56 protein-coding genes and 1 pseudogene (1 of these 57 running past the window's edge) are annotated in these 57671 nt (G+C 53.3%); 25 read left to right on the top strand and 32 right to left on the bottom strand.

Translation table 11 applies throughout. The annotated features are described in order from the left end of the window. From pepN to N512_RS0120005, 5 genes are all read right to left on the bottom strand, one after another. On the bottom strand, window positions 1-184 hold the 5' end (the start) of the coding sequence (gene pepN, locus N512_RS0120025) for an aminopeptidase N (protein ID WP_028781453.1). The gene continues 2402 nt to the left of window position 1, outside the view; only the first 184 of its 2586 coding nucleotides appear in the window; the start codon lies at window positions 182-184; the stop codon falls past the left edge of the window. 124 nt (window positions 185-308) lie between these two features. Beyond that, window positions 309-2372 (bottom strand): carboxy terminal-processing peptidase, encoded by a 2064-nt coding sequence (gene prc, locus N512_RS0120020; RefSeq protein WP_028781452.1) that lies wholly within the window; start codon window positions 2370-2372, stop codon window positions 309-311. A 30-nt stretch (window positions 2373-2402) separates the two neighbouring features. Then, the gene (proQ, locus tag N512_RS0120015; RefSeq protein ID WP_028781451.1) at window positions 2403-3062 is read right to left on the bottom strand and encodes an RNA chaperone ProQ; all 660 of its coding nucleotides are present in this window, start codon (window positions 3060-3062) and stop codon (window positions 2403-2405) included. Between the two features lie 263 nt (window positions 3063-3325). Next, window positions 3326-3784: a GAF domain-containing protein gene (locus N512_RS0120010; RefSeq protein ID WP_025887716.1), complete on the bottom strand. Its 459-nt coding sequence runs from the start codon at window positions 3782-3784 to the stop codon at window positions 3326-3328. 13 nt (window positions 3785-3797) lie between these two features. Then, window positions 3798-4085 carry a YebG family protein gene (locus N512_RS0120005; protein ID WP_028781450.1) on the bottom strand — a complete coding sequence of 96 codons (288 nt, stop codon included), beginning with the start codon at window positions 4083-4085 and terminating at the stop codon, window positions 3798-3800. A gap of 196 nt (window positions 4086-4281) precedes the next feature. Here N512_RS0120005 and N512_RS0120000 point away from each other — a divergent pair, with 196 nt between their 5' ends. From N512_RS0120000 to N512_RS0119990, 3 genes are read left to right on the top strand one after another with little or no spacing between them, the layout of a single operon-like run. Next, entirely contained in the window at window positions 4282-4929 is a 648-nt protein-coding gene (locus N512_RS0120000) for a paraquat-inducible protein A (protein WP_037475773.1), read from the top strand. After that, window positions 4919-5557 carry a paraquat-inducible protein A gene (locus tag N512_RS0119995; RefSeq protein ID WP_025887715.1) on the top strand — a complete coding sequence of 213 codons (639 nt, stop codon included), beginning with the start codon at window positions 4919-4921 and terminating at the stop codon, window positions 5555-5557. The genes N512_RS0120000 and N512_RS0119995 overlap by 11 nt, the downstream gene beginning before the upstream one ends. Then, window positions 5535-8156 (top strand): PqiB family protein, encoded by a 2622-nt coding sequence (locus N512_RS0119990; protein ID WP_028781448.1) that lies wholly within the window; start codon window positions 5535-5537, stop codon window positions 8154-8156. The genes N512_RS0119995 and N512_RS0119990 overlap by 23 nt, the downstream gene beginning before the upstream one ends. 62 nt (window positions 8157-8218) lie before the next feature. On the opposite strand, the gene N512_RS0119985 is transcribed toward N512_RS0119990, so the two are convergent. Continuing rightward, window positions 8219-9445 carry a nucleoside recognition domain-containing protein gene (locus N512_RS0119985; protein WP_028781447.1) on the bottom strand — a complete coding sequence of 409 codons (1227 nt, stop codon included), beginning with the start codon at window positions 9443-9445 and terminating at the stop codon, window positions 8219-8221. Between the two features lie 71 nt (window positions 9446-9516). On the opposite strand from N512_RS0119985, the gene rsmF reads away from it, so the two are divergent. After that, window positions 9517-10920: a 16S rRNA (cytosine(1407)-C(5))-methyltransferase RsmF gene (gene rsmF, locus N512_RS0119980; protein ID WP_028781446.1), complete on the top strand. Its 1404-nt coding sequence runs from the start codon at window positions 9517-9519 to the stop codon at window positions 10918-10920. 370 nt (window positions 10921-11290) lie between these two features. Here the strand turns inward: rsmF and N512_RS0119975 are convergent, their stop codons facing one another. Genes N512_RS0119975 through apbC form a run of 9 tightly spaced genes read right to left on the bottom strand, consistent with a single transcriptional unit; the run spans window position 11291 to window position 18260 of the window. Further along, a complete protein-coding gene (locus tag N512_RS0119975; RefSeq protein WP_028781445.1) occupies window positions 11291-12079 on the bottom strand; it encodes a TatD family hydrolase in 789 nt (262 codons plus the stop codon). Window positions 12080-12123: 44 nt separating this feature from the next. After that, a complete protein-coding gene (locus N512_RS0119970) occupies window positions 12124-12450 on the bottom strand; it encodes a PilZ domain-containing protein (RefSeq protein WP_025011164.1) in 327 nt (108 codons plus the stop codon). A 10-nt stretch (window positions 12451-12460) separates the two neighbouring features. Beyond that, complete coding sequence (gene holB, locus N512_RS0119965; RefSeq protein ID WP_028781444.1) at window positions 12461-13372, bottom strand: DNA polymerase III subunit delta'; 912 nt, start codon at window positions 13370-13372, stop codon at window positions 12461-12463. A 25-nt stretch (window positions 13373-13397) separates the two neighbouring features. Beyond that, window positions 13398-14030, bottom strand: coding sequence for a dTMP kinase (tmk, locus tag N512_RS0119960; protein WP_028781443.1), 633 nt, complete (start codon window positions 14028-14030; stop codon window positions 13398-13400). Then, on the bottom strand, window positions 14030-15037 hold the full coding sequence (gene mltG / locus N512_RS0119955) for an endolytic transglycosylase MltG (protein ID WP_028781442.1): 1008 nt from the start codon (window positions 15035-15037) through the stop codon (window positions 14030-14032). The genes tmk and mltG overlap by 1 nt, the downstream gene beginning before the upstream one ends. Then, window positions 15034-15867: an aminodeoxychorismate lyase gene (pabC, locus tag N512_RS0119950; protein ID WP_028781441.1), complete on the bottom strand. Its 834-nt coding sequence runs from the start codon at window positions 15865-15867 to the stop codon at window positions 15034-15036. Before pabC ends, mltG begins: the two co-directional genes overlap by 4 nt. Window positions 15868-15881: 14 nt before the next feature. Continuing rightward, complete coding sequence (gene dcd, locus N512_RS0119945) at window positions 15882-16463, bottom strand: dCTP deaminase (protein WP_028781440.1); 582 nt, start codon at window positions 16461-16463, stop codon at window positions 15882-15884. 30 nt (window positions 16464-16493) lie between these two features. Then, window positions 16494-17132, bottom strand: a complete 639-nt coding sequence (gene udk / locus N512_RS0119940) for a uridine kinase (RefSeq protein ID WP_025887708.1) — start codon at window positions 17130-17132, stop codon at window positions 16494-16496. 12 nt (window positions 17133-17144) lie between these two features. Continuing rightward, entirely contained in the window at window positions 17145-18260 is a 1116-nt protein-coding gene (gene apbC, locus N512_RS0119935) for an iron-sulfur cluster carrier protein ApbC (protein ID WP_028781439.1), read from the bottom strand. A 159-nt stretch (window positions 18261-18419) separates the two neighbouring features. Here apbC and metG point away from each other — a divergent pair, with 159 nt between their 5' ends. Further along, window positions 18420-20450 carry a methionine--tRNA ligase gene (metG, locus tag N512_RS0119930; RefSeq protein WP_028781438.1) on the top strand — a complete coding sequence of 677 codons (2031 nt, stop codon included), beginning with the start codon at window positions 18420-18422 and terminating at the stop codon, window positions 20448-20450. A 67-nt stretch (window positions 20451-20517) separates the two neighbouring features. Here the strand turns inward: metG and N512_RS0119925 are convergent, their stop codons facing one another. Then, on the bottom strand, window positions 20518-21270 hold the full coding sequence (locus tag N512_RS0119925; RefSeq protein ID WP_028781437.1) for a Nif3-like dinuclear metal center hexameric protein: 753 nt from the start codon (window positions 21268-21270) through the stop codon (window positions 20518-20520). A 237-nt stretch (window positions 21271-21507) separates the two neighbouring features. On the opposite strand from N512_RS0119925, the gene N512_RS0119920 reads away from it, so the two are divergent. After that, on the top strand, window positions 21508-21861 hold the full coding sequence (locus N512_RS0119920; protein ID WP_025887704.1) for a hypothetical protein: 354 nt from the start codon (window positions 21508-21510) through the stop codon (window positions 21859-21861). 89 nt (window positions 21862-21950) lie between these two features. On the opposite strand, the gene N512_RS0119915 is transcribed toward N512_RS0119920, so the two are convergent. After that, on the bottom strand, window positions 21951-22430 hold the full coding sequence (locus N512_RS0119915; protein WP_025887702.1) for a glycine zipper 2TM domain-containing protein: 480 nt from the start codon (window positions 22428-22430) through the stop codon (window positions 21951-21953). A gap of 53 nt (window positions 22431-22483) precedes the next feature. Here N512_RS0119915 and aat point away from each other — a divergent pair, with 53 nt between their 5' ends. The 3 genes from aat to infA all read left to right on the top strand — a co-directional run bounded on the left by aat (window position 22484) and on the right by infA (window position 24193). Beyond that, window positions 22484-23194 carry a leucyl/phenylalanyl-tRNA--protein transferase gene (aat, locus tag N512_RS0119910; RefSeq protein ID WP_025011174.1) on the top strand — a complete coding sequence of 237 codons (711 nt, stop codon included), beginning with the start codon at window positions 22484-22486 and terminating at the stop codon, window positions 23192-23194. Continuing rightward, on the top strand, window positions 23184-23894 hold the full coding sequence (locus N512_RS0119905; RefSeq protein ID WP_028781436.1) for an arginyltransferase: 711 nt from the start codon (window positions 23184-23186) through the stop codon (window positions 23892-23894). Before aat ends, N512_RS0119905 begins: the two co-directional genes overlap by 11 nt. Window positions 23895-23974: 80 nt before the next feature. Next, entirely contained in the window at window positions 23975-24193 is a 219-nt protein-coding gene (infA, locus tag N512_RS0119900) for a translation initiation factor IF-1 (protein WP_005500725.1), read from the top strand. Window positions 24194-24385: 192 nt separating this feature from the next. Here the strand turns inward: infA and clpA are convergent, their stop codons facing one another. Both clpA and clpS read right to left on the bottom strand, forming a co-directional pair. Beyond that, window positions 24386-26644, bottom strand: a complete 2259-nt coding sequence (gene clpA / locus N512_RS0119895; protein ID WP_028781435.1) for an ATP-dependent Clp protease ATP-binding subunit ClpA — start codon at window positions 26642-26644, stop codon at window positions 24386-24388. A 34-nt stretch (window positions 26645-26678) separates the two neighbouring features. Beyond that, window positions 26679-26987 carry an ATP-dependent Clp protease adapter ClpS gene (gene clpS, locus N512_RS0119890; RefSeq protein WP_028781434.1) on the bottom strand — a complete coding sequence of 103 codons (309 nt, stop codon included), beginning with the start codon at window positions 26985-26987 and terminating at the stop codon, window positions 26679-26681. A 396-nt stretch (window positions 26988-27383) separates the two neighbouring features. Between clpS and cspD the strand changes: the two genes are divergently transcribed. Continuing rightward, window positions 27384-27590 (top strand): cold shock domain-containing protein CspD, encoded by a 207-nt coding sequence (cspD, locus tag N512_RS0119885; protein WP_025011178.1) that lies wholly within the window; start codon window positions 27384-27386, stop codon window positions 27588-27590. Window positions 27591-27689: 99 nt separating this feature from the next. Here the strand turns inward: cspD and N512_RS0119880 are convergent, their stop codons facing one another. After that, window positions 27690-29915 carry an NADP-dependent isocitrate dehydrogenase gene (locus N512_RS0119880; RefSeq protein WP_028781433.1) on the bottom strand — a complete coding sequence of 742 codons (2226 nt, stop codon included), beginning with the start codon at window positions 29913-29915 and terminating at the stop codon, window positions 27690-27692. Window positions 29916-30239: 324 nt separating this feature from the next. On the opposite strand from N512_RS0119880, the gene N512_RS23495 reads away from it, so the two are divergent. The 6 genes from N512_RS23495 to N512_RS0119850 all read left to right on the top strand — a co-directional run bounded on the left by N512_RS23495 (window position 30240) and on the right by N512_RS0119850 (window position 36085). Next, window positions 30240-31070 (top strand): pseudouridine synthase, encoded by an 831-nt coding sequence (locus N512_RS23495; RefSeq protein ID WP_081737219.1) that lies wholly within the window; start codon window positions 30240-30242, stop codon window positions 31068-31070. Next, window positions 31063-31515, top strand: a complete 453-nt coding sequence (locus N512_RS0119870) for an NUDIX hydrolase (protein WP_028781432.1) — start codon at window positions 31063-31065, stop codon at window positions 31513-31515. The genes N512_RS23495 and N512_RS0119870 overlap by 8 nt, the downstream gene beginning before the upstream one ends. Before the next feature lie 168 nt (window positions 31516-31683). Beyond that, complete coding sequence (gene mnmA, locus N512_RS0119865; RefSeq protein WP_028781431.1) at window positions 31684-32799, top strand: tRNA 2-thiouridine(34) synthase MnmA; 1116 nt, start codon at window positions 31684-31686, stop codon at window positions 32797-32799. A 3-nt stretch (window positions 32800-32802) separates the two neighbouring features. Further along, window positions 32803-33420 carry a high frequency lysogenization protein HflD gene (gene hflD / locus N512_RS0119860; RefSeq protein ID WP_028781430.1) on the top strand — a complete coding sequence of 206 codons (618 nt, stop codon included), beginning with the start codon at window positions 32803-32805 and terminating at the stop codon, window positions 33418-33420. Window positions 33421-33448: 28 nt separating this feature from the next. Then, window positions 33449-34819 carry an adenylosuccinate lyase gene (purB, locus tag N512_RS0119855; RefSeq protein WP_025887690.1) on the top strand — a complete coding sequence of 457 codons (1371 nt, stop codon included), beginning with the start codon at window positions 33449-33451 and terminating at the stop codon, window positions 34817-34819. A 123-nt stretch (window positions 34820-34942) separates the two neighbouring features. Next, window positions 34943-36085 (top strand): ribosomal protein uL16 3-hydroxylase, encoded by a 1143-nt coding sequence (locus N512_RS0119850; RefSeq protein WP_028781429.1) that lies wholly within the window; start codon window positions 34943-34945, stop codon window positions 36083-36085. 145 nt (window positions 36086-36230) lie between these two features. Here N512_RS0119850 and N512_RS0119845 read toward each other — a convergent pair whose 3' ends face one another. Next, window positions 36231-36665, bottom strand: coding sequence for a DUF4826 family protein (locus tag N512_RS0119845; protein ID WP_028781428.1), 435 nt, complete (start codon window positions 36663-36665; stop codon window positions 36231-36233). A 300-nt stretch (window positions 36666-36965) separates the two neighbouring features. On the opposite strand from N512_RS0119845, the gene N512_RS0119840 reads away from it, so the two are divergent. Further along, on the top strand, window positions 36966-38000 hold the full coding sequence (locus N512_RS0119840; RefSeq protein WP_028781427.1) for a Glu/Leu/Phe/Val dehydrogenase dimerization domain-containing protein: 1035 nt from the start codon (window positions 36966-36968) through the stop codon (window positions 37998-38000). A gap of 173 nt (window positions 38001-38173) precedes the next feature. Further along, window positions 38174-38512, top strand: coding sequence for a hypothetical protein (locus N512_RS0119835; RefSeq protein ID WP_223828833.1), 339 nt, complete (start codon window positions 38174-38176; stop codon window positions 38510-38512). Window positions 38513-38540: 28 nt separating this feature from the next. Here N512_RS0119835 and N512_RS0119830 read toward each other — a convergent pair whose 3' ends face one another. From N512_RS0119830 to ppsA, 4 genes are all read right to left on the bottom strand, one after another. Continuing rightward, window positions 38541-38963, bottom strand: coding sequence for a MarR family winged helix-turn-helix transcriptional regulator (locus N512_RS0119830; RefSeq protein ID WP_025011184.1), 423 nt, complete (start codon window positions 38961-38963; stop codon window positions 38541-38543). A 448-nt stretch (window positions 38964-39411) separates the two neighbouring features. Continuing rightward, complete coding sequence (locus N512_RS0119825) at window positions 39412-39861, bottom strand: DUF1285 domain-containing protein (protein WP_028781426.1); 450 nt, start codon at window positions 39859-39861, stop codon at window positions 39412-39414. 67 nt (window positions 39862-39928) lie between these two features. After that, a complete protein-coding gene (gene ydiJ, locus N512_RS0119820) occupies window positions 39929-42973 on the bottom strand; it encodes a D-2-hydroxyglutarate dehydrogenase YdiJ (RefSeq protein WP_028781425.1) in 3045 nt (1014 codons plus the stop codon). 97 nt (window positions 42974-43070) lie between these two features. Next, window positions 43071-45440: a phosphoenolpyruvate synthase gene (gene ppsA, locus N512_RS0119815; RefSeq protein WP_025887681.1), complete on the bottom strand. Its 2370-nt coding sequence runs from the start codon at window positions 45438-45440 to the stop codon at window positions 43071-43073. A gap of 124 nt (window positions 45441-45564) precedes the next feature. Here ppsA and ppsR point away from each other — a divergent pair, with 124 nt between their 5' ends. The 4 genes from ppsR (at window position 45565) to N512_RS0119795 (ending at window position 49203) form a co-directional block, all read left to right on the top strand. Next, window positions 45565-46377 carry a posphoenolpyruvate synthetase regulatory kinase/phosphorylase PpsR gene (gene ppsR / locus N512_RS0119810; RefSeq protein WP_028781424.1) on the top strand — a complete coding sequence of 271 codons (813 nt, stop codon included), beginning with the start codon at window positions 45565-45567 and terminating at the stop codon, window positions 46375-46377. Between the two features lie 242 nt (window positions 46378-46619). After that, a complete protein-coding gene (locus N512_RS0119805; RefSeq protein ID WP_028781423.1) occupies window positions 46620-47684 on the top strand; it encodes a 3-deoxy-7-phosphoheptulonate synthase in 1065 nt (354 codons plus the stop codon). A gap of 196 nt (window positions 47685-47880) precedes the next feature. Beyond that, entirely contained in the window at window positions 47881-48312 is a 432-nt protein-coding gene (locus tag N512_RS0119800) for an acyl-CoA thioesterase (protein ID WP_025011189.1), read from the top strand. A gap of 225 nt (window positions 48313-48537) precedes the next feature. Next, the gene (locus N512_RS0119795; protein ID WP_028781422.1) at window positions 48538-49203 is read left to right on the top strand and encodes a response regulator transcription factor; all 666 of its coding nucleotides are present in this window, start codon (window positions 48538-48540) and stop codon (window positions 49201-49203) included. A gap of 23 nt (window positions 49204-49226) precedes the next feature. Here the strand turns inward: N512_RS0119795 and N512_RS0119790 are convergent, their stop codons facing one another. The 3 genes from N512_RS0119790 to N512_RS0119780 form a co-directional block, all read right to left on the bottom strand. Next, a complete protein-coding gene (locus tag N512_RS0119790; RefSeq protein ID WP_025011191.1) occupies window positions 49227-49688 on the bottom strand; it encodes a hypothetical protein in 462 nt (153 codons plus the stop codon). 163 nt (window positions 49689-49851) lie between these two features. Then, complete coding sequence (gene fghA, locus N512_RS0119785) at window positions 49852-50688, bottom strand: S-formylglutathione hydrolase (protein WP_037475742.1); 837 nt, start codon at window positions 50686-50688, stop codon at window positions 49852-49854. A 10-nt stretch (window positions 50689-50698) separates the two neighbouring features. Continuing rightward, window positions 50699-51823, bottom strand: a complete 1125-nt coding sequence (locus N512_RS0119780) for an S-(hydroxymethyl)glutathione dehydrogenase/class III alcohol dehydrogenase (protein ID WP_028781420.1) — start codon at window positions 51821-51823, stop codon at window positions 50699-50701. 132 nt (window positions 51824-51955) lie between these two features. Between N512_RS0119780 and N512_RS0119775 the strand changes: the two genes are divergently transcribed. After that, on the top strand, window positions 51956-52849 hold the full coding sequence (locus N512_RS0119775) for a LysR substrate-binding domain-containing protein (RefSeq protein WP_028781419.1): 894 nt from the start codon (window positions 51956-51958) through the stop codon (window positions 52847-52849). Window positions 52850-53023: 174 nt separating this feature from the next. Here N512_RS0119775 and N512_RS0119770 read toward each other — a convergent pair whose 3' ends face one another. From N512_RS0119770 to N512_RS0119755, 4 genes are all read right to left on the bottom strand, one after another. Beyond that, complete coding sequence (locus tag N512_RS0119770) at window positions 53024-53527, bottom strand: YaiI/YqxD family protein (RefSeq protein WP_269319542.1); 504 nt, start codon at window positions 53525-53527, stop codon at window positions 53024-53026. 148 nt (window positions 53528-53675) lie between these two features. Continuing rightward, window positions 53676-54461, bottom strand: coding sequence for a hypothetical protein (locus N512_RS0119765; RefSeq protein ID WP_028781417.1), 786 nt, complete (start codon window positions 54459-54461; stop codon window positions 53676-53678). A 14-nt stretch (window positions 54462-54475) separates the two neighbouring features. Next, a complete protein-coding gene (locus tag N512_RS0119760) occupies window positions 54476-54955 on the bottom strand; it encodes a hypothetical protein (protein WP_028781416.1) in 480 nt (159 codons plus the stop codon). 92 nt (window positions 54956-55047) lie between these two features. After that, entirely contained in the window at window positions 55048-55623 is a 576-nt protein-coding gene (locus N512_RS0119755) for a helix-turn-helix domain-containing protein (protein WP_028781415.1), read from the bottom strand. Window positions 55624-55752: 129 nt separating this feature from the next. Here N512_RS0119755 and N512_RS0119750 point away from each other — a divergent pair, with 129 nt between their 5' ends. Both N512_RS0119750 and N512_RS0119745 read left to right on the top strand, forming a co-directional pair. Next, window positions 55753-56925 (top strand): benzoate/H(+) symporter BenE family transporter, encoded by a 1173-nt coding sequence (locus N512_RS0119750; RefSeq protein ID WP_028781414.1) that lies wholly within the window; start codon window positions 55753-55755, stop codon window positions 56923-56925. A gap of 239 nt (window positions 56926-57164) precedes the next feature. Beyond that, window positions 57165-57671: pseudogene (locus tag N512_RS0119745) on the top strand (transposase); the annotation flags it as partial.

The raw sequence follows: 57671 nt of genomic DNA, 5'->3' as shown, positions 1-57671 counted from the left end.
CAAGCTGCAGAGGCTCATTGTGACTGCCGTTGCGCTTTACCCGGCTGACGGCCGTCACTCGGGTTTGCTTGGGTTCAAGCTGAAATGAGAGTGACAGTTCGGGGATCAAAAACGCCGGTGGACGATAATCGGCCAGGTGCTTGGCCTGCAGTTGTTGCGGGGAAATGGTTTGTGCTTCAGACATAGGTCATCCTTAATTCGTTGGGCACTGGCAGTCGCTGAGTTCGTTGACTGATCTTGCCTCTGTTCGCGCTGGGAGCAAACAAAAAACGCGCAATCAGCGCGTTTTTTGTTTCCTGGAGCCAGCATCAATTTGCGCTGTTTTTTGCCAATCTCTGATAGTCCACCATATCCAGAGTGATATAGACGGCTTCATCGAGGAAGGCATCCGGAGTCTCGATTTTCTTCTCGTCTTCGGAGACATTTTCATCGTCATCCAGAGACTTCAAGGGTTCGAGACCATGGTCAACCCGACGTTCGTTGAGGCGGGCCAACTGTTTCTGATCGTCCTTATCCCGCTCGGCCAAGCGCTCACTTTCCACCAGAGAAACACTCTTCTCTTTATGGTGTTTCTTGAACTCGCCTATGTCCTGCAGTATATAGCCGAACTCGACGTCCTGCTTAATCCGGCTCTGGTGGCGTTTCGCAAGATTGCTGACCATCTCTGCGCCGATTTCACCCAAAGGCTGGTACTTGGCTACAGGCACCTTATCCCATGGCAGTGCATTGTCTTCTTCCGCCTCACCATATTCCCCCGGCTCCAACGCACTGGGGAACGGAATATCCGGAGTCACACCTTTCAACTGAGTACTGCCACCATTAATACGGTAGAACTTGGCTATGGTGTACTGCACATGGCCAACCGGCTTTTCATACAGGTCGTAGATACGGCCAAGGCTCTTGTGCTGCTGCACTGTGCCTTTACCGAAGGTAGACTCACCGATAATCAAGGCGCGGCCATAATCCTGCAGCGCAGCGGCAAAAATTTCCGATGCCGAGGCCGAGTAACGGTCAACCATCACTGTGAGTGGACCGTCATAATAGCTCTTGCCATCGTTGTCGCGGTTTTCGCTGATGCGACCATTGGCGTCACGAATTTGCACCACAGGCCCCTGATCGATAAACAGCCCGGTAAGCAAAGTCGCTTCGGTCAAGGCGCCACCACCGTTACCACGCAGGTCAATAATCACACCTTCAACCTTGGCTTCATTGAGTGTTTGCAACTCCTTGGCCACATCGCGGGATAAGTCCATATAGAAGCCGGGGATCTGGATAACACCAATTTTACGCTGAGCGTAAGGACCGGTTTCCGGCTCGACTATCTTGGAAGTCGCCGCCCTGTCTTCGAGACGAATTTTGTCCCGCACCACAGTCACATTGATGGGTTTGGCATTGGAGCCGCCTTTCTTGGGCAGCACCTGCAGAGTCACCTTGCTACCTTTAGGGCCTTTGATCAGGTCGACTACATCATCCAGACGCCAGCCGATAACATCGACCATCTCCTTGCCTTCCTGACCTACACCGACAATTCTGTCTTCAGGCGCCAGCTTCTCACTCAGCGCAGCTGGACCACCGGCCACCAGACTCTTGATAACTGTGTAGTCATCTTCCATCTGCAATACGGCGCCTATCCCTTCCAGGCTCAGGTTCATCTCCATCTGGAAACGTTCGGCATTACGGGGAGACAGGTAACTGGTGTGCGGCTCGACACTGCGGGCAAATGCATTCATCAGCCCCTGGAACACGTCTTCGCTGTTGGTTTGCTTCAAGCGTTTGATGGCGTTGTTGTAGCGCTTACCCAGCACATCAACAATCTCCGGCCACTCTTTACCGGTCAGCTTGAGGTTGAGGGCATCGTACTTGACCCGCTGACGCCACAGCTCGTTGAGCTCGGCCTCGTCTTTGGGCCAGGCGGCATCTTTACGATCAAAGACATAAGCATCGCCGGCCTGATTAAAGTCCATCTCTTTGTCGAGCAGACTCAAGGCATAGGCAAAACGCTCGTAACGGCGCTGCTGCACCAGATCGTACATCTTGTACGCCGGTTCCAGATCGCCGCTGCGTACCATATCGTCAAACTGATTGGCATAAACCTTAAAACTGTCGATATCGCTCTGCAACAATACATTGCGGCGGTAATCGAGTTGTTCAAGAAAGCGTTTGAAGATCTGCTGCGAGAAGGCATCATCCAGATCGAATCTGTGATAATGGGAGCGACTGAACAGGCCGGTTATCCGTTTACTGGCAACCTTGTGTTGCGGCTCCTGTTGCAAATGGGGTAACTCGCTGACCGGAACTGCCGGTGAGATAGCCAGCGCCTGGGATCCCATAAAGACACTGGCGATCGATGCAGCAAGAATAAATTTTCGCATCAGCAAGTTACTCCTTTCTATTTGATGATTTTACAGCAGAATATGTTCCACGCGGACCTTGACTGACAGGCCGGAATCCAGTTGGACGTGAACATCTTCTTTATTGATGTCGAGGATCACACCTGCTACCGGTGTCATACCCAATTTGACATTCACTCGCTGTGAAGGTTTCAGCTCTTCCAATACGGCTGGTACCAATTCCACGGCTGGAGCGGCAGGCTTGCCAGGCTTACGGGCCGCCTTTTTATCGCTGCGGGGGCGATCGTTGCGGGGCTTGTCCCCTTGAGGACGAGGCTTACGCGCAGGCTTGGCTTTTTTGGCTTCACCTTCTTTGGCTGGCTCGGCAGCACGGCGGGCCTTGGCTTTTTCCTGACTCTCTTTCAGCGTCGCCTTGGCATGTTCAATATGCTCTGGGTCCAGTTCGCCGCAAGGGTTACCATCGAGATCCACCCTCTGAGCGCCTTCCTTGATGCACTTCAGATAACGCCAACTGTTGGTGTAGCGTCTCAGGGCGACCCTAAGTTGGGTCTTACTGACTTTGGAATCATCAGCCAACCTTTCAGCCAAATCCTGAAACAGTCCTATCTTCAGTGGTTTGGTTTCTCCTTCGGCAATAAAGCACAAAGGGAATGTTTCATACAAATACGCCAGAATAGCGTTGGTGTCGGTCAACTTTTCTGTTGATTCCATCATTACTTCCACAGTTAACAGGGGACGTCAGTGGTCAGTTAGGTCTGCTGTACTCACGGCGTCGTTCATCTTCGTTAACCCCTTGGGGGATAACGTACAAATTAGCATGCATTCGGCCATTGCCAAAGGCATTACACAAAACTTAACATTTCAGCCTGATACGGCCAAGCACCACAAACGGTCATTTGGCCCTCAAAGCGGCCGCCTATTATAAGCTGCACGCGCCTTAAAGCGACCACCAATTGTGGCAGATTGTACGGGAATTAACCAAATAAGCACTTTTCCAGACTCTGCACCAGGGTCTCCAGCCCGGTTTGATCCTCTTTATCGAAGCGCGACAGGCTGGGACTGTCGATATCCAGCACGGCAATCAGTTCGCCCTTTTGGTAAACAGGGATCACAATTTCCGAGTTGCTGGCGGCATCACAGGCGATATGTCCGGCAAACTGATGTACATCCTCAACCAACTGAGTCTCGCCCTTGGCGGCCGCGGTGCCACAGACCCCTTTGCCCATTGGAATTCGGGTACAGGCCAGTTTCCCTTGAAAGGGCCCAAGCACCAGTTGCTCGCCCTTGAGCAGATAGAAACCCACCCAATTGATGTCTTCAAGGTGTTCATTCAGCAAAGCTGAGAAATTGGCCATGGCACAAATGACATCGTCTTCACCGGCAAACAGTGCCTGTACCTGACGGTTGAGCGTATCGTAAAACTGAGCTTTCATCTGTATTCCCGGGTTATGCCTTTTCTAGTTCTGTCTTCTTCTTACTGCTCTTGGCGGGGGCCGGTGCTTTTACCGGGGCACCCTTGAGCAGATTCGCCAGTGTATCTTTATGAGAAGCTAAATAAAAAGCAAGTTTTTCCGCTGTATTATCATCCAGTTCCAATTCACTGGCTTGAATAAAGGGGATTAAGTTATCCGCGATGTCGAGCATCTTATCGTAGGCGTCTGCCTCCTTCTTAGATGTAAATGTCATCTTCTCAACCCCTTCTCTGACCACAACGTACTGAGTTATAACGGCCATGACCTTCCTCACACTGTTTAAATATACAGTACATAGAGTGACATAAAATGCGCTATAGATGCAAGAGACGCGCTCTTTCTGATAGTATTTGCGAGTTTGTTTTGTCGATTAACTCCAATGGACCCACGCGCAACGCAGTTAGTGTGTTGACGACTAAGCTTGGGTCACCATGGCCAGAACAGGACATATCCAGCATTTGAAAGCTTATACTCCAAGCGACAACAAACCGGACTGCAGCTTAGTGCTCTGCCGCGCCTGTGATTTGGCTGTGAGTAAACGCGCCTTGCCCTCCGGCGTCAGAGCGCTTTGTCCCAGATGCCATACAGCGCTTTATGATGCGCCCTATTGTTCTATCAATGGCATGCTGGCGTTATGTATCAGTGCCCTGCTGTTTTATCTGCCCGCCATGCTGCTGCCTGTATTGGAAATGCACTTTCTCGGCAGTGTCAGAACCACGACCGCATACCAAGGTGCCCTGGCGGTAATTGACCAAGGTTATTGGATAGTGGGGATTGCCGTATTGGTGGCGGCAGTAATAGCCCCAGGAGTACTCAATCTGTCGATTTTTGTTCAAGTACTGATCATCAAGACAGGTCTGGTGCAGCATCACTTCTGGCGAGGGGTTCTCACCTGGTTGCTCAAGAAGCAAGGCCTGCTGTCGCAAATGACCATGCTGGAAATTTATGTGATCAGTTTCCTGGTTTCCGCCTTTCAGTTGTCCGACTTCTCCGATGTTTACTTTGGCATGGGAACCTTTTGTTTTACCATGCTGTTTTTGGTGACTCTCTTCCTGCAGCGCGAATATAACCTGGAGCATATGTGGAGTTTTCTCGATGAAAGCTAGAAAGCAGATCCAGGGCAAAGACATGGGCCTGTGCACCTGCCCTGCCTGCAAGAAACTCAACCTGATAGAGGATGAGTACTGCAGCCGCTGCCAAAACCCACTCAGGCTAAGGGACGAAACCAGTCTGCAAAAAAGCTGGGCCTTGCTGATCACTGCAGCCATCTTGTTAATCCCGGCCAACATCTATCCCATTACCATGCTCACCAAACAGGGCAAGGTTACCTACGACACCATTTTTTCCGGCATCACCCATCTGGTACAGTCGGATATGTTACCCATCGCCATCATAGTCTTTACCGCCAGTATTCTGGTGCCCTGGCTGAAGATTATCGGCCTGGCTTTCTATCTGACGGCGATCAGTTTCAACCTGCCTATCCCCAAACGGCCACTGATGGCTGGGTTTCATATCATAGAATGGATTGGACGCTGGTCTATGCTGGATCTGTTTGTCATATCCATTACCGTTGCCCTGGTTAATATGGGGCAATTGCTGGACGCCAAGCCGGCGCCGGCAGCAACTGCGTTTGCCTTGGTCATCCTCTTTACCCAACTTGCGGCCAAGGTGTTGGACACACGTTTACTTTGGGATCAACTGGACACAGAAGATGACGCAAATCGAAAAGCCTAAAATAGTCAAAAAGAAGCTTTTTTCCCCCATCTGGCTGTTACCTATAGTGGCGTTGGCCTTGGGCGCTTGGCTGGGGCTGAAGAGCATCAAGGAATCCGGCATTGAGGTGCGGATCCACTTCCCCAGTGCCAGTGGTATGGATGTGGGCAAGACACTGGTGCGCTATCAGGGCCTGACCGTCGGCAAGGTGGTGGATATCTCCATCGATGAAGAGCTGCAGGGTGTGAACGTCGATGTATTGATGGACTACCGCGCCGAGCCTTTCCTCAGGGATGAAACCAAGTTCTGGCTGGTGACCCCCAAAGCATCCATCACAGGCGTCGAAGGTTTGGATGCCTTGTTCTCGGGAAACTATATAGGTATTCAACCCGGAGACGGCGATTCACGTTACAGCTACGAGGCCGAGCGCTCTGCCCCGGCCGTGCTGCCCAGTAATGATGGCTTAGTGGTTGAACTGAGCGCCGATCGCCTCGGCTCACTGGATGTGGGCTCTCCGGTATTTTATCGCCAGGTACCTGTTGGCAGTGTGGTCAGCTATCGACTCGACAACAGTGACAAGCTGCTGCTGAGTGCCTTTATTCAGGAGCAATATGCCTATCTGGTCAAGAAGGATTCCCGCTTTTGGAATGTCTCCGGCATAGAGATCAACGCCTCACTTTCCGGCGTTAAGGTCAGCGCAGAGAGCCTGGCGGCGATACTCGCCGGCGGCATCAACTTTGATTCCCCCGAAAGCTCAAAGAACGCAGTAAACGGCGATAGTTTCACCCTATATGACAATGAAACAGAAGCCAGTGGCGGCGCCAGCTTTATCCTGTCGGCAAAAAACGCCGATGGCCTCAACAAGGGCAGCCCCATTCTCTACCGCGGTTTGCCTATAGGGGAAATCGAAGAGATAGTGCTGGCCGATGACGGCGTGGCGCTGCATGCCCGCCTGGACGCCCCCTACTCGAGTCTTTTGACCGGCACGGCGCAATTTTGGCGTGAAGGCGCCGAGCTGTCACTGTCCGGCATAAAACACCCGGGCCGATTGCTGAGCGGCGATGCCATCGCCTTTCTCCCGGGTACGGGCGAGGCCCAGACCCGTTACGCCTTGGCCGAGCAGGCGCCGGATCTCAGCAAGGCCAAGGCGCTAAAGATAACGCTTAGAGCCGATGAAAACCCCGGCATCAGCCCAGATGCCGAGCTGAGGTACAAGAAGATCGCCATAGGCAAGGTCACTTCAGTTACCCTGAGTCAGGACTTTAATTCGGTAGAGTACCAGGCCGAGGTGTTGCCCGAGTTTGCCCCGTTGCTGACTCAAGGCAGTGACTTCATCGCCGAAGCCGCGCTGGACTTCAACGCCTCACTGGACGGAGTCAGCCTCAAGAGCGGCGATTTTACGACCCTCACCAAGGGCAGTGTCAGCTTAAGACGCGGCCAAAGCCGCAAGGGCGCGGATCTTTCCAAGCCGTTGCCGCTGTTTGCCTCGAGTGCCGAGGCCGGCCACTATTACCAAGGCATGGAGCAGCTAAAATGGCAGCTCTACAGCGATGATGGCGCCGACTTGAGCCCGGGCGCACCTGTCTACTACAAGAAGATGCAGATAGGACAGGTGAAACAGGTCAGCTGGCAGAGCCAGGATGACAGATTTGCCATTGCGCTCGCCATAGACCATACCTTTGCGCCCCTACTCAAACCCAATGCCGTGTTTTGGCGCAATCAGGCGGTGTCAATCGATGCCGGACTTTCGGGAGTCAAGCTGGATGTCGCGCCGCTGGCCGGTGCCATCAAGGGCAGTATCAGTTTGGGCTTTTTGGAACAAGGCGAGCCCAACAATAAGCAGCTTTATACCTCCGAGTCACTGGCGCGCAATCAGGCCGTTGCCATTGAGCTGAGTTTCCCGGCCAGTGCCACTATCAAACCAGGTGCCGCTATCCGCTATCAGGGCCATCAGATAGGTGAAGTCACCCGGGTAACCTTGAGTGACGATCTCAACAGCCAGCAACTCAGTGCCTTTCTCTATGGCCGCTATGCCGAGCCGTTTCTCAAAAGCGACAGTCGCTACAGCCTGGTCAATGCCGAAATATCCCTTAAGGGCATAAAGGCGCCGGAAACCCTGCTGACCGGCGCCTATATCAGCGCTCTTCCCGGCCAGGCCACCAAAGCGAGCCGGCAGTTCAATGGCAAAGTACACACGGCGATTGCCCCAGAGGCCGATGCGCTGCAGCTGGTGTTGAGCAAGACCAGCCTGGGCTCGGTCAACATAGGCACAGGGATCTTCTTTCGCGGCATTCAAATTGGCGATGTAACCAGCTATAGACTGGCGCCCAAGGGCGATGAAGTCTGGATCCAGACCCAGATTGCTGCGCCTTATCGGCATCTTATCAACCAGAGCAGCAGGTTCTACGACTTGTCCGGTATTCGGGTCGATTTGGGGCTGTTTTCCGGAGCCCAAATCGAAACCGGCTCATTGGAAACCATACTCGCCGGCGGCATAGGAGTGGTCACTGAGCTCGACAATCAAAGCAGCAAACCGCTTGAAAACCAGAGCCTGATGCCACTTCATGACAAACCCGAGCGCGACTGGCTCAACTGGCGCCCAAGACTCAGCCAGCCATAAAACCCAAACGGGGCTCATCTGAGCCCCGATTTTTAAGTTTGTGATCCTACCTATGTTTCACCTCAGCCATAAAACCAATAGCACACGGCGATAGCAGTGCAGATACCCGCCAGATCGGCAAACAAGCCACAAGCCAGTGCGTGGCGGCCATTGCGGATACCGACGGCACCAAAATACACTGCCAGCACGTAAAAAGTGGTTTCTGTGCTGCCCTGGAAAATGGCCGCCAGCCTGCCGGCAAAAGAATCGACGCCGTAATGGGCCATGGTTTCCAGCATCATGGCTCTGGCGCCTGAGCCGCTCAAAGGCTTCATCAGGGCGGTTGGCAAGGCATCGATAAAGCGGCCATCCATCCCCAGGTGGCCCACCAAAGCGGCAATAACCCCGAGTAGATAATCCAGTGCGCCGGAGGCGCGCAGTAAGGCTATCGCCAGCAGCATGGCCAACAGATAAGGAATGAGCCGCACCGACTGTTCAAACCCCGACTTGGCGCCTTCGATAAATTCATCGTAAACCGCCACCCGCCTAAGCAGCGCCACCAACACAAAGGCAAAGATGATCCCCAGCAGCAAACCGTTCCCCAACATGGCGGAGACTTCGCCGATCCGCTCGGCTCCCAGGGTCAACAGGTACATCACACCGGCACTGAGACCGCCGAGCAGTATTGTGCCATAACCCAGCACCACCCAATCCAGCAAGCGTATCCTTTGCACCAGCGCCACCACACTCAAACCCGCCAGGGTCGAGCCCAGGGTAGAGAGTAAAATAGGCAGGAAAATGTCGGCAGGATCAGCAGCCCCTTGCTGCGCCCGGTACAAAAAAACCGTCACGGGTACCAAAGTCACGGAAGAGGTATTGAGCACCAAAAACAGAATTTGGGCATTGGTGGCGGTCTTCTTGTCGGGGTTCAGGCTTTGCAAATCTGCCATCGCCTTAAGTCCCAATGGTGTGGCGGCATTGTCCAACCCCAGCATATTGGCGGTCAGGTTCATGGTGACGCTGCCATAGGCGGGGTGGCCTCTTGGCACTTCCGGCATCAACTTGCTGAGCAGCGGCTCAAATACCCAGGCAATGGCTGCAACCACTCCGGCTTTTTCCCCAAGACGCATCAGCCCCATCCACAGGGTCAACACCCCAATCAATCCCAGGGCTATTTCGGCGGCCAATTTGGCGCTGTCAAACATCGCCGTGACAGACTCATTGAGAACAGTCGCATCGCCGCTCATCAAACGCAGCAAAATCGCTCCCAGCGCGATAATAAAGAACAGACTCCAAACCCGGTTCAACACCTAAAACACCCCACAGTCGCCGCGCCCGAGTGTGCTATACTGCCGCCATCCCGGGGTCACCCTTTTTGTTTATGGTTCAATTAAATCAGAATTTTATCAACAGTATCGCCAAGGATCTGCCAGAACATCTCAAGCTCGAGGATTTTATTCACTTTTGCAGCTTACCACTGAGAGCCGCCTTGCGGGTCAACACCCTCAAAATCAGCGTCGATGAATTCCTCTCGAGAATGCGGGCCAAAGGCTGGCAGTTCGAAACCATTCCCTGGTGCCCTGAGGGATTTTGGTATCAGGCGGGCGATAGCCAACCCGGAAATTGTGTCGAACATCAGCAAGGGCTGTTTTACATTCAGGAGGCCAGCTCCATGCTGCCGCCCATGGCGCTGCTGGAGCCGGGAATGGAGCTGGTGCTGGATATGGCCTCGGCGCCGGGCTCCAAGACCACACAAATGGCGGCCATGATGGCCAATGGAGGCGCGCTGATCGCCAACGAATACTCCTCCAGCCGCGTCAAAGTGCTGCATGCCAATCTGCAGAGAATGGGGGTCAGCAATACGGCCCTGACCCACTTCGATGCCAGGGTGTTCGGCCAATACCAGTATGAATCCATGGATGCCGTGTTGCTCGATGCCCCCTGTAGCGGTGAAGGCACGGTACGCAAGGATCCGGATGCCCTCAAACACTGGGATCCACAGGAGATAGCCGACATTGCCGCCACCCAGAGGGATTTGATAGATTCCGCCTTTCTGGCACTTAAGCCTGGCGGGGTAATGGTGTACTCCACCTGTACCCTCAACAGCCAGGAAAACCAGGCCGTACTGCAACACCTTAAGCAAAAATATGGCGCTGCGGTGGCCTTTGAGTCACTTGAATCACTGTTTGCCGGGGCGGAAAAAGCCTGCTCTGCCGAGGGCTTCTTGCATATTTGGCCGCAAATCTATGACAGCGAAGGTTTCTTTGTTGCCAAGGTGCGTAAACTGAGTTCAGTGGCGCGCGAAAGTGATGAACCCAAACAGCAAAAGCAGTTTCCTTTCAGTCTCGCCAGTGCCAAACAGCAACAGGCCATCGCCGCCGAGCTGCAGCGGTTGCTCGGCAAAACGCTTCCCGACGGCAGCCTCTGGATCCGGGATCAGGAGTACTGGCTGTTTCCCTGCGGCTTTGAGCCCTTTATCGGCAAGATGCGTTATCAGCGTATCGGTCTTAAGCTCGCCGATGACAGTAAGCATGGGTTGAAACTGCGTCATGAAGCCTTAATGGCCTTGGGAGTAACCGCCGACAAGGGTTATGAAGTTACAGAGCCTGAGGCTCAGGCTTATCTGATGGGCCGGGATATCGCGCTGGATGGCAGTGAAAAAGCCCGTGGTGAGCTGGTATTGACCTGGGGCGGGCAAGTGCTGGGGTTGGGTAAACATCTGGGCAACCGGCTGAAGAACAACCTGCCGCGGGAGCTGGTCAAAGACAAGATCTGCCTATCCTGAAAGCCTTGGCCGTCCTGAAAGCATTGGGTAAACGCCGCTGCAGACACGCCTTCGATTAAACTCGCCTGAATGCTTAAAAGAGTGGCTTGTTAAGTCATTCTTTTAAGTGCCCTTACTTAAATCGACCTCTATTTTTGTTATATCTTATATTAATTAGTGCTAACAAATCTGCCGGCCAAATACCTCTTTTATCGGCGTTCGGCTAATATTTAGTCAGAGATAGCCAATCCTGTCGGATCTCAACATTAGCGCACGGCTCAACCATGAGCCATTCCCCTAGGCCCAAAACAATTGGAATAGTTTTGGGCCTTTTTTTATCTGCAGCTTTTATGGCAGATGACCAGTGGTTGGATATCCCTAAGCCTCCGCCCTATCTTGCCGCAAGTTTGGCCGCATCCTTGAACAGGGTAAAAAAGTTGTCTGTGGTGTACTGGGCCAACTCTTCAAAGGACTCACCTCTGAGCTCGGCAACAAACTCGGCGACATCACGAACAAAGGCCGGCTGATTCTCTTTTCCCCGATGAGGCACGGGTGCCAGATAAGGCGAATCGGTTTCGACCAGCAACCTGTCTTTGGGGATTTTACGGATAACACTTCTTAGCTCACCGGCATTTTTAAAGCTGACGATACCGGAAACCGAAATATAAAAGCCCAGATCCATCGCCGCCTTGGCCATTTCCCAGTTCTCGGTAAAGCAGTGCAGTACCCCGCCGCACTGTTCGGCGCCACCGTTCTTCAGTATGGCTATGGTGTCTTCTCTGGCATCCCGGGTGTGAACAATCAAAGGCTTGGCCACTTCTCTGGCCAGTGCCACTTGCTGCTCAAAGCATTGTTGCTGCAAGGCCTTGGTATCATCGGTATAGAAATAATCCAGCCCAGTCTCGCCAATGGCCACGACTTTCGGGTCGGCGGCATAACTCTTGAGTTCATTGAGATCCAATCCCTCTTTCACATCCAAAGGATGCACCCCGGATGACAGGAACACCTGCTCAAACCCGGCGACTTTGGCCTTCATCTCTGCAAAACCTTTTTGCCGGACATTGACACAAAGAAAATAGTCTACCCCCCGAGCTTTGGCGGCATCGAGCAACTGACTAAGGCTTTCGGGATCCGGCGCGGCTTTGAGGCGATCGAGATGGCAATGGGAATCAACTAACACTTGGAAATCCACCCACAATTGAAAAGGACGGCAAGGATAGCGCCCTACATAGTGCAGGTCAAATCACCCGATGCCAGCTCTCTGGAGAGGAGTTTTTCGATATGATGCTTGTGGGATTCGGGATCCGAGAGAATTTTAACCCCTATTCCGGCCGGGCGTCCTCCGGAAGCACCGAGCGGGTTGATCCACACCACGACCCCCTGAAACTCATTGACATGAGTCGAGCCCGGCAAACGATAACCTATCTGGATCTCCTGACCGAGGAAATGTCCCTCGGTAGTTGCCACAAACAGGCCCGCTGGCTGAATAAAAGGCATATAAGCACGATACAACTGGTGCAGGGTGTCAAAATTCACTGTCAGATCGACCATAGGATACTTTTTAAGTTTTCAGTCTCTTATATTCTAAGACATAATTCTGGCAAAGCGCCAAGTAGTTGACACTCGGCATCTGGCTCAGACGATTACAGGTATCCATCACCTTGGCAGCCAGGGTCGCTATTCGCGCCCGCAGCAAGGGGTCCTCCCCTTCGGTGGTTAACAGCTCTCTATGTAACACCAAGTATAAAACTCTAAGTACATCAGAGATTTGTTCTTCACCTACTGTTAACAAACTAGCACACAGATGGCCCGTTAACAAACTGGCGCGCCAATCGCGGCGATAATCCAATAAGGTCTGGTATCTGTCAGACTGCAAAACCTCTGCCAACTTTAGCGGCCCGCCGACGACGGGCAAACACCAGGTAACATCGGCCGGCAGCGGCAATTGCTGCGCCAGCCAGGACTGAATGGCACTATTGTTCGGCAGTTTTACCTGCACTCTCTGACAACGACTGGATATGGTCGGCAGCAGCCCGGCGGTGCTGTCGGTCTGTAGAATAATCAGCGTCCCCTGCCCCGGCTCTTCCAGGGTTTTCAGCAGGGCATTAGCCGCTGCTTGATTGAGGCGCTCACTTTGGGCGATAAGCGCCACGCGCCGCCCACCTTGCTGGGCCGTGGAGGTCAGGTCCTGACAAAGCGCCCGCACCTGATCCACTTTTATCTGTTTACCATCGGCTTCGAGAAGATGAAAATCGGGATGGTTACCGGCGAGCACCAGCTGGCAGCTCTTGCAATGACCGCACTCTCCCCGAGCTGTGGGTTCGCTGCACAGGGCCGCCGCGGCTATCTCTTCGGCTAGCTTCATGCCGCCATAGCCTTGGGAAAGCCCCAGCAGTAACGCATGAGGCATCTGAGCCGAGTGCAGTTGCTGCATAAAACGGGCTTTGGCGTCACTTAACCAGGGCATGTCCATCTTCATCACTCCTTATGCCGCGTGCTTACCAATCTTTGGTTTGCAACACAGCCAGAATATCTTTATGCACTTCGGCCATGCTCTGACTGGCGTCGATAACCGCTATGCTGTCGTCCTGTTGTGCCAGGCTCAGATAGGTGGCACGGGTGCGTTCAAAGAAGGCCAGTCCCTGCTGCTCGATTCGATCCAGCTCACCACGGTTGGCGGCGCGGGTTAGCCCAAGGCTTGGCTCTATGTCGAGATAAAGGGTCAAGTCTGGTTTAAAATCCCCAAGGGTGGCGGCGCTGACCGCGCTGACCAAGGGCATCAACCCCCGACCACCGCCCTGATAAGCCAGGGACGACAGGTTGTGTCTGTCGCCGAGCACCCAACTGCCCTCGGCCAGCGCCGGCTTGATCACTCGGGCCACCAGTTGCGCCCTGGCGGCATACAGCAGCAGGCATTCAGATTCATCACACAGAGGGTCGCTTGCATCTGCCACCTTCACCAAGTCGCGGATCTTCTCCGCCAACGGGGTGCCACCCGGCTCACGGGTACAGACAGGTGCCTTGCCGGTATGTTTTTCGATAAAGTCTCGTACCAATGCGATGGCACTGGACTTACCGGCGCCTTCCAGGCCCTCAATAACGATAAATTTTGCAGTGGCTTTTTGTGGCATTATCTCTTTCTCTGATACTGGTTCACGGCGCGGTTATGTTCGGCCAGTGTACGGGAAAATACATGACTGCCGTCATTGCGGGAAACGAAGTAGAGGTACTCCACGGCTTCCGGGTGTGCGGCCGCCAGCAAGGCTTCCCGCCCGGGCGCGGCAATAGGTGTCGGCGGCAGTCCAAAAATACGGTAGGTGTTAAATGGCGTTTCTTCGTGCAGATCTTTACGGGTGATATTGCCATCAAAGCGCTCACCCATGCCGTAAATGACTGTGGGATCTGTCTGCAAGCGCATGCGTTTTTTCAAGCGATTGACAAATACCGCCGCTATCTTGCCGCGCTCCTCTGCCAGGCCGGTTTCCTTTTCTATGATGGAGGCCAGGATCAAGAGTTCATAGGGACTCTTGAGCGGAATGCTCTGATCCCGCTGCTGCCAGATACTCTCCAGTTGTTGCTGCATCTTGATAAAGCTTTGGGTCAACAGGGTATTGAGCTCAGTGCCGGCACGATACTGATAGGTATCCGGGAAAAACTTGCCTTCAGGCAAGCCGCTGCTATCCCCTTGGGCTTCGAGCACATCGATAAACGGCTTGTCGCTGACCTTGAGATGCGCCAAGGTCTGCAGATACGCTTGCCACTCGCGAATAGTCTTGCCCTCTACCAGCGTCAGGGTGAATGTCTTCTCCTCACCGGCCACCAGCCGCTCCAGCAAAGACACAGGTGTATCGCCGGGTTCAATCTGGTAGAGACCGCTGCGAATAGCAGTCATCTGCGGGTAAAGCTTACCCCAGAGCTTCCAGTGCCAGTCAAACTCCAACAGCTGCTGATTTTGCAGCTCTTGCCCCAACTGGTAAAAGGAGGTGCCTCGTTTCAGCAGCAGCTCTCTGGGTTCGTCCAGTTTCAGCTCGGTGGCCGCAAAGCGGTTGAGTTCGTTGTAACCCCAAAAGCCGACGCCCAGCGCCAGAGTCATCAGGGTAAACACAAAGGCCAGGGCCGCAACTAAGCATTTTTTCATAATTGGATAGCAAGTGCCTTGCGAAGAGGTGTGCTGCCGGGCCAGAGTTCAAAGCTGCGCTGATCCACAGCAATAACATCGACCAAACCCAACAGGCTGTTACTGATAAAGAGGTGCCGCGCCCGTTGCAGCATCTCTGTGTTGATAGGGCACAGCTGTACATCAATGCCCTGATCGAGCAAGGCCACGATCAACTGCTGTCGCATCACTCCGGAGACACCGCAGTAATTCATGGCCGGTGAATACGCCGTCAGTTTACCTTGTTCATTGGGCAGCAGCAGAAACAGATTGGCCATTGAGGATTCGAGCAGTAAATCGTCGCAATCCAGTACCAGCCAATCATCAAAGCCTTCAGGCAATGGCTGCGCCTTGATAAGCACCTGTTCCAGACGGTTGAGATGTTTAATACCGGCAAGCCTAGGCTGTTTGCCAAGCCTGATGGACGAGGTCTTGAGGGCAATCCCTTTTTGCTGCCAATCTGGGTAATGCGCCGGCAATGGCGCCAGGCTGATGACTTCGGTGACTAAAGCGCCTACCTGCGGCGTATAACCACGGCCGCCCTCCCCCCGGGTGAGCTGCAACTTAAGGCAGCAGTGGGGATTGGCGACGGCGATGCGCTTGAGGCTTGAGCGCAAGGCATCCGATGCTTGCCAGACAAAACCCAAGCGCAGCGCCCCCTGAGTCAAGCGGGCAAGATGTTCAGTCAGAAAGGCTATTTGCCCCCTGGCATCCACCGCCATGGTCGCAAACAGGCCATCACCATAGGTAAAGCCCCGATCGCGAACGCAAACGCTATCCTGCTCTTTGCCCTGAACCCAGACGCCTGTCATGCGCAATCCAGGGTTCAGTCCTGGCTGATCCGACTGGCGACCGCGTCCTGCTGATCGCGATACTTGGCGTTCTTGCGGGTGTTGTAAGGTCTGGCCACAGGGCGGGCCAGGCGCTCAAAGTTCAGTGCCCCTATGGTCATCATGGGACGAAGTGCCAGCGGTAATTTACCGCTGTTGTAAAACTCGAGCACGATTCGCCCCTGCCAGCCCGGATCGATACGATGCGCGGTCACGTGCACCATCAAGCCCAGACGCGCCAGTGATGAGCGGCCATCGAGCCAGCCGACTATGTCGGAAGGCAGATGAACACTCTCATAGGTCACCGCCAATGCCAGCTCGCCCGGATGCAGAAAGAAGGCTTCGCCATCGGCAATATCTATCTGCTCGCTCATCACTCTATCCAGTGCGGCCTGCACTTCGGCCTTGGGGCCACTGAGATCTATATAAGGCGCAGTGTGATCCTTGAACACCCGAAACTGGTGACCCAGACGCACATCAACACTCACGCCACTGATGGCCTCTATGCCGGGACGGGGATCTATGACTATGCTGCCCTCGTCCAGACATTGTTCAATTTCGATATCAGTTAATCGCATCTCGCCTTCTAGCTCCCTGGATAATTGTGGTTATTTCGCCAGCAAATGCTGGATTCTGGCCTTGAGAATATCGGTGGCAATCCGGTTCTTGCCGCCCCTTGGCACTATGATGTCGGCATACTGCTTTGAGGGTTCGATAAACTGCAGAAACATGGGTCTTACCGTTTTCTGATACTGGCTGATAACAGACTCCATGGTGCGGCCACGCTCGGCCACATCACGGGTCAGACGCCGCAGCAGACAGATATCCAGCGGCGTGTCCATAAACACGCTGGCATCCATCAGTTCACGCAGCTTAGGGTCGGTCAGCAGCAAAATACCTTCGAGAATAATGACCTTTTTAGGGGTCATCTTCAAGGTATCACTGGTGCGGGTATGCTCGGCGTAGCTATAGCAGGGAATATCCACTGCTTGCCCCTGCTTGAGCGCTACCAGGTGAGTACCGAGCAGTTCATGGTCCAACGCCTTGGGATGGTCATAGTTGGTCTTGACCCTCTCGTCCATGGACATATGGCTCTGATCCCGATAGTAGGCATCTTCGTTGATAACCCCTATCTGATCTGTCCCTAAGTCTCGGCATAGCTCTTCAAATATGGTCTTGGCGATCAAACTTTTACCTGACGCCGAAGCCCCTGCTATCCCGATAACGACACACTGTGGCGAATTCATGCTGCTAAAACCTTACTCATCATCTGCTATTGCGATTGAAATACTGCTGTGATTCTTTTGTTTTGCCAGTTGGGCACCCACACGGCGGGCGATATCCCGGTAAATGGCGGCGACTTCACCCTCAGGCGCGGCCACCACAGTCGGCTCACCGTTATCCATATCCTCACGGATATTGATATGCAGAGGTAAGGCGCCCAGCAAAGGCACTTGATAACGCTCGGCTATCTTGTTGCCGCCGTGAGTACCGAAAGGATGCTCTTTATGGCCACAGGCAGGACAGAGATGGAAGCTCATGTTCTCCACAATTCCGACCACAGGGATATTTACCTTCTGGAACATGGTGATGCCTTTCTTGGCATCGGCCAGGGCGATATCCTGAGGCGTTGTGACTATCACGGCGCCGCTGACCGGCACTTTTTGTGACAGGGTCAGTTGGATATCCCCCGTGCCCGGAGGCATATCAATCATCAGGTAATCCAGCTCAGGCCACTGGGTTTCGTTGAGCAGTTGCGCCAGAGCGCCGGCGGCCATGGGGCCACGCCATACCGCGGCCTGATCATCGGTCAGCATGAAACCTATGCTCTGGGCGCTGATACCGTGAGCCGTGGCGGCTGTCATATGCACACCATCAGGGGAAACGGGTCTGAATGTCGGGATCCCCAGCATCAGAGGAATGGAAGGGCCATAGATATCGGCATCCAGAATACCCACCCGGGCGCCTTCGGCCGCCAGGGCCAAGGCCAGGTTAACCGCTGTGGTTGACTTGCCCACGCCGCCCTTGCCGGAAGCAACGGCAATCACCTGCTTCACATTGGGAATAGGCGCAATATTGCCTAGCGCCGAGTAACTGAAAGGCTCAAAGCCAATCTCACACTCCACCTCGTCGATGGCATCGAGCTTGGACAATTCATTGGTCAGCGCGATCACTGTGTCGCGATATTGGGTCTGACAAGGATATGGATACAAGATGGTCAGCAGCAGCCTTTTACCATCCAAATCCAACTTACGAATACAACCGGCATCGACTAAACCCTGGGCCAGGTATGGATCCTGAAACGCATTGAGAATGGCAAGAACCGGACCGAGCAGATCGTCACTGAGACGATAGTCCTGAGAAGCAGAAGACAAAACGCAATCCCCTTTTGATAAATTTGGCCAAGTGTATCAGATAATGCCGTAAATATTAGAGTAGAATTAACACACTCATGTCAGGTTTTGATGAAAAAGCCAGATTAATCGGTTAGTATCTATGCCATTCTTTCAGGGCCTAGATTTAACAGAGAAAAGATGGCAACTACACAACGTAAAATCCTTGTTACCAGCGCGCTTCCATATGCCAACGGTCCCATTCACCTGGGCCACATGCTCGAGTACATACAGACAGATATCTGGTCCCGCTTCCAAAAACTTCGTGGCCATGAGTGTCATTATATCTGTGCCGATGATGCCCACGGTACACCTATCATGCTCAAGGCTCAGCAGATGGGGATCCAACCCGAAGAGATGATCGCCAAGGTCAATCAAGAGCATCAGCAGGATTTTGCCGAGTTCAATATTGCCTTTGACAATTATCACAGCACCCACAGCGAAGAGAACCGCCAGCTGGCCAGTGAGATCTACCTCAAACTGCGCGACAACGGTTATATCAAGAGCAAGACTATTTCCCAGCTGTTCGATCCGGAAAAGTCCATGTTCCTACCGGACAGATTCGTCAAGGGCACCTGCCCCAAGTGTAAGTCTGAAGACCAATACGGCGACAACTGTGACGCCTGTGGCGCCACCTACAGCCCAACCGAGCTGATCAATCCGCGCTCGGCAGTCTCAGGTGCCACACCTGTCATGAAAGAGACAGAGCACTTCTTCTTCGATCTGCCCGCCTTTGAAACCATGCTCAAAGAGTGGACCCATTCAGGTTCACTGCAGAGTGAAATGGCCAACAAACTGGATGAATGGTTCGAGCAAGGCCTGCAGCAGTGGGATATCACCCGTGATGCGCCCTACTTTGGCTTTGAAATCCCCGATGCGCCGGGCAAATACTTCTATGTTTGGCTCGATGCACCTGTGGGCTACATGGGTTCATTCAAGAACCTCTGCGACAAGCGCCCGGAGCTGAACTTTGACGAGTTCTGGAATGTCGACTCAAAGGCCGAGGTGTATCACTTCATCGGCAAAGACATTGTCTATTTCCACAGCCTATTTTGGCCAGCCATGCTCAAAGGCGCCGGCTACCGTCAGCCAAGCAGTGTCTATGCCCACGGCTATGTCACTGTCAACGGCGCCAAGATGTCCAAGTCCAAGGGCACCTTTATCAAGGCCCGTACTTACCTGGATCATCTGGATCCCGAGTATCTACGCTACTACTACGCCGCCAAGCTCTCCAGCCGCATTGACGATCTGGACCTGAACCTGGAAGACTTTGCCGCCAGAGTCAACTCAGATCTGGTCGGTAAGCTGGTTAACCTGGCGAGCCGTACCGCCGGCTTTATCGTCAAGCGTTTTGACGCCAAACTGGCTAAAGTAGAAGACAACTGCCTGGCCGAGTCCTTCCTGGCCAAACAGGAACTGATCGCCGAGCTGTATGAAGGCCGCGAATACGGCAAGGCGATGCGTGAAATCATGGCGCTGGCCGATGTCGCCAACGCTTACGTTGCCGATGAAGCTCCTTGGCAGTTGGTGAAAAACGAAGAAACCTTGGCCCGCGCCCATCAGGTATGCTCGGTGGCGCTGAATTTGTTCCGTATTCTGGTGACTTATCTCAAGCCGGTACTGCCACGCCTGGCCGCCGATGTTGAGGCCTTCCTCAAGCTGGAGCTCAGCTGGAGCGGCTTGGCACTGGATATGGCCGGTCACCAAATCAACCCGTTCAAGCCTATGATGCAACGCATCGAGCTCGATAAGGTGAATGCCATGGTGGAAGCCTCCAAGGAAAGCCTCAAGGCAACCGAGGATACGCCCAAGGCCCGCGGCCCATTGGCGGATGACCCTATCAGCCCAACCATAGAGTTTGACGACTTTGCCAAGCTGGATCTGCGGATTGCACTTATCAAGAAGGCCGAACATGTCCCTGAAGCCAACAAGCTGCTGAAGTTACAGCTGGATCTCGGTGGCGAAACCCGTCAGGTATTTGCCGGTATCAAGTCGGCTTATGCGCCGGAAGATCTCGAAGGCAAACTGACAGTAATGGTGGCCAACCTGGCTCCTCGCAAGATGCGCTTTGGCCTGTCTGAAGGCATGGTGCTGGCCGCAGGCCCGGGTGGCAAGGATCTCTGGGTTCTCGAGCCCCATGAAGGTGCTCAACCCGGCATGAGAGTCAAATAAGACTCTTGTAGCATCTATCCCATATCAAAAAGGCCGCAATCGCGGCCTTTTCCTATTCCCTTGATAGTTATACCGGATTGGGAATATCAATGAACTCGTGCTCCAGCTCAAACTCCCGTGCCAGATGCTCCCCCAGCGCCTTGATGCCAAACCGCTCGGTGGCATGGTGACCGGCGCCGAAATAATGGATCCCCTGCTCGACCGCGCTGTGAAAGGTACGCTCTGAGGCTTCACCGCTGATAAAGGCATCTACCCCCAAGGCCGCTGCGGCATCGATATAATCCTGGGCGCCGCCCGTACACCAGGCCAGTTTTTGTATGCTTCTTTCACCGCCATCCAGATGCAGAGGCGCCTGCCCCAAACGCTGCTCAAGCAAGGCACTCAAGTCTTTGGCTGTCATGGGTGAGTCAAGCACTCCTTGCCAAAGCAAACCCTGGGCGACGGTTTCTACCGCCTCCGGCTCAATGACCCCAAGCACCCGGCCCAATTCGGCGTTATTGCCAAGCATCGGATGGGCATCAAGCGGCAAGTGATAGCCGAACAGGTTAATGTCGTTAAGCAGCAAGCTCTTGATCCTGCGCTGTTTCATTCCGGTCAACACTTCGGGCTCATTCTTCCAGAAGAAACCATGGTGCACCAATAGGGCATCGGCTCCGGCTTCAACAGCCCGGTCAATCAATGCCTGACAAGCGGTTACACCTGTGACTATTTTGCGAATTTCGGCCTTGCCCTCGACCTGCAGACCGTTGGGGGCATAATCACGAAACTTGTCCAGTTGTAAAAACTCGCCCAGATATTGTCTGAGTTCCTCTCTTTTCATAGGGTTCCCTGTCGATTCAGTTGCAGATATATGGCGCCATTCTAGCACAGCGAGCCCAAGGATTGAGGTCACAACATTTAAGCCTAATTGCCGGTTTCAGCGCCCAAAGCGGCCAAAAGCTGCGCCCTTGGGCACAAGTTTGCTGCTTTTTGGCCGGCAAATTGGACATTTCCGGCCTTTGACTTATAAAATTATCGCAAACCTTCAAGTAACTCTAAAAATAAACAGGTTATGATTATGGCAAAACTGACCAAAGAAGAAGTTATCAGCACACTGCAGCAAGCTCTCAGTGAACAACAGGGCAAAGCAGTGACCATTGAACAAAATGGCAGCTGGTACAAAATCGATGGCGGTAAATCACTTCGTTTCGCTGAACTGGAACAGATGTTGGCAGATAGCACCAAACCGGCCAAGGCTGAAGCCAAGCAGGAAAAACCCAAGGCGGCCAAGCCTGCAGCAAAGCCAGCCTCAAAGGCAAAACCCAAACAGGTTGCGCCTGCCAAAGCCGGTAGCCAGGGGGGCAAGACCCCCAAAGAGCTGTGGCGTGAAAAACTGGCAGCCGGTAATCACAAACTGCCTCGCGGTTTTTAATTACTCCATCCAAAACAAAGGCGCCGAGAGGCGCCTTTGTTTTATCTATTATTGGTTCAAAGCTTACATAGTCAATTCACATAGTCAAATCACATCGCCAGGTCGACCCGGACGCTGCCCTGCAGATAAACCACCCGCACTTCATCGCCTACCTTGAAGGTCATGCCGGGATCTTCATCCTGTATGATCATCACCTGGGTTTCATCTTCCTGACGTATCATCAACTCCACCAACTTGAGTTCACGATAGTAACTGCTGTCACCATATTGATGACCAATGCCGGCGCCGAGCAGAGCACCCAGTACAGTCGCCACATCCTGACCACTACCGCCACCGAACTGATGACCAATCACGCCACCGAGCAAGGCACCACCGAAGGTTTTCCAGCCGCGATTTCTGTCTTCCATCAGCTGTTTCTCGGTGATTTTTCGTACCGACTCCACCTGACCGTAGAGCACTTTTTCAACCGGCTGAGCCTGGTTTCTGTCATAACCGGCATAGAGGGTATGAGTTCCCGCTGCGAGGGACAATGAGAGCAGCAGCATTGCATTCAGTATCAGTTTCCACATAGCTGTTTTTCCGCTAACTTATAAGAAGGCCCTGAGCAGAATCATACGCAATTGTGAACCTACTGTCTTTCTTAAATCATGAGTTGGATCCTTTCCCGTCGCCTGAGCTGGCGTTGACGGATCCCAACGGCCTATTGGCCATTGGCGGCGACCTGCATCCCAGGCGGTTACTCAACGCCTATTACGAGGGCATTTTCCCCTGGTTCAATACCCATGACCCCATTCTCTGGTGGTCTCCGGATCCCCGCGCCGTCTTTGTTCCTGGCAGCATCAATATCTCCCGTAGTCTACGCAAGTATTTGAAAAAACAGGATTGGACTTTCAGCATCGACCGAGCCTTTGCCGATGTGATGGCCGGTTGCGCCATGCCGCGAAAAGATCAGCCCGGCACCTGGATAACCGGAGAGATACGTCTGGCCTACCAGGAGCTGCACCACCTGGGTCATGCCCACTCCTTCGAGGTCTGGGACAATGGTCGCCTGATAGGTGGCCTGTATGGCCTGGCCGTGGGTCAGGTGTTCTGTGGCGAGTCCATGTTCCACCGTAAAACCAACGCCTCCAAGGCGGCCTTTATCGCCCTGCACCAATATGCACTCAAGCAGGGTTTCAGGCTTATCGATGCCCAGGTGATGAATCCGCACCTTGAGAGCCTCGGAGCCAAAAGTTTAAAGCGTAAAGATTTTCTCGCACTCTTGAAACAATTCAGGGACGGTAGTCTTGCCAGGGATTGCTGGCAAACCGACGAGGTCAAACTTGAACTCTGATAACCATGCCATTGCCATAGGCCTCAGCCAACCCTTTGCCTGCAGCTACCTGAGCGGACAACAGGAGCAGTTATTGGTGATCCAGGAAGATGAGCTGGACTTGTCACTGTTTGAGCGCCTGTTGGCACTGGGGTTTCGCCGCAGTGGCAGCGCCATCTACAAGCCCCGTTGCCCCCACTGCAACGCTTGTCAGCCCATCCGAGTTCCCCTGGATGAATTTCGCCTGTCCAAAAGACAAAAACGCACCCTGGCCAAAAACCGTGACCTGCACTTTCGAATAGTTACCGAGGAAACCCCGGCTCACTATCCCCTCTATGAGCGTTATATCTGTGCCCGCCACAGTGACGGCCCCATGTATCCTCCTAGCGAAGAGCAGTACCGTCATTTTCTCGCCTGTGAGTGGCTCAGCCCGGTGTTTATCGAACTTTGGCATGGTCAGCGACTGGTTGCCGTGGCGGTGACAGATCTCCTGTCCCAGAGCCTGTCAGCCATCTACAGCTACTTCGACCCGGACTACAGCGACCGCTCCCTCGGGATCTTGCTGGTACTGCTGCAATGCCGCCTGGGCAAATTGATGTCGAAATCGTTTCTCTATTTGGGATATCAAATAGATAACCACGACAAAATGGGTTACAAGCGACTCTACCGCCCCTATGAGATCCTCGGCGTTCAGGGCTGGCAGAAAAGCGACAATCACTGAGGCCTCCCCTTTACAGCCGCTGTAATTTGCGGCATGATACGGCGGTTTTTTACATTCGAGGCTAACGGGATAACTGATTAATGGCGAAAGAAGACAACATTGAGATGCAAGGGACTATCCTTGAAACCTTGCCAAATACAATGTTTCGGGTTGAACTGGAAAATGGTCACGTTGTGACTGCTCACATTTCCGGTAAAATGCGTAAAAACTACATCCGAATCCTGACCGGTGACAAGGTCACTGTGCAGCTGACTCCATACGACTTGAGCAAAGGCCGCATCGTCTTCCGCTCACGCTAAGATCCCAGTTATTTCTCAAAAGCCGGCTGTGCCGGTTTTTTTGCTGGTGAGCCCATGGGGGCGACCCACTGCGCAGCAGGCGCACCTGGCCTGCCGTTGTCTATCCAGGCATCAATGTGTCGGATAAGGGTCAGGATTCAGAATAAAAATGGCTGCCAGTGGCAGCCATTTTTTTTGTTTCGACTTAGCTTCTCAGGAGATCTTCTCCGGCGCTTCCGTGTTGATTTCCAGTTCGCCATCTTTAACATCCACATGGGCGATGCCACCGGACTCGAGTTTACCAAACAGGATTTCATCGGCCAGCGGTCGTTTCAGCAGATCCTTGACCACTCTGGCCATAGGTCTGGCCCCCATGGTCTTGTCGTAACCCTTCTCGGCCAGCAAGGTTCTGGCTTCATCACTGACTTCCAGCGTCACCCCTTTCTGATCCAACTGTGCCTGCAGCTCTACCAGGAACTTGTCCACCACCTTGGCGATAATGGTCATATCCAGATGGTTGAACCAGATAATGGAGTCGAGTCGGTTGCGAAACTCGGGCGAGAACACCTTATTGATCTCCGACATCGCATCCTGGCTGTGATCCTGCTGTTTGAAGCCAATGGACTTACGCACAGTTTCCTGCACCCCGGCATTGGTGGTCATCACCAGGGTCACGTTGCGGAAATCCGCCTTGCGGCCGTTGTTATCGGTCAAAGTACCGTGATCCATTACCTGCAGCAGCAGGTTATAGATATCCGGATGCGCCTTTTCGATTTCATCGAGCAACACCACACAGTGAGGCGTCTTGATCACGGCATCGGTCAGCAAACCACCCTGATCGTAGCCGACATAACCCGGAGGCGCGCCAATCAAACGCGACACAGTATGGCTTTCCATATATTCGGACATATCGAAGCGGATAAGCTTGAGCCCGAGGCAAGCCGCCAACTGGTTGGTCACCTCTGTCTTACCCACCCCGGTTGGGCCGGCAAACAGGAAGCTCCCCACAGGTTTGTTTTCATTGCCAAGACCACTGCGTGCCAGCCGAATCGCCGCGCTAAGACTCTCTATCGCCTTGTCCTGACCGAACACCACCATCTTCAGGTTGCGTTCCAGGTTTTTCAGCAAGTCCTTCTCGGAAGAAGTCACTGTTTTTTCAGGGATCCTGGCCATCTTGGCGATGATGGTTTCAATCTCGCTCTGACCCACGGTTTTCTTGCGTTTGCTCTGTGGCATCATAGCCATCCGCGCCCCCGCTTCGTCGATCACATCGATAGCCTTGTCCGGCAGATGTCTGTCGTTGATATGCTTATCCGACAGGCTGGCAGCGCTGGCCAAGGCCGCCAGGGTATAACGCACCCCATGATGTTCTTCGTAACGGCTCTTGAGCCCCTGAAGTATCTTGGTGGTTTCGGCCACCGAAGGCTCGTGAATGTCCACCTTCTGGAAGCGCCGCGCCAGTGCCCTGTCCTTCTCAAAAATACTTTGATACTCCTGAAAAGTAGTGGACCCCATACAGCGCAGATTACCGCTGGAGAGCAAGGGCTTGAGCAGGTTGGATGCATCCATCACCCCACCGGATGCCGCGCCGGCACCGATAATGGTGTGGATTTCATCGATGAACAGAATCGCATTCTGATCCGCTGTTAACTCCTTGAGCAGGCTCTTGAAGCGTTTCTCGAAGTCGCCGCGATACTTGGTGCCGGCCAACAGCGCGCCGAGATCCAGAGAGTAGACGGTCGCTTCGCTTATCACCTCAGGCACAGACTCATTGACTATCCGATAGGCCAAACCTTCGGCGATGGCAGTCTTTCCGACGCCGGCCTCGCCCACCAGCAGCGGGTTATTCTTGCGGCGACGGCAAAGAATTTGAATCGAGCGTTCAATTTCGTTATCGCGGCCGATAAGCGGATCTATCTTGCCCTGCTTGGCCATCTCATTGAGATTACTGGCAAACTGAGCCAGCATGCTGCGCTCTTCTGTGGCTTCGGATTGATCTTCCAGGCTTTCCTGCGATCCCGGAGCATCGGCCTCATCGTTCTTGGCAAAGCCGTGAGAAATATAATTCACCACATCCAGGCGGGTAATATCGTAACGGCGCAGCAGATAAACCGCCTGGGACTCCTGCTCACTGAAAATGGCCACCAGCACGTTGGCACCGGTCACCTCATTGCGGCCTGACGACTGCACATGAAACACTGCCCGTTGCAGCACCCGCTGGAAACCCAGTGTCGGCTGAGTCTCACGTTCATCATCGGGATCGCTGATAATGGGTGTGGTCTGGGTAATAAAGTTGGCGACCTCCTCTTTGAGTCGGTCGATATTGGCGCCACAGGCGAGCAAGGCATCCCTTGCGGCGGGGTTATCGGTCAGCGCCAGCAGTAGGTGCTCAACCGTCATATATTCGTGACGGGCATCTCTGGCTTGTTGGAATGCCAGGTTCAAGGTCACTTCAAGATCTTTGTTCAGCATACGCACCCCCTAAAAAACTACAGAGACAGGCTGGTTAAGCTTCCTCTAACGAACACAGTAACGGATGTTGGTTTTGTCTTGCAAACTGATTCACCTGAACCACTTTGGTTTCGGCTATCCCGAACGGGTAAACGCCGCAAACCGCTTTTCCCTGATGATGTATGGTCAACATAATGTCTGTGGCTTCCTGTTCATTCTTGCGAAAGAACAGCTGCAGTACCTCCACAACAAAGTCCATTGGGGTATAGTCATCGTTGTTCAGAATCACTTTATACATTGGAGGTGGTTGCAATTCCTGCTCAATCCCTTCCTCCACACGTTCTATCTGTCCAGTCTTACCCATGATTCAATATTAGCCTCTCAACTTGGCTTCTACCAACACTATGCCCGGCCATGTCTCAAAGTACCGCTTGGCTGGCCCTGGGCAGTATTGCCCTTTGTCACACTATACTCTGGCGCGGCGGCGCTTGTCTAAGGCGTTTCCAACTCATGCTTATTTTTCAATCGGTTAAAACATATACGCCGAGAATAAGCCTAAGATGTTCCAGGTAGGCATTACCGATAAAGTGCCACCATGGCAAAACCGTATACGCACAGCAACAAATACAATGTTGTTTTTTTGTTAATTTAAGCTTGACATCCAGCAACACTGCTTACATTCTGTTATCTGAGCGCCTGCTAAAGCGCTCAAAAGTTTTACTATCTTACTGGGAAGCAGACAATAGAAGGAAGTGGAAGTATGGCAAGCGGAACTGTTAAATGGTTCAACAACGCCAAAGGATTCGGGTTTATCTGCCCTGATGAAGGTGGTGAGGATGTTTTTGCGCACTATTCAACCATTGAAATGGAAGGCTACAGAACTCTAAAAGCAGGCCAACCTGTTGAATTTCAAGTTGAGAAGGGCCCAAAAGGTATGCATGCCTCGGCTATCTCTCCAGTTAAATAACCGGGTGAACAGAGATGAAAAAAGGCGGGGTTATCCCCGCCTTTTTAATGCCTGTTTGGCAATTGAATGAGGGAGAGCTCCCTCATTCAGCTTTCAGTATCAAGCGCTCAGAAGACGATTCAGGCTGGCACTTGGGCGCATAGCCTGCTCGGCTTTAACAGGGTCCAGCTTATAGTAGCCACCCAGTTCAACGGCACCACCCTGGGCACCATTGAGTTCTGCCACTATCTGCTCTTCGGCAGCCACCAGGCCTTCGGCCAGAGGTGCAAAATAAGCTTTCAGCTCGGCATCCTTGTCCTGCTTGGCCAGCGCGCTGGCCCAGTACTGTGCCAGGAAGTAGTGACTGCCGCGGTTATCCAGCTGCCCCACCTTACGGGATGGTGACTTGTTGTTATCCAGGAACAGCCCTATCGCCTGATCCAGGCAATCAGCCATCACCTGTGCCTTGGCATTGGCTGTCGTCTGGCTTAGGTGCTCGAGTGAGGCTCCCAACGCCAGGAACTCGCCCAGAGAATCCCAACGCAGGTGGTTTTCCTCTTCAAACTGCTGTACATGTTTGGGCGCACTGCCACCGGCACCCGTTTCGAACAGACCGCCACCGTTCATCAGCGGGACGATTGACAGCATCTTGGCACTGGTACCCAACTCAAGGATAGGGAACAAGTCGGTAAGGTAGTCACGCAGCACGTTGCCTGTTACCGAAATAGTGTCCTTACCGGCTTTAATACGCTCAAGGGAGAAACGGGCCGCCTTTTCAGGTGACATGATGTGCAACTCAAGCCCATCGGTATCGTGCTCAGGCAGGTAGGCCTTCACTTTGGCGATCACCTGGGCATCGTGGGCACGGTTTTCATCCAGCCAGAATACCGCCGGGGTGTTGGTCAGTCTTGCGCGGCGTACGGCCAGCTTGACCCAGTCACGGATAGGTGCGTCTTTAACCTGGCACATGCGCCAGATATCACCGGCTTCAACGGCGTGGGACATAAGCAGATTGCCGTCCTTGTCCAGTACTTTAACCGTACCGGACGCAGGGATTTCAAAGGTCTTGTCATGGCTGCCGTACTCTTCGGCCTTCTGTGCCATCAGACCCACGTTTGGCACGCTGCCCATGGTTGCAGGGTCGAAGGCGCCATGTTCCTTACAGAAACTGATGGTTTCCTGGTAAACACCGGCATAGCAACGATCCGGGATCAACGCCTTGGTATCTTTCAGCTGGCCATCCGGGCCCCACATCTGGCCGCTGGAGCGGATAGCAGCAGGCATGGAAGCATCGATAATCACATCACTTGGCACGTGAAGGTTGGTGATGCCCTTGTCTGAGTTCACCATCGCCAGCTCAGGGCGGCTCTGGTAGACGGCGGCGATATCGGCTTCAATGGCCGCTTTCTGCTCGGCCGGCAACTTGGCTATCTTGGCATAGACGTCACCCAGACCATTGTTGACGTCCACACCCAGCTCACGCAAAGTTTCACCGTGTTTGGCGAATACATCTTTGTAGAACACCTTCACCGCATGGCCGAACATAATAGGATCGGACACTTTCATCATGGTGGCTTTCAGGTGCAGTGACAGCAGTACATCTTCCTTGCGGGCGGCTTCAATTTCGCGCTCGAAGAAGGCGGTCAGTTCACGCTTGCTCATCACGGCCGCATCTATGATTTCACCGGCCAGCAACTTAAGCCCTTGCTTGAGCACCAGTTGGCCGCCATCATCTTGCTCCAGCACTATGCTGACAGTATCGACCTCTTTGAGGGTAACGGACTGTTCGCTGCCGTAGAAATCCCCTTGTTGCATATGGGCCACATGAGATTTGGAGTCCTTGCTCCAGGCCCCCATTGAATGCGGGTGCTTACGGGCATAGTTCTTGACCGAAGTCGGGGCGCGGCGATCTGAGTTCCCTTCACGCAGCACAGGGTTTACCGCACTGCCTTTGATCTTGTCATAACGGGCCTTGACTTCCCGTTCTTCATCGGTTTTGGCTTCGGCCGGATAATCAGGCAGATCATAGCCCTTGGACTGCAGCTCTTTGATACAAGCCTGCAGCTGAGGAATGGACGCACTAATATTGGGCAGTTTGATAATATTGGCTTCGGGCTGGGTTGCCAGCTCACCAAGCTCAGCCAGATGATCACCGATGCGCTGCGCTTCGGTCAGACGCTCGGGGAAGGCGGCAATCACACGGCCGGAGAGAGAAATATCACGGGTTTCGACATTGATGCCGGCTGCCTGAGTAAAGGTTTTGATGATAGGCAGTAGAGACAAGGTCGCCAGTGCCGGCGCTTCATCTGTCTGCGTATAGATGATAGTGGGGGTTTTATCAGTCATTTTCAGTCCTACGCTTTTTATAAAAATGAGTTGTTATAAGTGTTGTTATTCTTTAATTTCCTTGCCTCTTTCGCCCTGGATACCGCTACCGTCGGTAATCTATGTCTATCTTGTTATGGGCGTAAAAATTGGTTGTAGATCACAATTTGGCGAACATCATAGAGCATTCCGGCCAAGATTCAAATTCCACTATAGGCGAGTGACAGGTACACTTTGCCAAAAGTCACAACCCCGTGTCGCCGCCAAACCGGACATAGGTGTTACACTCAGGCATATCTCTGACAAATAGTCAGAGCACGCGGCTCAAGCAGCCAGGATATCTCAATGAATTCGCCAACCTCCCAACCAAGACGTAAACCCAAACGCCAGTCCAGTCACCCCAAGGGCCCTGACGGTAAAGAGTTTGGCCGAGAGAAGAGTCAGCGCTCCACCAAACCAAGCCCCAACAGCAAGAGTCCCAGTTGCAAGAGTCCCAGTAACAAAAGTTCCAATAACAAGAGACTGGGTCTGAATAAAAAGCGCCCTGGTCCTCAAAAACCCCGGCCAAAGGTACCACCACTCTCGGTTGCAGAAACCCAGGTGGTGCTGCTCAACAAACCCTTCGATGTGTTATGCCAGTTTACCGATGAAGGCGGACGACGCACGCTCAAAGATCTGCTGCCCATCGCCGGTGTTTATGCCGCAGGCCGCCTGGACAGAGACAGCGAGGGTCTGTTACTGCTCACCAATAACGGTCAACTGCAGGCCAAGCTGACCCAGCCCAACAAGCACACCTTCAAGACCTACTGGGTACAGGTAGAAGGCGATGTCGATGACACCGCGATTCAAGCCTTGCGTGAGGGAATTGAGCTGAAAGATGGCCCCACCCTGCCTGCAAAAGTCCGGCGACTGCAACAACCCGAATCTTTGTGGCCACGTAATCCACCCATTCGTGAGCGGCGCAATATTCCCACCACTTGGCTGGAGATCTGTATCCGCGAAGGGCGCAATCGTCAGGTACGAAGGATGACAGCCCATGTCGGGTTTCCCACTTTAAGATTGATACGTTATGCCATAGGCAATCTCAGCCTGGATACCGAGCAAGGGCAATGCCTGCAGCCCGGTGAATATCGTACTCTTTCTGAGGCGGCGATTAAGGAGCTTCTCCATGACTGAACGTTATCGCCCCAATGTAACAGTGGCCTGCATTATTGAGGCCGAGAAGCGTTTTCTGCTGGTCGAGGAATTGATAGACGGCCAACAGAAATTCAACCAACCGGCCGGTCACCTGGAAGCAAATGAAAGCCTTATCGACGCCTGTCGCCGCGAGGTGCTCGAAGAAACCGGCCTGACTGTCACCCCTGAAGCCCTGGTGCGGATAGATCAGTTCAGTGCTTCCAAGGAGCTGGTCTTTTTACGTTTCACCTTCTGTGCTCGCCTGGCCAAGTGCCAGAGTGCCAAGCCGTTGGACGTCGCCATCAAGGCCGCCCATTGGTTGAGCATGGATGAAATCACGGCCTTGGGATCCAAGCTTCGCAGCCCCTTGGTCAGCGCCACACTGGAGAGCTATTTGCAGGGACAACGGCTGCCGTTATCTTTGCTCAATAGCGCGCTGTTGTGATTAGCTCTGGGCACCAAGGCGTGATAGAATACGCCCCCGCAGAAACTGAGCGCCTTAATGGCTGTTTGTCCACCCCCGCGTCGCGCCAATAACGGCCTGCCACAACCGGGCACAAGCAGCAGTTCTCTTTTCGGGCGTTCATGAATGAATTCAACGGTTTTAGGATCTATGACAGCTAACACTCCCAATGCATCAGGAAAAAAAGTCATTGTCGGCATGTCCGGCGGTGTCGACTCATCTGTTTCAGCCTATCTGCTGCTCCAGCAGGGCTATCAGGTAGAAGGCCTGTTCATGAAGAACTGGGAAGAAGATGACACCGACGAATATTGCTCTGCCGCCGAAGATTTAAAAGATGCCCAGGCTGTCTGTGACAAGCTGGGGATCAAGTTGCACACGGTCAACTTTGCCGCCGAATACTGGGACAATGTGTTCGAGTATTTTCTGGCCGAGTACAAGGCGGGACGCACGCCTAACCCGGACATCATGTGCAACAAGGAGATCAAGTTCAAAGCCTTCCTTGAGTTTGCCGATGACATTCTCGATGCCGACTATATCGCCATGGGCCACTATGTGCGCCGCCGTGATACCGACGGAAAAACCCAGCTGCTTCGCGGCATAGATGGCAACAAGGATCAGAGCTACTTCCTCTACACCTTGAGTCACCAACAGGTGGCACGTAGCCTGTTCCCTGTGGGTGAACTGGAAAAACCCGAAGTTCGCCGCATCGCCGAAGAGCAAGGGCTGGTCACCTTCAACAAGAAAGACAGCACCGGCATCTGTTTTATCGGTGAACGCAAATTTACTGAATTCCTTGGCACTTATCTGCCCGCGCAACCGGGCAAAATCGAGAGTGTCGACGGTGAAGTGATAGGCGAGCATCAGGGGCTGATGTACCACACTCTGGGCCAGCGCAAGGGCCTTGGAATTGGCGGCATGAAAAACAGCAACGACAATCCTTGGTATGTGGTCGACAAAGATCTGAAACGTAATGTATTGGTTGTCGCCCAAGGCGGCCAGCACCCAAGACTCATGTCGGTTGGCCTCACAGCCAGGCAATTGCATTGGGTCGACAGGCAGGGCCCGGCCGATGGCGCAAAAATCACGGTCAAGACCCGTTATCGCCAGCAGGATATCCCCTGCACTGTTTATGTCCAGGGTGACGATGAGCTGAGAGTGATCTTCGACGAACCGGTGGCGGCAGTCACGCCAGGGCAGTCGGCAGTATTCTACGACGGTGAAGTCTGCCTGGGTGGCGGCATCATAGAAACCCTGATTAGGGAGTAATCATTGAGCGAGCAATTGCATGACCGCACCATGGCATTTGCCGGCATATTGCAGGCTATCGCCCAGGTGCAATACATAGCCCGCCACGGGGAAAGCGATCCGCAGCAGTTGGCTGCGGCACTCGATGGCATTATGGTGACAGATCCAGAGAATATCGATGAGATCTATCCCGACAAAGTCGTGCTGGCCAACGGCTACAAGTGGATTATCAACCAACTGGGTGACAGCGCCCAGAAAGATGTGGAAATCACCCGCTATCTGGTTGGCATTCTGGCGCTGGAGCGTAAACTGAGCCGCAACCAGGCGGCTCTGGGGATGCTGTCTGAGCGCATCAATCAGGTGCATCGCCAACTGAGCCACTTTGCCATAACCGACGAGCAGGTTATCGCCAACCTGGCCAGTATCTACAGCGATATCATCAGTAATTTGGGGCCCAAGATCCAGATTTCGGGCAACCCCAACATACTGCAGCGGCCACTGGTCCAACATAAAATACGCGCCTTGTTGCTGGCAGCAATGCGCAGTGCCGTACTCTGGCGTCAACTCGGCGGCAAACGCAGACATCTGGTGTTTGCCCGCAAGGCGATCGTCGATACAGCTAAAAAAAGCCTCACCCTATAATAAAGCCAAGTTCATCAAGGAGCTTATAATGGATCTTTCCGCACTGACTGCTATCTCACCGGTAGACGGGCGTTATGGTAGTAAAACCGCCGAACTTCGGGGGATATTCAGCGAGTACGGTCTTACCAAGTATCGTGTTCAGGTCGAAATCAACTGGCTGAAACTGCTTTCCAGCTGCCCTGAAATCGAAGAAGTCCCCCCCTTCAGTGAAGAAGCTCTGGCATTGCTGGACAATATTCGCGATAACTTCAGCGAAGCCGATGCCCTGAGAGTCAAAACCATCGAAGCCACCACCAACCATGACGTTAAGGCGGTGGAATACTTCATCAAGGAAAAAATCGCCGACAATGCCGAGCTGGCCGCCATAGGCGAGTTCGTGCACTTTGCATGCACCAGTGAAGACATCAACAACCTGTCCCACGGCCTGATGCTGACCGAAGCCCGTGAACAGGTACTGCTGCCATACTGCCAGAAGCTGGTCGATGCCGTTAAAGAGCTGGCCAGACGTTACAAGACTGTGCCTCTGATGTCCCGTACTCATGGCCAACCCGCCTCGCCTTCGACTCTGGGTAAAGAGATGGCCAACGTGGCCGTACGTCTCGAACGCCAACTCAAACAAATTGAAGCGGTTGAGATCATGGGTAAGATCAACGGCGCCGTGGGTAACTACAACGCCCACCTGTCCGCCTACCCAGAAGTTAACTGGCATGAGCTGTCACAGCGCTTTGTCACCAGCCTCGGCCTGAACTGGAACCCCTACACCACTCAGATTGAACCGCACGACTATATTGCCGAGCTGTTCGATGCCGTGGCTCGTTTCAATACCGTGCTGATTGATTTTGACCGTGATATCTGGGGTTATATCGCCCTGGGTCACTTCAAGCAGAAGACAGTGGCCGGTGAAATCGGCTCATCCACCATGCCGCACAAGGTTAACCCTATCGACTTTGAAAACTCGGAAGGTAACCTGGGCATAGCCAACGCCCTGATGCAGCATCTGGCCAGTAAACTGCCGGTTTCCCGCTGGCAGCGCGATCTGACCGACTCCACAGTACTGCGTAACCTGGGTGTGGGTATCGCCCACTCGCTGATCGCCTACCAGGCCACACTCAAGGGTGTCAGTAAGTTGGAAGTCAACGAGGCGCACCTGCGCGATGAACTGGATCACAACTGGGAAGTGCTGGCCGAGCCGGTACAGACAGTCATGCGCCGCTATGGCATCGAAAAGCCTTACGAGAAGCTCAAGGAGCTGACCCGTGGCAAGCGTATCGATGGTCAGCAGTTGGCAGCCTTTATCGACGGTCTGGAGCTGCCTGAGAACGTGAAACACGAACTCAAGCAACTGACGCCGGCCAACTACATAGGCCGCGCCGAAGCCTTTGTCGATGATTTGAACTGATAGCCTCTTGGCTGTCACGGGCGGTACTGGTTTCCAGTACCGCCTTTTTTCTCCCCGGGGTTTATGCCGTTGCAAGCGGGATAACTGACTGGCCATTGAAACAGTTTATGGATTGGATAACAGATGACGAACACTTACCAGCTGACTCTAGACAGAGATGCCTTTGTTAAAGAGGTATGGCAGCAACAACCCAAGGTGATCAGACAAGCCTTCAAGGACTTTGTCGATCCTATCGCCGCCGATGAGCTGGCGGGCCTCGCCTGTGAAGAGGAGATCTCCTCACGGGTAGTACTCACCAAGGGGCAGGACTGGGAAGTGATCTCAGGCCCGTTTGAAGACTATGACAAGTTCGGTGAAGAAAACTGGCAACTGCTGGTACAGGCCGTCAACCACTGGTATCCGGACTCACAGGGTCTGGTGGAAGCCTTCCGTTTCCTGCCGGACTGGCGCTTTGATGACCTAATGGTGTCCTTTGCCACGCCGGGTGGTGGTGTCGGCCCCCATATCGACAACTATGATGTCTTTATCATTCAAGGCGAGGGGCGCAGGCGCTGGACAGTGGGTGCCAAGGGTCAATACGCCAAGCGTGGCAACAATCCCAATACCCCTTTGATTGAAGACTTTGAGCCCATCATAGATACAGTGCTGGAGCCCGGCGACATGCTGTATATTCCGCCCGGTTTCCCCCACAGGGGCGAAACCCTGACCCTGGCACTGTCCTACTCAATAGGCTTCCGGGCACCGAGTCAGCAAGAACTTATCAGCGAAATGGCCGACTTTATGCTTGATCAGGATCTCGGCCACAAACGCTTCACTTCGAGTGAAGAAGCCGGGCAACCTGCGCTGATCGCCAAGAGCCAGCAACAGGGGATGATGGCGCTGCTGAAAGAGCTGACTGAGAACCCTGACTATTATCAGGGCGTGCTGGGCAAATTGTTGAGTCAGAACCGCTTTGAGCTGGATATTTGCCAGGGTGAGCCTATGAGTACCGAGGAGCTCAGAGAAGCCGCGGCCGAAGGCGCTGTATTCAAGCGCATAGGTGGGCTTAAAATTCTCATGCTGGAAGACGATCCCAACTGCCGACTGTTTATCAATGGTGAAGCTTTTGAATTGCCGCAAGGCAGTGAAAAGCAGGCGCTGCTTATTGCCAATCACACCAGCATCAGCGGCGAAGATCTTGAGTCACTGCTTCAGGATGATGCCGTGGCATTGCTGCTGTGCGAACTTTTGGAAAAGGGTTATTGCTATCTCAGTGACGAGGAATGAGCCGACTCCCCTGCTGCTAAGGCCGAGGTTTGAACTTTAGGCCTGAGGTTTGAACCCTTATTCAAACTCTCACTTGGCTTGGCAAGACACAGCACAGACACTAAAAAAGCAGCCTACGGCTGCTTTTTTGTTTGCTCTAGGGTTATCAGCCCCAGAGTTTATCGTCTTCCTGGATCTTGTATAGGCTCTCGGCTCTGGAGACCAGCAACTGGGCGAATTTGGCCTGGGTAGGGTCTTTGGTCGCCCCAGATTGCACCAGGTTCTCGGCCTTGAGCTGCCAGGTCAGCGAAAAGTGACGCAAGGCTTCGCGAGCAGTGGCTGCTACGCTGACATCAACATAGTCAGAAGGCAAGTCACCGGACATCACCCAATAGGTCTTGTGGCTGGGCTGTTTGGATTCGATTTTCCACATGGCTACATAAGGCGCCAGATAACGGCTTTCCGCCGGTACCACTTTGCTGGGGATCACCCCTTTCTCGGCAAGAAATTTATTGGCTTTCTGGAACTGTTCACGCACCCAAGCCTGGCGCAAGGCTTCCTGCTGTTCGGCGTTAGGCGATGTACTTGTCTGTTCAGTCATAAACTTTCCTTTCTTCTTGTTTGTTTTTATTGTGTTTTTATATTCTGTATCTGTTCAACTAAGCCTCTGGCCGGCTTTTTCAGTACCACTCCATAATGAGACGACTATGGGTGGCTGACTTCAGTTTTCAACCAGCTTTACGTTAACGTAAGGTGGAAAGCAAAATTGCCAGATAGATCACAAATATTCTGCTCATCAGCTTTGTTGAGAGTATCGCTAAATGCTATGGTTCTGCAATAAATATAACAAGCGGTAGGCGGCCGCTAAGCGCCGCCCCAATATGCACAGCGGAGAACAGACGTGGCTGTATTTAATCATGTATCATTCGACGAACATGAACAGGTAGTATTCTGTCATGACAAGGAAAGTGGCCTGCGTGCCATCATCGCCATCCACAACACCAACCTGGGCCCTGCCGTAGGCGGTTGCCGTATGTGGAACTACCAATCAGATGATGAAGCTCTCACTGATGTGTTGCGCCTCTCCCGCGGTATGACTTACAAGAACGCGCTGGCCGGTCTGGCCATGGGTGGCGGTAAGTCGGTGATCATAGCCGATCCCAAGACAGAGAATCGTGAACAACTGTTCCGCGCCTTTGGCCGTTTTGTTCACAGCCTGGGCGGACGCTACTACTCGGCCGAAGATGTGGGGACCACCCCTGCCGACATCATGATTGCCCATGATGAAACCCCTTATGTGCTTGGTCTGGAAGGAATGAGCGGCGATCCCTCTCCTTTTACCGCCATGGGAACTTACCTGGGTATCAAGGCTGCCGTTAAACACAAACTGGACAAAGATAGCCTCAAGGGCCTCAAGATAGCCGTTCAGGGCGTAGGCCATGTGGGCTATTATCTGTGCAAGCATCTGCATGAAGAAGGCGCAGAGCTGTTTGTAACCGATATCCATCAAGCATCACTGGACAAGGTCGCCACCGACTTTGGCGCCGTGGTGGTTGCCCCTCAGGACATCTATGCTCTGGACGTCGATGTCTATGCCCCTTGCGCCCTGGGCGCCACACTTAACGACACCACACTGCCACAGCTGAAAGCGAGCATAGTCGCAGGCTGCGCCAACAACCAGTTGGCCGAGCCCCGCCATGGTGAGCAGCTCAAGCAGATGGGCATCCTCTATGCCCCAGACTATGTGATCAACGCCGGTGGTATCATCAACGTGTCTTTCGAAAAAGACTATGATGCCGCCAAGTCTACCGCCAAGGTTGAAGAGATCTACAACACCCTGTTGTCCATATTCAAGCAGGCCGATGAGCAAAACCGTACCACGGCTGAAGTAGCAGATGAGATGGCCCGCGCCATCATCAATGGTACCCAAGCCTAAGCTCACTCATATTCCATAAAGGGGCCTTCGGGCCCTTTTTTATTCCTGAAAAAATTTTCCTCCTGTCGGCAAATAGATAAGCACCAGAAACAGAAAATTCATTTTTACGGACTGGCAAGCGTCATCTGTCTCTGCTTGACTTAGCATTCGTCATCTCGAATGTCAGGGAGTCAATGATGCTCAGATTCGGCTATGAAGTGGAGCAGCAAAAGGTTGAATTACAGGCCAGCAACTGGAATGGATTTGAGCGTTTGTTTGTCGACGGTAAAGTGGTATCCAGCAAATTCAACCTGGGGCTGCACAGCGAGCACAGCTTCAAGTTGCGTAACGGTGTACGTTGCCGAATGCAACTCCTGGTTGACCCCACCACAGAGCTGACTATCTGTCGCATCTACAAGTGTAACCGCCTGCTGGCGAGCCTCAAACAGGGGAAACAGCAGTCAAGCAGCTCACATCTGCAACACTGGTTGCTACTGGGGGGATTGGTGTGCGTGCTATTGGTTTATCTTTGATTTACCGAGCACACATTCAACCATAGGGTTAACGCTTGTCAGTATGATTGATCTTGTTGAGCAGCATGAGCAGCTGCCCTCTTTCCGGCTCATCCAAGGCTGCCATAAACTTCTCGTTGACCCGCTCGGCCTCGCGAATTAAGTCCTGCTCCATCGCCTTGGCCTGATCGGTCAGGAAAATTTGAAACGCACGCCGGTTGTCTTCTTCCTGATGGCGATAGATTAAGCCTTGTACCTGCAGTTGATCCAGCAGGCGTGTCATGGTGTAGTTGGCCACATCACAGCGACGTGACAACTCGGTTTGGCTGATCCCTTCCTCTTGCCAGAGCGCAAACAACACAGGCCAGAGTTTAATATCCAGCTGATAACGCTTCAGGCGGCTATCCAGTTCATGTTGCAATTCCACGTTCAGATGGGATACCAGATAACCGAGACTCTCTTTGCGGTTCAAGCAACACCTCCTGTACTTCAGGGCTTGTCTGTTCGCTATCGGCAGGGCTTCGCCCCATGCAGCAAAATCGCTTATTCTGCTTCATTGGTGCCGGGCCATTTCCACTGCCGAGTTTAACTATACCACTGCGCCAAATGATTGACCTACTCAGGGGCATGAAAGCAGCGCAAGGTATGGCATCTCCAGCGGAATAAATCTGCATTGACCGCCCTATACGCAGCTTTTTGACTTGCCTTTTGGGGCATATCTACCAGTCCAGTATCCGCTTTAAACTTGAGTGGCGGCCCTGATTCTGAGTCAATCAAACTTCTATACGAATGGTATTAATACTACCACCTGCTGAATATTTCACTAACACAAGAAAGGAGAATAATGGGGCATTTACAGTCAGGCTACTGTAAATAAAGGTTTTATATCTGCCTGAATGGCAAAGCGATTCCGTTGACTTTTAACTCAGTAAATAGGTTTCGGCAAAGCGATAGAAACAGGCACGCCCAAGCCTGGCCTTGAGACCTCGAGGCAAGCTTACCAATAGCCCGGATTCGGCGCTCTCAAAGACATTGAGCCCCTGCACCTCGAACTCATTACCCTGGGAGCAAACCAGGGCAAAACGGCTGCTCTCGGCCTCGATATCCAGCTGCTTGTAATCGACTATGATGAGCGGTGTGTCGGCCACCGCAACCTTCAAACGCTCTGCCGGGGTGATCAACAGGTGTTCTCCCTCGATGCAGTGCAAAATACTACTGAAGAGCCTGGCAAACTTGGCCGGCAGCGGTGAGTTGAGATAATACCAATCGCCTTTAACGTCTATCTCAAACAGGGCTTGCTGCTGACATAAGTCCGGCCTTGCCCCCAGCCCTTTCAGGGCCTCACTCACCTTGTCTGCCGACTGTTTCATCCTGGCTTCCTATTTTGGGTTCCCTATTCATGGGCTCCATACTTTTGGAGCCCTATTCTTGGCGCTCTCAGGCTTGCGTTTGAGTCAGTTCCAGCAAGGCTTCGATGGGGTGCCTGGGCCTGAAGCCGCCAAAGCGTTTGACCTGGCTGCGACAGGAATAACCGGACACCAGTATCTGCTCCTGCGGCAGCGACTTTATAGCCTCATCCCAGGACATCTCATACAAAGCCTTGGAACGTGGCAGGTTTTCCAACTCATGGCCATAGGTGCCGGCCATGCCGCAACAACCCAGATTCACGGTTCCCAACTGGGCACCAAAACGGGCGAAGATGGTTTGCCATTCTTTGGCAGTGCCGGGACGGGCACTGGATTCGGTGCAGTGGCTGAACCAGGTGAACTCACGCCCGCTTGCAGGCAGTTGCGGTAACTGTTCGAGCATAGTACTGAGCCACTCGCTGGCAAGCTGGACATTGAACTGGCCGCGCTTGGCGCCGAGCGCTTCACGGTATTCGTCGCGATAAACCAACACTAGCGCCGGATCTACCCCCACCATGGGCATGCCAAGGGCATGCACCTGATTGAGAAAATCGGCGGCGGTCTGCGCCATCTTGGCAAACTGCTCCAGAAAGCCCTTGATATGAGCCGGTTTACCGTTGGGCTTGAACGGCAGCAATACCGGCTTGAGTCCAAGCGCTTCAATCAGGCGAATAAAGCGATAAACCAGTTCGGCATCGTAGAAGCTGTTGAAAGGATCCTGCACTACCAACACATAGTTTTGTCGCTCAGCGGCGGGGATAGCGCTCAAGGCGTTGAGATCATAACCACGGCTGGGGTGAGCATCCAGGCGCTGTTTCAGCGTAGGAACAGACAGCGCAGGCGCATCCACATACCCCAGAGCCTTCTTAATCACCCACTTGGATAGAGGATTCTGCGCCGCAAAGTTACTCAGCCGGGGCGCCTTGGCCATCAGCTGCACCGAATCCTCGACACCGGCCACCAGGTAATCCTTGGCGGGACGCTGATAACGGCGGTAATAGATACTGAAAAACTGTGCCCGGAACTTGGGAACATCCACCTTCACCGGACACTGGCCGGAGCACGCCTTACAGGCGAGACAGCCCTTGAGCGACTCCATCACCTCGTGGGAATAGTCGTATTCTTTCTTGGCATTGAGGCTGTTCTGCAGCCGCTGCAACAGGCCCATGGGTTTGGACTTGGCCAGCAGATTGAAATCAACGCCTTCAGATTCCAGCAGTCGCAGCCACTCACGCATTAATCCGGCGCGGCCCTTGGGCGAATGGATCCTGTCTCCAGTCACCTTGAAAGAGGGGCACATGGGCGAAAAGCGGCTGTAGTTGAAACACAGGCCGTTGCCGTTACAGTTCATCACATCCGGGAAGGCATCGCGGACACTGACAGGTATTTGCCTATCGAAACTGCCGCGCTTGGTACTGTCGACATTGTAGATAAGCTGTTGGCCTTTGGGCGCCACCAGCTTACCCGGGTTGAGTTTATTCTGGGGGTCGAACAGTGTCTTAACTTCTTCAAGCTCACTCCAAAGCTGCTCGCCAAATACCTGGGGGCCATACTCACCACGCACGCCTTTACCGTGCTCGCCCCACATTAGGCCGCCGTATTTCTGCGTCAGTGCTGCCACTTGATCCGAGACGGTGCGCAGCAAGGCTTCATCCTTGGGATCGCACATATCCAGCGCCGGACGCACGTGCAGCACCCCGGCATCCACATGGCCGAACATGCCGTATTGCAGTTGATGGCTATCCAACAGGGCACGGAACTCCATGATATAGTCGGCGAGCTTTTCCGGTGGTACGGCGGTATCTTCGGCGAAGGCTATCGGTTTGCGGCGGCCTTTGGTGGCCCCGAGCAGCCCGACCGCCTTCTTGCGCATGGCATAAATCTTATTGATGGAACCGGCATCCCGGGTGAGCTGATACCCAAGCACCCCTTTTTCACCGGCGGTAATCTGTGCATCCAGCGCCGCGGCCAGACGCTCTGCCCGCTCATCGACCTGGGCTTGTTCTCCGGCAAACTCCACCATGTTAAGGCCATCGATCACCTTGCCGGGCACTTCCTGAATAAGTTCTGATACCGAGTGCCAGATAATGTCTTCCCGCGCCAGATTCAGCACCTTGGAATCGACGGTTTCCACCACAGTGGCATTGGCGAGCACCAAGTCGGGCGCATGGCGCAGTGCCGATTCAAAAGAGTCATACTTGATGTTGACCATAAGGCGGCTGGCCGGCAAGGGGGTGATATCCAGTTTGGCCTCAGTCACCACCGCCAGCGTTCCCTCAGAGCCCGTGAGGATCCGCGACAGATTGAATTCGCTGAGCTGTTGATCCCAGACATTTTTCAGATCGTAACCGGTCAAAAAACGGTTCAGTTTGGGAAAGCGCTGTTCAATCAGTTCTCGCTGCTCACGGCAGCGACGGGCCACTTCGGTAATCAACTTGTTGCCGAGCGGGTTGTCAGTGACCTGCTCACCCGATTCCAGTGCCTCGCGGCTCACCGGAGCCGTGTGCAGCACACTGCCATCCACCAACACACTGGTAAGCTCCAGCACATGATCCGAGGTCTTGCCATACACCAGCGAGCCGGCGCCGGAGGCATCGGTATTGATCATGCCGCCCAGGGTGGCACGGTTGGAGGTGGAAAGATCCGGACTGAAGAAAAAGCCGTGCGGCCGCAACGCATCATTGAGCGCATCCTTGACCACACCGGCCTCGACTCTGACCCAACCTTCCTCTGGGTTAACTTCCAGCACCCGGTTCATATGGCGTGAGAGATCCAGCACTACCCCATGGGTCAGCGCCTGGCCATTGGTTCCGGTACCGCCGCCGCGGGCACTGAAGACCACCTTGGCAAAAGCCTCCTCACAAGCGAGCCGCAACGCCATGGCAATATCGGCGCTGTCTCTGGGATAAAGCACCGCCTGCGGCAGGAACTGATAGACAGAGTTATCCGTCGCTTGAGCCAAGCGGGCACTGTAGCGCCTGTCGATATCGCCGCGAAAGCCTCGCTGCTCAAGCGCATTCAGATAATCCAGATACAGGGGTTCCAGAGTTTGTTGGTGTGATAATAGGGGTAACATCTTATTGCTCGGCTCAATTATTGTTATCGGGCCATTATAAACAAAAAGAAGCCGCTAAAAAGCGGCTTCTTTCATAACTTACTGAGTTGTTTCAAGCTTAGCCGTGGGCTTCAGCCAGGTACAACCAGGTGTCGATCACTGTGTCGGGGTTCAGAGACACTGTGTCTATGCCCTGCTCCACCAACCAGGCAGCGAAGTCGGCGTGATCCGAAGGACCCTGACCACAGATACCCACGTAAGCACCCTTGGCCTTGGCTGACTTGATAGCCATCGCCAGCAACGCCTTAACGGCTTCGTTACGCTCGTCGAACAGGTGACTGATGATGCCTGAGTCGCGGTCCAGACCCAGAGTCAGCTGAGTCAGGTCGTTGGAGCCGATGGAGAAACCATCAAACATCTCCAGGAACTGATCCGCCAGCAGGGCGTTGGATGGCAGTTCACACATCATGATGACGCGCAGACCATCTTTACCGCGCTCCAGACCTTGCTCTTTCAGTAGTTCGATAACCTGACGGCCTTCTTCAAGAGTACGAACGAACGGGATCATGATCTCAACGTTCTTCAGCCCCATGTCGTTACGAACCCGCTTGATGGCTTCACACTCGAGGGCGAAACAATCGCGGAACGACTCGGAGATGTAGCGGCTGGCGCCACGGAAGCCCAGCATTGGGTTCTCTTCCTCTGGCTCGTACTTGTCACCGCCGATCAGGTTGGCATATTCGTTTGACTTGAAGTCAGACATACGCACGATGGCCTTCTTGGGGTGGAATGCTGCAGCGATAGAAGAGATACCTTCCACCAGACGGGCAACATAGTATTCAACCGGAGATTCATAACCGGCAATCATCTCGGTGATCTCGGCTTTCAGCTCATCGGTTTGCTGATCAAATTCCAGCAGAGCCTTGGGGTGAATACCTATCATGCGGTTGATGATGAACTCGAGACGGGCCAGACCCACACCTTCGTTAGGCAGACGGGCAAAGTCGAAGGCGCGGTCAGGGTTACCCACGTTCATCATTATCTTCATCGGCAGATCAGGCATGGAATCAACGCGGCTGGAAATCACATCAAACTCCAGCTTGCCTTGATAGATATAACCTGTGTCGCCTTCGGCGCAGGATACCGTCACTTCCTGACCGTTTTGAATTTTGTCGGTCACGTCACCACAACCCACTACCGCAGGCACGCCCAGTTCACGGGCAATGATAGCAGCGTGACAAGTACGACCACCACGGTTGGTGACAATGGCGCTGGCGCGCTTCATGATAGGTTCCCAATCCGGGTCGGTCATATCGGTAACCAGTACATCGCCTGGCTGGATCTTGTCCATTTCGTCGATAGATTTGAGCACCTTGGCAACACCTGATCCCACCTTGTGGCCAATGGCGCGACCCTCACAGATCACTTCGCCACGGCTCTTGAGGTGATAACGCTCAATCAGCTGCACATCTTCACGGGAGCGTACGGTTTCAGGGCGAGCCTGAACTATGTAGAGACGACCGTCGTTACCGTCTTTGGCCCATTCGATATCCATCGGACGGCCATAATGCTTTTCAATGATCATCGCCTGCTTGGCCAGCTCCATCACTTCTTCATCATTGATGGAGAAAGTCATGCGCTGTTCTTTGGCGACATCTTCAATTTTCACCTGCTTGCCGTGAGATGCATCATCCGAGTACACCATCTGGATCAGCTTGCTGCCGATGTTACGACGAACAACGGCCTTGTGACCGGCAGTCAGGGTTGGCTTGTGTACGTAGAACTCGTCCGGGTTAACCGCACCTTGTACTACCATTTCGCCCAAACCGAAGGAAGAAGTGATAAATACCACGTCCTTGTTACCGGACTCGGTATCCATGGTGAACATCACGCCTGAAGCCGCCTTGTCGGAACGTACCATGCGCTGAACACCGGCTGACAGCGCCACACCGCGATGGTCGTAACCCTGATGCACACGATAGGAGATAGCGCGATCATTGAACAGGGAGGCAAACACATGCTTGATGGCAACCAATACAGCTTCGAAGCCCTTCACGTTGAGGAAGGTTTCTTGCTGACCGGCAAATGAAGCGTCGGGCATATCTTCTGCAGTGGCAGAGGAACGCACGGCGAATGAGGCGTCTTGGGTTTCAGAGGCTAATTTTTCGTAGGCTTCCCGAATCGCTTGTTCGAGTTCTGGCTGAAATGGGGTTTCGATAACCCACTGTCTGATCTGTGCACCAACTTTAGCCAGTGCGTTGACATCATCTACATCCAATGTGTCAAGAATGTCGTATATCTTCTGGTTTACTCCACTTTGCTCAAGAAACTCATTGAACGCGTGGGATGTGGTCGCAAAGCCGCCAGGTACTTGAACACCGGCATTGGCCAGATTACTGATCATTTCACCAAGGGAAGCGTTTTTACCGCCGACCTTGTTGACGTCACCCATGCCTAATTCCTGATACCAGAGTACGTATTGCTGCACAGTTCTATCTCCGCAAGTTTATTTCAGTGGCCCCTTCACACGAGGGCAGCGGCATTTTACACTCCGTGGCAACAAGCGTAAATCTATAATTTTATTTGTAATTTTATTACTACACGAGGTCGGCATGGCACGTAAAGTATTCTACATTTCTGATGGAACAGCGATCACGGCCGAAGTGTTTGGTCACGCAGTACTTTCTCAATTTCCATTGGAATTTGACTCACTTACCATTCCTTTTGTGGAAAATACTGCTAAGGCAGAAGCCGTTAAAAAGCAGATTAATGATAGTTTTATTACAACAGGGGAACGGCCTCTGGTGTTTCATTCCATCGTCAAACCGGAAATTCGCGACATCATTTATTCCAGTGAAGGCCTGGACTACGACTTTCTCAACACTTTTGTCGCGCCACTGGAGCAACAATTGGGGGTACCGGCCAGCCCGGCACTGCATCGCACCCATGGTATGGCCAACGCAGGTTACGATGCCCGTATCGACGCCATTAACTTTGCCATGGAAAACGACGACGGCCAGACCATGAAGCATATGGACAAGGCCGACATTATCCTGCTTGGGGTTTCCCGCTGCGGCAAGACGCCATCAAGCCTCTATCTGTCGATGCAGTTTGGTATCAAGGCCGCCAACTATCCTTTTATTCAGGATGATATGGACAACCTCAAGCTGCCCGAGGTGCTGAAACGCAACAAATCCAAACTGTTTGGGCTGACCATTGAACCCGTACGCCTGCATGAGATACGTCAGAGCCGAATGGAGAACAGTCGCTATTCCTCCTTGCGCCAATGCCGCCTCGAAGTCAAAGAGGTGGAGATGATGTTCAAGAAAGAGCGCATCCCTTATATAGACACCACCAACCAATCGGTCGAGGAAATTGCCACCAAGATCCTCGACGCCACGGGTCTTGAGCGCCATATGTTCTGAAAATCCCCCCAGGCGGCAGACAAAACCTGCCCGAGTTGAAACTGAGTTACAGAATGGCATTTTCTGGCTAACTACTTGTTACCACAGTGCGAACCCTGAATGGCTCAAGTGGGACTTGACACTTTTTCAAGGCCCACTTGGGCAATTATCGGACAATTGCCACTTTGCAGCTCGGCTCGATTGGTTATAATCCGACACAAGATAAGCGCAAAGCGCTCAAGAAATTTCCCCCGGTATCATGAATGACCATTAAAACAGACGAATTACGCACCTCTCTCTTATGTAAAGTGATCTCACCTGCCCAACTCGCATCTGAGTATCCATTGACTCAGGAAGCCGCAGACTACCTGGTTGAACAACGCCGCGAAGTCGAAGCCATTATTCAGGGTGACGATCCGCGTTTGTTGGTCATCATAGGCCCCTGCTCCATCCATGACACAGAAGCGGCCCTGGAGTATGCCGGTCGCTTGGCCAAGCTGCACCATGAACTCAAAGACGATCTGTGCATTCTGATGCGGGTCTATTTTGAGAAACCCCGCACCATAGTCGGCTGGAAAGGCCTGATTTCCGATCCTGACTTGGACGGCAGCTTCAGCCCCAATAAAGGCCTGCGCCTGGCCCGCAAGTTACTGCAGCAGATCACCGAGCTGAAACTGCCTATCGCCACCGAGTTTTTGGATATGGTGAATGGTCAGTATATTGCCGATCTCATCACCTGGGGCGCCATCGGGGCCCGCACCACAGAAAGCCAAATTCACCGCGAAATGGCCTCGGCACTCTCCTGCCCGGTAGGCTTCAAGAACGGTACCGACGGCAACATCAATATTGCCGTTGATGCAGTGCGCGCCGCCAGAGAGCCACATATCTTCTACTCTCCGGACAAAGACGGCTCACTGGCGGTCTACCGCACCCATGGTAATCCCTATGGGCATATCATTCTGCGTGGCGGTAAAACTCCCAACTACAGCGAGCAGCATGTGACCAAAGCCAGAGAGCAGATGGACTCGGTTGGGATCCACTCCGGCATAGTGGTCGACTTCAGCCATGGTAACAGCCAGAAGCAGCACAAGAAGCAGCTGGAAGTCGCCGAAGATATCATGGCGCAGCTGCGCAGCGGCTCCACCGCCATTGCCGGTATCATGGCCGAGAGTTTTATTGTGGAAGGCAATCAGAAAGTGGTTGCCGGTGAGCCACTCACTTACGGCAAAAGCATCACAGATGCCTGCCTGCACTGGGAAGACTCGGAAAAGCTGCTCAGAGATCTGGCCGCCGCCGCCAAGGAAAGACGCCGCCTGCTGGGCAAATAAGTCGCCCAGATACGGACCACTGAAATGGAATCGCCCCGGTATCTCCACGCTGGAGATGCCGGGGCTTTTTCGTGCCCGGATACTTTTGAACATCCAATATTTTTCATGCAGCGCTTTCTGGCCCAGGCTGTCAATCCGCCTTTGGTCGAACTATAATACCGCCCCTGATTTTCCAGCATAACCTTGAGGTTGCCGTATGCCAGAAACGACACAGAGCCAATATGAAGTGGCCGTAGCACGCCGAATTGAACAAGCCGAGGCTCGGGTGATCAAGGCGGTTTTCCCGTCCATTACCAATCATCACAACACACTGTTTGGCGGTGAAGCCCTCGCCTGGATGGATGAAACCGCCTTTATCGCCGCCACCCGCTTTTGTCGCAAGACACTGGTCACCGTCAGCTCTGACAGAATCGATTTCAAAAAACCGATCCCCGCCGGTAGCCTGGCAGAATTGATCGCCCGGGTGATCCATGTGGGCAACACTTCGATGAAAGTCGAAGTGAACATTTTTGTAGAAGATATGTATCAGGATAAGCGCGAGCACGCTATCCGCGGTGTCTTCACCTTCGTGGCCGTCGATGAAGACAGAAAGCCGACCCAGATCTGGAGTGATGATCTGGCCAACTAGGCCCTCGCATAATCCTGGCCTGTATCTGGCTACAGGCTTTTTAGGTTTCATTCTGCAACAGTCTTTGCCGCTGAAAAGGCTTTTATTGACCGTCGTTCTCGACTAAAGTCTAAAAGCGACAGTAACAAAAAGTCACTTAAACCCTGATAAAGCAATAGGATTATTTGTCACTTTTCTGTTACATTGACCCTTCTTCAGCGTGCAGAGCCATAATCATAACAAGCCATGAAGCCAGAGAACTTAAATATTATCATCGCCGATGATCACCCTTTATTTCGCAATGCCCTGCGCCAGGCGCTTAACAGCGGTTTATCCAATACCCGCTGGTTTGAGGCCGACAGTGCCGATGCGCTGCAAAAACTGCTTGAGCAAACTCATCAGGGATATGATCTGGTACTACTGGATCTGCAGATGCCGGGCGCCCATGGCTACTCCACCCTTATCCATCTGCGCGCCCACTTCCCCGAACTGCCGGTGATAGTGATTTCAGCCCACGAAGATGCCGCCACCATCAGCCGTGCCCTGCACTATGGCGGCGCCGGTTTTATTCCCAAGTCGGCGTCGATGGAAACCTTTATCGAAGCAATCACCGCAGTAATGTTCGGCGATATCTGGCTGCCTCAAGGCATAGAGTTGGTTGAAATCAATGATGAGGACGAAACCGACAAGGTCGCCGGCAAGCTCTCGGAGCTGACGCCGCAGCAATACAAGGTGTTGCAAATGTTTGCCGAAGGCCTGCTCAACAAGCAGATAGCCTACGACCTGGGCGTATCCGAGGCGACCATCAAGGCCCACGCCACCGCTATCTTCCGTAAGTTGGGGGTTCGCAACCGCACCCAGGCCGTGATAGCGCTGCAGCAACTGGGGATGGAAAAGGTCGAGATCAACTGATCTCACCGCTTCCCAAAGATTTTTCAGTCCTCCATGGCGGCACACTTGCCAAGATAGATGATTTCCGGCGCACCCGGGCACAACACTTCGACACACTCATCGCCGGTGCAGATAAGATGTGACCAGCCTTCACTGTGCCCATGGAAGAAACTGATTGGGCTTTCCTGCGACCAGGCGTGATCTTTAATCAGGCGGCTGTTGTAACCCTGTTCGTCCCCAAGCTCGCTCAGCGCCTGCCAAAGCTCCAGCAACCCATGTTCATCCAACATACGAAACGCAGTGACCGAGTGGTAATGCAGCCGATAGCGCCCTTCACTCGGTAAATGAAACAGCTCCAGGCTGAGATCGACCCCGGGATGGGGCGTATTTTTGATTTGATAGCGTTTGCCGCCGGGAAGCTGCAACATGAAATCACCACCCCAGAAGAGCCCGGTGATAAAAAGATCCCCCTGCTCGAAGGGTGTCTGCCATCTGCCTATTTTCATGTTCCCTCCCATTAATCCCTGCGCTCGTTAATTCCCCTCAGACAAAAGTGGGGTAAACAAGAAAGTACTCAACAAGCGGATACCGGGCAATGGCCGCTATAACGCATAAAAAAACGCCGCCGGAGCAAACCCTCGGCGGCGCTGCATTTGAGAGGCTCAGCGTTTACAAGCCCAGATGGCCGGCATGAAACTTAAGCTGCTCGTCGATAAATGAAGCAATAAAATAGTAGCTGTGATCATAGCCGGGGTGGCTGTGAAAACTCAGCGCAATTCCGGCGTCAGTGGCGGCGGCCTGCAAGGCCTGTGGCAGTAACTGCTCGGCCAGGAACAGATCACTCTCGCCCTGATCAACCCGCATCGGTAGCCCTTTGGCACCACTTTTTATCAGCTCTACCGTGTCATAAGCCTTCCAAGCCTCCCTGTCGCTGCCAAGATAGGCAGCAAACGCCTTCTGGCCCCAAGGGCACTGGCTAGGATGACTGATGGGGGCAAAGGCACTGGCACTGAGGTAACGGCCCGGATTTTTAAGGGCTATCATCAGCGCGCCGTGGCCGCCCATGGAGTGACCGGCAATGGAGCGCTTATCCGATACCGGAAAGTGCTGCTCTATCAAGGCCGGCAACTCATCTACCACATAGTCATACATACGATAGTGACTGCTCCAGGGAGCCTGGGTAGCATTGACATAAAAACCGGCCCCCAACCCCAGATCGTAGGCAGCATCTTCGGCATCGGCCACACCTTCTCCGCGCGGGCTGGTATCCGGACAGACTATGGCCAGCCCCAGCTGAGACGCGAGGCGCTGGGCCCCGGCCTTTTGCATAAAGTTCTCATCCGTACAGGTCAACCCTGAGAGCCAATACAGCACAGGTACTTTTTGGCTATTGGCCTGCTCCGGCAGATAGATGGCGAAACGCATCTCGCAGTTCAAACTGCTGGAGTGATGACGATACTGCTTGTGCCAGCCTCCAAACGACCTGTTGTTACTGATATTTTCCATCAGAAGGTCCTCAGAAGTGGATCACGCTGCGAATGCTCTTGCCTTCATGCATCAGCTCGAAGGCTTCATTGATATCTTCAAGCCCCATGGTGTGGGTGATAAAGTCATCCAGCTTGAATTTACCGGCCAGATAATCTTCCACTATGCCTGGCAACTGTGAGCGTCCTTTGACACCACCGAAAGCCGAGCCTTTCCACACCCGGCCGGTCACCAGTTGGAAGGGTCTGGTGGAGATCTCCTGTCCGGCACCGGCAACCCCAATGATCACTGACTCGCCCCAGCCCTTGTGGCAACACTCGAGCGCCGAACGCATCACATCCACATTGCCGATACACTCGAACGAATAATCGACACCACCGTCGGTCAAATCCACAATCACCTGCTGAATAGGCTTGTCATAGTCCTTGGGGTTGATGCACTCGGTTGCCCCCAGCTTCTTCGCCAGTTCAAACTTGGATTCATTGACATCTATGCCTATGATGCGACCGGCCTTGGCCATCACAGCGCCAATCACCGCCGACAGCCCTATGCCGCCGAGCCCGAAGATGGCCACGGTGGCGCCCTCTTCCACCTTGGCAGTATTCATTACAGCGCCCATGCCGGTAGTGACACCGCAGCCCAGAAGGCAGATCTCTTCCAGCGGCGCCGACTTGTTGACTTTGGCCAGGGAGATCTCAGGCAATACTGTATATTCAGAGAAAGTCGAGCAGCCCATGTAGTGGAAAATCGGCTTGCCGTCTTTGAAGAAGCGGGTGGTACCATCCGGCATCAGGCCCTTGCCCTGGGTCTCACGGATCTTCTGACACAGGTTGGTCTTGCCGGAGCGGCAGAACTTACACTCACCGCATTCAGGCGTGTAAAGAGGAATAACATGATCGCCCACCGCCACACTTGTGACACCTTCGCCGACCATCTCCACTATGCCGCCGCCCTCATGGCCGAGAATGGCCGGAAACACACCTTCTGGGTCGTCGCCGCTCAAAGTAAAGGCATCGGTATGACACACACCACTGGCAACAATGCGCACCAATACCTCACCGGCCTTGGGCAACATCACATCCACCTCTTCCATCTTCAACGGCTCACCGGCGGCCCAGGCTACGGCGGCGCGGGACTTGATAAATTTGTCTGTCATTGTCGCTTCCTTCTGTTGTGATTGATTCGGTAACGAACCTCTTGGCTCATAAACCGGATGCCAACATTGTATTTATTCCAAAATAAAAGATAATCAGCCAAATATACAAATCACTTTTACTGAGAAGTAATAATGAACCACTGGGAAGGGATCAGCGAATTTATCGCCGTGGCCGAGAGCCAGAGCTTTACCCGCGCCGCCGAGCGGCTCAACTTGTCTGTAGCGCAGATAAGCCGCCAAATCGCCGCGCTGGAGAAACGCCTGGCAAGCAAACTCTTCTATCGCACTACCCGCAAGGTGTCGCTCAGTGAAGAGGGTCAGCTTTATTATCGCCACTGCCGCTTGCTGCAAGATGGCATAGAAGAAGCCGAGCGCGCCCTGGGCAGTTTGAAACAAACCCCGCAGGGCTTGCTGCGGGTGACGGCGCCGGTCACTTACGGCGAGCAGTTTATTCTGCCGCTGCTGAATGACTTTCTCTGCCTGCACCCCAAGCTGGATCTGCAACTGGATCTCAACAACAAGACGCTGGATCTGATTGATGGCGGTTATGATTTGGCGATTCGGCTGGGTAAGCTGGCGGACTCCAGCTTGATGGCGCGGCGTCTTGGCAGTCGCCGCAATTATGTCTGTGCCAGCCCGGAGTATCTGGCCAACCACGGCGTGCCCCACACTCTGGGCGAGCTGCATCGGCATCAATGTTTACTGGGTAACCACCCTTACTGGCGTTTTATCGAGCAGGGCCAGGAACGTCAATGGCGTTTGAGTGGCCGCTTGGTGTGTAATTCTGGCCCTGGGCTATTGGATGCTGCCCGCAAAGGGCTCGGGCTGGTGCAACTGCCCGATTATTATGTCGGCGAGGATCTCGCCAGCGGCGCCCTGGTATCAGTGCTCGAGGCTTACCAGGCGGCGCCTGAGGGTATTTGGGCCTTATACCCACAGAACCGCCATCTGTCGCCCAAGGTCAGCCTGCTGCTGGACTTTCTGCAGCAAGCGCTGCCGGAGGCACCGGATCTGGGCAAGTCTTGAATGGATGCCCTGCCTTGAATGGATGACAGGTCTTGAACTGCAGCCAGATCTTAAATAGGAAACGAATTCTGCGTAGGCTCTGAATCCTGCATAGCCGCTAAAATTTCAAGTCTCTGAGCTTTCGAGTCCCTGTGATTTCGAATCTCTGTGATTTCAAATCTAGGCTTGGCAGGCTTACCCCTGACGCGTCTTAGCGCACTGCCAGTGCAGCAGATATTTATCCAGCTCATTGGCAAAGGCCTGTCTATCTGCCTGGCTCAACTTGGGACTGCCACCGGTATCTATACCGCTGGCACGCAGGGTATCGAGAAAATCCCGCATATTGAGGCGGGCACGCACATTGTCGCGATTCAGCAGCTCACCGCGGCTATTGAGCGCCTTGGCGCCCTTGTCTATCACTTCGGCCGCCAGCGGAATATCATTGCTGATCACCAAATCGCCGGCCTGACACAGGCGCACGATTTCGTTATCGGCCACATCAAACCCCTTGGGAACTTGTAAGGTTTTGACACTGGCAGCACCTATTATCCTGAGCGCCTGATTGGCGACAAAAGTGACATTGATGCCGGTACGCGCCGCCGCCCGCACCAACATTTCGCGGATCACTACCGGGCAGGCATCGGCATCGACCCAGATTTGTGCCAGGTCTGATGCCTGCTCATTTTGATTCTGCTGCACTCGCGCTCCTTTAGTTTGCAATAAAATTTGCATGCCATTCTATCCCAAGCCGCGTATCGGTGCGCGCTAAATCCCCATGCCTACAATCAAGCATTTTGCCCGGGAGCGTATCAACACTTCGCCCTCCTGAGCATCAACTCAAACGCTTTCAATCGTGCTCTTCTGCCAGTTTGGCACACCAGTCATCATACTCAAGCGGCTCGTGCCCACGCGCACCTTGCTCTTCCGTGTAATCGCAATAGTTGCACCACAGCGTCAATGCCCGGCGATAAGCCTCACCACTCAAATTAAAGCGGGATAACGGCACAACCGGTAAAATAGTGGCCAACTCATCAAGCTCATCCAGCATCTGCCAACAGATATCGGCCCGAATACACAAACAATACGGCACTTCATGCAACGCAAAATCCAGGCTTTCCAACAGACTGCGGGCCAAATGCAATGCTGCTTGCTGGCGCAGGAAGTCTGTAACCCCGCTATCGGCCAGTATTTGCTGCAGCAAAATCTCGGGAGACGGATTGTCAATGCCTTCTGCGGCACCCAGTAGCGGCCGCATTTTGATATAAGTATCCTGCAGCCCATAAGCACAGTAGAGCCAAAGTTTTACTCTGGGCTCATCAAAACGTGCCAGCCAAAACGCCTGCAACTTTGGCAGTAATCCGGGGTGGGCCAAGGGCAGTGCCAGTGAAGGACTGTCCAGCTCAAGTTGCCTAACCTCCTCGCTCGCGGCCTGCGGGGCGTTCATATCCGGCTGTGAACGGCAGAGAGCCAACTCGCATAGCGACTCGAGGTAAGATGCCAGCGCCTCACCCTCGAGCGCGTCTATGCGCTCAAGCACGGCTGCCAACTCTTTTTTCCATAAAGACTTAATTCCGCTCGCCCTGGCCTCGAGGTAAGCTCGCCAATCGCCGGCAATATCCAAGTTAGGGATCATTTTCCAACCATAAATTATCTATCACTCTTTGTATAAAAGGCCTGTAGCTCGCTTGAAATCGCATCCTGATAGCTGGAGCTCAAAAACTGGCCCCAGGTTCTGCCCTCTTTGAAAACCTTATTGACTGTATCGACCAAGAAAACGCTTTGCACTATGGCCCATTGATTATCCAATTTGGCTACATAATCTGCCGGGGAGAGTGCTTCTTCACTGATTTTGGGGCAAAAGATAATAACCTGAAGATATAAGCCCCAAACTAGCGGCAGGAATCCCACCTTAAACGCGACTCTGTTCCTTAACTGGCTGATGTAAGTATCCATATCTGAAGGCAACTCAGCCAGATAAACCATAGCTACGGCTCTATTGCTGGCCCAGGTTTGCCTTTTCAAAAGCGCGACGCACCCGGGGATCTTTGCTTCACATTCCTGAACCGGCTTGAAGCCCTGTTCCTTCAAAGCCAGCGCCATGGATTTGCCTACAGCTGTTATCGTCATACTTGACTCTCCGGACAACCACTAGCAGCTAATACTGGGTGTCTCGATTATTGTTCTGGGTGTCTCGATTATTGTTGTTTGGCTTGTCGGCGTTAATCAGTGGCAGGCGCTTCCCTGTGGTAGTGGATAAGATCATGAAACACTACGGGTTGATCTCTTAAGTTGCGGTAACCATGGGGTTTATCTGCGGCAAAGCGCACGGCTTCACCCTGCTGTAGTGGCTGCCACTGACCATCGACTAACACTTCCATAGTGCCGCTCAACACGATCACATGCTCGGTCACACCCGCCTCATGGGGCTCGGAGAGACGCTCATAGTGCGGCAATAGGGTAAGTTCAAACATTTCAAAACCAAAGCGAGGCTCAAAGGGAAATAGCGACGCCACTAACATTCCATCGGTTGCAGGCTTTTGGCGTAATGCATCGGCGTTACGAAAGACGGCGCCTTGGCTCTCGGGCATTGGCTCCAGAAAGGTCGAGAGGGAGGTATTAAAACCGCTGGCGATTTTCCACAGGGTAGCAATAGTGGGACTAGATTCGCCGCGCTCAATCTGGCCTATCATGGCCTTGCTTACGCCTGTCTCGAGTGCCGCTTTATCTAAACTCCAACCCTTTTGGCTGCGCAGTTGCTTTAGGGTCGCGGCAAGATAGCTATTGATGGTCTGCATTAGGTTCTGGCGCTTAAAAAATTATTTGTACGTTATAACGCACAGGTGCTATCTTGTCTATCTCGTGCGTTATAGCGCACAAGAAATGGTTCGACGATCAAGGCTAAGGTAGGTAGAGGAGTAAGGATGATGTGGCGCGAGGCTTTAGGACTATCAAAAATATCGGCGGGCTTTATTGCCGTGCTGGTGGGCTACAGCAGTTCGGCGGTGATTATCCTGCAGGCGGCGGATGCCGTGGGCGCGACATCGGCACAAATGAGTTCATGGCTGTGGGCCTTGGGTGTCGGCATGGGGCTCACCAGTATTGGCCTGTCTCTCTACTATAAAAATCCGGTGCTTACGGCATGGTCGACCCCAGGGGCGGCGCTGATGGTCACCAGCCTTACGGGATTAAGTATCCACGAAGCCGTTGGTGCCTTCCTGATTAGCTCTTTGTTGATCACGCTTTGCGGCTTGGCAGGCTGGATGGATAAGCTTATTCGTATCATGCCGCAGTCAGTCGCTTCGGCCATGTTGGCGGGGATTTTACTGCAGTTTGGCTTAGGGCTGTTTCAAGCCATGCAGACTCAACTGAGTTTAATCCTATTGATGTTATTGGTGTTTATTGTGCTTAAGCCCTGGGCGCCGCGCTACATTATGTTGCTTACCCTTGTCGCGGGGATAGGGATGAGTTATCAATTGGATCTACTGAAACTCGATAAGCTTGAGCTGCAATTCGCCGCCCCCGTATGGATAGCGCCAGCGTTTTCTATAGCCAACGTGGTAGGTGTGGCGCTGCCCTTATTTGTGGTGACTATGGCCTCACAAAATATGCCAGGGGTAGCAGCGCTTCACGGCCATGGTTATCGCCCGCCTATCTCGCCACTAATTACCGTGACGGGTCTGATGGGCGTACTGTTTGCACCCTTTGGCGGCTTTGCCTTTAATCTCTCGGCCATTACGGCAGCGATTTGCATGGGTAAAGAGGCAGACCCTAACCCCGCAAGCCGTTACTGGGCGGCGGTGTGGGGCGGAGTATTTTATTTGATAACTGGTCTACTCGGCGCAACAGTCGTTGGGCTATTCGCCGCATTTCCGAAGGAATTGGTGCTCGCGATTGCAGGATTGGCGCTGCTTGGCACCATAGGTAACAGTCTAACCGCAGCGCTTGCGGATAACGACGAACATGAAGTGGTGGTAATTACGTTTCTCGTCACCGCATCTGGCGTGAGTGTATTGGGGATCGGCAGCGCCTTCTGGGGATTATTGCTCGGGTTTTTAATGCATTACTGGCACAAGCATCGCGCGTTAACCACAACTTAAACAAGCAAAAGCTTAGCTGTGGTTAGGTCTAACTAGCTGATCCGAATACTGCTACATTTTCGCGATGCCGTGTCCGTTGCCGGGAAAAGGAAATAACAAAATGGCTCAAAATGGCGGCTCAAAATGGCTCAAAATGGCGACTGGCTCAAAATGGCCAAAATGGCGACACCCATAATTCTTGGCAGGTTTATCTCACCTTGTCTAGGCTTGAATGGAGCCTTTGAAAAGGAAAGGATGCCATGCCGAGGCCAAGATATGCTCAAGTCAGTCTTGAGGACACCCCCTTCTATCACTGCATCTCCCGCTGTGTACGTCGCGCCTTCCTATGTGGCGTTGATGACTATTCGGGCAAGAGCTATGAACATCGCCGCGATTGGGTTGAGTCGCGCTTATTGGAACTGGCGGCAGTGTTCGCCATTGACTTGTGTGCCTATGCAGTCATGTCCAATCATCTGCACTTGGTACTCAGAGTTGACTTGAAAACCGCCACAGAATGGACATTGGAGCAGGTTTTACAGCGTTGGCACCTGCTTTACAGTGGAACCCTGTTATCCCAGCGTTTTCTGCGCGGTGAAACACTTTCTGATATTGAATATCTCACCCTGCAACAAACCGCTGAAGTCTATCGCCAACGTTTGATGGATATCAGTTGGTTTATGCGCGCGCTCAATGAACCTATTGCCAGACAAGCCAACCGGGAAGACGGATGCAGCGGTCGCTTCTGGGAAGGCCGCTTCAAATCCCAG

It is taken from the genome of Shewanella sp. 38A_GOM-205m, from assembly GCF_000518445.1.
GTDB lineage: Bacteria > Pseudomonadota > Gammaproteobacteria > Enterobacterales > Shewanellaceae > Shewanella > Shewanella algae.
This window is presented reverse-complemented; position numbering and strand designations above follow the sequence as displayed.

What these genes read in the sequence shown, in the direction of transcription:
- prc (WP_028781452.1), bottom strand. Translation starts at nt 2,372, where the DNA reads ATGCGAAAATTTATTCTTGCTGCATCGATCGCCAGTGTCTTTATGGGA.
- proQ (WP_028781451.1), bottom strand. Translation starts at nt 3,062, where the DNA reads ATGGAATCAACAGAAAAGTTGACCGACACCAACGCTATTCTGGCGTAT.
- N512_RS0120010 (WP_025887716.1), bottom strand. Translation starts at nt 3,784, where the DNA reads ATGAAAGCTCAGTTTTACGATACGCTCAACCGTCAGGTACAGGCACTG.
- N512_RS0120005 (WP_028781450.1), bottom strand. Translation starts at nt 4,085, where the DNA reads ATGGCCGTTATAACTCAGTACGTTGTGGTCAGAGAAGGGGTTGAGAAG.
- N512_RS0119995 (WP_025887715.1), top strand. Translation starts at nt 4,919, where the DNA reads ATGAAAGCTAGAAAGCAGATCCAGGGCAAAGACATGGGCCTGTGCACC.
- N512_RS0119990 (WP_028781448.1), top strand. Translation starts at nt 5,535, where the DNA reads ATGACGCAAATCGAAAAGCCTAAAATAGTCAAAAAGAAGCTTTTTTCC.
- rsmF (WP_028781446.1), top strand. Translation starts at nt 9,517, where the DNA reads ATGGTTCAATTAAATCAGAATTTTATCAACAGTATCGCCAAGGATCTG.
- N512_RS0119970 (WP_025011164.1), bottom strand. Translation starts at nt 12,450, where the DNA reads ATGGTCGATCTGACAGTGAATTTTGACACCCTGCACCAGTTGTATCGT.
- holB (WP_028781444.1), bottom strand. Translation starts at nt 13,372, where the DNA reads ATGGACATGCCCTGGTTAAGTGACGCCAAAGCCCGTTTTATGCAGCAA.
- tmk (WP_028781443.1), bottom strand. Translation starts at nt 14,030, where the DNA reads ATGCCACAAAAAGCCACTGCAAAATTTATCGTTATTGAGGGCCTGGAA.
- mltG (WP_028781442.1), bottom strand. Translation starts at nt 15,037, where the DNA reads ATGAAAAAATGCTTAGTTGCGGCCCTGGCCTTTGTGTTTACCCTGATG.
- pabC (WP_028781441.1), bottom strand. Translation starts at nt 15,867, where the DNA reads ATGACAGGCGTCTGGGTTCAGGGCAAAGAGCAGGATAGCGTTTGCGTT.
- dcd (WP_028781440.1), bottom strand. Translation starts at nt 16,463, where the DNA reads ATGCGATTAACTGATATCGAAATTGAACAATGTCTGGACGAGGGCAGC.
- udk (WP_025887708.1), bottom strand. Translation starts at nt 17,132, where the DNA reads ATGAATTCGCCACAGTGTGTCGTTATCGGGATAGCAGGGGCTTCGGCG.
- metG (WP_028781438.1), top strand. Translation starts at nt 18,420, where the DNA reads ATGGCAACTACACAACGTAAAATCCTTGTTACCAGCGCGCTTCCATAT.
- N512_RS0119925 (WP_028781437.1), bottom strand. Translation starts at nt 21,270, where the DNA reads ATGAAAAGAGAGGAACTCAGACAATATCTGGGCGAGTTTTTACAACTG.
- N512_RS0119920 (WP_025887704.1), top strand. Translation starts at nt 21,508, where the DNA reads ATGGCAAAACTGACCAAAGAAGAAGTTATCAGCACACTGCAGCAAGCT.
- N512_RS0119915 (WP_025887702.1), bottom strand. Translation starts at nt 22,430, where the DNA reads ATGTGGAAACTGATACTGAATGCAATGCTGCTGCTCTCATTGTCCCTC.
- infA (WP_005500725.1), top strand. Translation starts at nt 23,975, where the DNA reads ATGGCGAAAGAAGACAACATTGAGATGCAAGGGACTATCCTTGAAACC.
- clpA (WP_028781435.1), bottom strand. Translation starts at nt 26,644, where the DNA reads ATGCTGAACAAAGATCTTGAAGTGACCTTGAACCTGGCATTCCAACAA.
- clpS (WP_028781434.1), bottom strand. Translation starts at nt 26,987, where the DNA reads ATGGGTAAGACTGGACAGATAGAACGTGTGGAGGAAGGGATTGAGCAG.
- cspD (WP_025011178.1), top strand. Translation starts at nt 27,384, where the DNA reads ATGGCAAGCGGAACTGTTAAATGGTTCAACAACGCCAAAGGATTCGGG.
- N512_RS0119880 (WP_028781433.1), bottom strand. Translation starts at nt 29,915, where the DNA reads ATGACTGATAAAACCCCCACTATCATCTATACGCAGACAGATGAAGCG.
- N512_RS23495 (WP_081737219.1), top strand. Translation starts at nt 30,240, where the DNA reads ATGAATTCGCCAACCTCCCAACCAAGACGTAAACCCAAACGCCAGTCC.
- N512_RS0119870 (WP_028781432.1), top strand. Translation starts at nt 31,063, where the DNA reads ATGACTGAACGTTATCGCCCCAATGTAACAGTGGCCTGCATTATTGAG.
- mnmA (WP_028781431.1), top strand. Translation starts at nt 31,684, where the DNA reads ATGACAGCTAACACTCCCAATGCATCAGGAAAAAAAGTCATTGTCGGC.
- purB (WP_025887690.1), top strand. Translation starts at nt 33,449, where the DNA reads ATGGATCTTTCCGCACTGACTGCTATCTCACCGGTAGACGGGCGTTAT.
- N512_RS0119850 (WP_028781429.1), top strand. Translation starts at nt 34,943, where the DNA reads ATGACGAACACTTACCAGCTGACTCTAGACAGAGATGCCTTTGTTAAA.
- N512_RS0119845 (WP_028781428.1), bottom strand. Translation starts at nt 36,665, where the DNA reads ATGACTGAACAGACAAGTACATCGCCTAACGCCGAACAGCAGGAAGCC.
- N512_RS0119835 (WP_223828833.1), top strand. Translation starts at nt 38,174, where the DNA reads ATGATGCTCAGATTCGGCTATGAAGTGGAGCAGCAAAAGGTTGAATTA.
- N512_RS0119825 (WP_028781426.1), bottom strand. Translation starts at nt 39,861, where the DNA reads ATGAAACAGTCGGCAGACAAGGTGAGTGAGGCCCTGAAAGGGCTGGGG.
- ydiJ (WP_028781425.1), bottom strand. Translation starts at nt 42,973, where the DNA reads ATGTTACCCCTATTATCACACCAACAAACTCTGGAACCCCTGTATCTG.
- ppsR (WP_028781424.1), top strand. Translation starts at nt 45,565, where the DNA reads ATGGCACGTAAAGTATTCTACATTTCTGATGGAACAGCGATCACGGCC.
- N512_RS0119805 (WP_028781423.1), top strand. Translation starts at nt 46,620, where the DNA reads ATGACCATTAAAACAGACGAATTACGCACCTCTCTCTTATGTAAAGTG.
- N512_RS0119800 (WP_025011189.1), top strand. Translation starts at nt 47,881, where the DNA reads ATGCCAGAAACGACACAGAGCCAATATGAAGTGGCCGTAGCACGCCGA.
- N512_RS0119795 (WP_028781422.1), top strand. Translation starts at nt 48,538, where the DNA reads ATGAAGCCAGAGAACTTAAATATTATCATCGCCGATGATCACCCTTTA.
- N512_RS0119790 (WP_025011191.1), bottom strand. Translation starts at nt 49,688, where the DNA reads ATGAAAATAGGCAGATGGCAGACACCCTTCGAGCAGGGGGATCTTTTT.
- fghA (WP_037475742.1), bottom strand. Translation starts at nt 50,688, where the DNA reads ATGGAAAATATCAGTAACAACAGGTCGTTTGGAGGCTGGCACAAGCAG.
- N512_RS0119780 (WP_028781420.1), bottom strand. Translation starts at nt 51,823, where the DNA reads ATGACAGACAAATTTATCAAGTCCCGCGCCGCCGTAGCCTGGGCCGCC.
- N512_RS0119775 (WP_028781419.1), top strand. Translation starts at nt 51,956, where the DNA reads ATGAACCACTGGGAAGGGATCAGCGAATTTATCGCCGTGGCCGAGAGC.
- N512_RS0119765 (WP_028781417.1), bottom strand. Translation starts at nt 54,461, where the DNA reads ATGATCCCTAACTTGGATATTGCCGGCGATTGGCGAGCTTACCTCGAG.
- N512_RS0119760 (WP_028781416.1), bottom strand. Translation starts at nt 54,955, where the DNA reads ATGACGATAACAGCTGTAGGCAAATCCATGGCGCTGGCTTTGAAGGAA.
- N512_RS0119755 (WP_028781415.1), bottom strand. Translation starts at nt 55,623, where the DNA reads ATGCAGACCATCAATAGCTATCTTGCCGCGACCCTAAAGCAACTGCGC.
- N512_RS0119750 (WP_028781414.1), top strand. Translation starts at nt 55,753, where the DNA reads ATGTGGCGCGAGGCTTTAGGACTATCAAAAATATCGGCGGGCTTTATT.